The organism is Streptomyces sp. NPDC047081 (assembly GCF_040643775.1).
Lineage (GTDB): Bacteria > Actinomycetota > Actinomycetes > Streptomycetales > Streptomycetaceae > Streptomyces.
In genome coordinates this window covers 445,780-503,450 of the sequence record NZ_JBEYUY010000004.1, presented here as the reverse complement: position 1 = coordinate 503,450, position 57,671 = coordinate 445,780, and the positions used below count along the sequence as shown (strand labels likewise).

The following is a 57,671-nucleotide window of genomic DNA, read 5'->3' as shown; positions in this document are numbered from 1 at the left end:
GTGCGCACGTCGCGCTCCTTCTCCAGGTAGACGTTGCCGGCGATGGAGTTGACGTAGACGACGGTGGGCGTGCGGGGCTCGAACTCCAGCAGGGAGAAGGTGCCCGCCAGCGCGGCGTGCGCGCCCTTGGCCGTCGGCATGACCTGGATCGTCACGTTCGGCATGGTCGTCGCCTCGATGAGGTGCTCCAGCTGGGCCACCATCACCTCCCGGCCGCCGACCGGCCGGCGCAGCGCGCTCTCCTCCATCACCACCCACAGCTCCAGCGGGTCCGGATCGCGGGTCAGCAGCGCCTGCCGCTCCTTGCGGAAGCGCACCAACTGGTCCACTTCCTGCGGCTCGTTGGGCCGTACGGCCGCGATCACGGCACGGGCGTACTCCTCGGTCTGGAGCAGGCCGTGCACGAACGTCGGCTCGTACGAGCGCAGAACGCGGGCGTCGGCCTCCAGGCCCGCGTAGGTGGCCATGCCCGAGGGCAGCACCTCGGCGTAGTGGGTCCACCAGCCCTGCTGCTGGGCGTCCTTGTGGATCTGCATGACCGTCTCGACGCGCACCGGGTCGGTGACGCCGTACCACTGGAGCAGGTCCCGTACGTCCCGTGCCTTGATCGGGGCCTGGCCCGTCTCCACCCGGCTGATCTTGGACATGGAGCACTCCAGGTGGCTCGCCACGTCCTCGATCCGCTTGCCGGCGTGTTCCCGCAGGCGCCGCAGCTCGGATCCGAGCTGGCGCCGTCGTACCGTCGGGCCCCCGGCCGTGGCCATCGCCTCACCCCTCGCACTCGACAGGCCGATGTCTTGCTCCATGCAAGTGTGCCCGCCACTCAACGGCCTTGTACCGGCGCTGACTTGGTTCGAGACATTTGGCTCACGCAATTGCGTGGAGGAAGTCCCTCTGCCGGAAACGCCGCCGCCCCGGCAGGCGGAATGCCTTGCCGGGGCGGCGACTTGGGGACCCTCGGGTCACCGGCGTCAGGTCACTGCGGTCAGCTGAGGGACGCCAGCGCCTCGTTCCACGTGGCGGACGGACGCATCACCGCGGCCGCCTTCGCCGGGTCGGGCTGGTAGTAGCCGCCGATGTCGGCCGGCTTGCCCTGGACGGCGAGCAGCTCGTCGACGATCTTCTGCTCGTTGGCGGCGAGCGTCTCGGCGAGCGGCGCGAAGGCCTTCGCGAGGTCGGCGTCCTCGGTCTGCGCGGCCAGCTCCTGCGCCCAGTACAGGGACAGGTAGAAGTGGCTGCCGCGGTTGTCGATGCCGCCGACGCGACGGGTCGGGGACTTGTCCTCGTTGAGGAAGGTCGCCGTGGCGCGGTCGAGGGTGTCGGCGAGGACCTTGGCCTTCGGGTTGTCCGTGGCCGTTGCGTACTGCTCCAGGGACGGCACCAGCGCGAAGAACTCACCGAGCGAGTCCCAGCGCAGGTAGTTCTCCTTGACCAGCTGCTGGACGTGCTTCGGGGCGGAGCCGCCGGCGCCCGTCTCGAACAGGCCGCCGCCCGCCATCAGCGGGACGACCGACAGCATCTTGGCGCTGGTGCCCAGCTCCAGGATCGGGAAGAGGTCGGTCAGGTAGTCACGCAGCACGTTGCCGGTCACCGAGATGGTGTCCTCGCCGCGGCGGATGCGCTCCACCGACAGCTTGGTGGCCTCGACGGGGGCGAGGATGCGGATGTCCAGGCCCTCGGTGTCGTGCTCCGGCAGGTACGCGTTGACCTTGGCGATCAGGTTGGCGTCGTGTGCGCGGGTCTCGTCCAGCCAGAAGACGGCCGGGTCGCCGGTGGCGCGGGCGCGGGTGACGGCGAGCTTCACCCAGTCCTTGATCGGCGCGTCCTTGGTCTGGCAGGCGCGGAAGATGTCGCCCGCGGCGACCGGCTGCTCGATGAGGACGTTGCCGGCCTGGTCGACCAGACGGACCGTGCCGGCCGCCTTGACCTCGAAGGTCTTGTCGTGGGAGCCGTACTCCTCGGCCTTCTGCGCCATCAGGCCGACGTTCGGGACCGAGCCCATGGTCGACGGGTCGTAGGCGCCGTTGGCGCGGCAGTCGTCGATGACGGCCTGGTAGACCCCGGAGTACGAGGAGTCCGGGAGCACCGCGAGGGTGTCGGCCTCCTGGCCGTCCGGGCCCCACATGTGGCCGGAGGTGCGGATCATGGCCGGCATCGAGGCGTCGACGATGACGTCGGACGGCACGTGCAGGTTGGTGATGCCCTTGTCGGAGTCGACCATCGCGAGGGCCGGGCCCTCGGCGAGCTCGGCCTCGAAGGACGCCTTGATCGCGTCGCCCTCGGGCAGCGCGGCGAGGCCGCCGAGGATGCCGCCCAGACCATTGTTCGGGGACAGGCCGGCGGCGGCGAGCGTGGCGCCGTACTGCTCGAAGGTCTTCGGGAAGAAGGCGCGCACGACGTGGCCGAAGATGATCGGGTCGGAGACCTTCATCATCGTGGCCTTCAGGTGCACCGAGAAGAGCACGCCCTGGGCCTTGGCCTCGGCGATCTGCGCGGTGAGGAACTCGCGCAGCGCGGCCACGTGCAGCACGGACGCGTCGACGACCTCGCCCGCGAGGACCGGTACGGACTCGCGCAGCACGGTGGTGGAGCCGTCCTCGGCGACGAGCTCGATCTTCACCGAGCCCGACTCGGAGATCACCACGGACTTCTCGGTGGAGCGGAAGTCGTTCTCGCCCATGGTCGCGACGTTCGTCTTGGACTCGGGGGACCAGGCGCCCATGCGGTGCGGGTGGGTCTTGGCGTAGTTCTTGACCGAGGCGGGGGCGCGGCGGTCGGAGTTGCCCTCACGCAGGACCGGGTTCACGGCGGAGCCCTTGACCTTGTCGTAGCGGGCCTGGATCTCCCTCTCCTCGTCGGTCTTCGGGTCGTCCGGGTAGTTCGGCAGCGCGTAGCCCTGGCCCTGCAGCTCGGCGATCGCGGCCTTGAGCTGCGGGATCGACGCCGAGATGTTCGGCAGCTTGATGATGTTGGCCTCGGGCGTCTTCGCCAGCTCGCCCAGCTCGTGCAGGGCGTCCGGGATGCGCTGGTCCTCCGCCAGGTACTCCGGGAACACCGCGATGATGCGCCCGGCCAGCGAGATGTCCCGCGTGGCCACGGCGACACCCGCCTGCGAGGCGTACGCCTGGACCACCGGCAGGAAGGAATACGTCGCCAGGGCCGGGGCCTCGTCAGTGTGCGTATAGATGATGGTCGAGTCAGTCACCGGGTGCTCCGCTCCACGTCTGCAACATTGCTCGACATCAAGATATCTCGTGACCGAGGCCGGCTCGACAGGGGTGGGGAGTGACATGGCTTGCCCTGGTCGAGGGCGAAGCCGCCACCGGCATGCAACCAATCGCCGGATCTTGTGGTCTCGGATGTAGATCGTGCATCTGATCGTCGACGGCCGGAGTTGACCACCCAGCCGTCCGAGCGAAAGCTGACCATGAGATATCGCACCAGAGTGACGGCCCCAGCGGCCGCCCTGATCGGTACGGCCGCGGCACTGACGGTGGGGGGTACGGCGCACGCCGCGCCGAAGGACGCCGCAGCTCCCGGCCCAGAGACCCTCGGCGACCCCGTCTACCCGAGCCTCGGCAACGACGGCTACCGCGTCGCCGCCTACCACCTCGACCTCGCCTACGACGCGACGACCAAGCTCGTCGACGCCACCGCCACGCTGAGGATCCGCACCACCCAGGCCCTGACCCGCCTCTCCCTGGACGCCCTCGGCCTGGACATACGCACCGTCCGCGTCGGCGGCCGCACCGCCGCCTTCGAGCAGGTGGACGAGAAGCTGCGCATCACCCCCGCCCGCCCGCTGCCCGCGAAGGCACGCGTGACGATCTGCGTCGAGTACGGCGCCGACCCGGGCCGCGCCCTCGCGCACACCGCCTGGGTCGTCACCCCTGACGGCTTCGCGATCTGCCCGCAGCCGAACTCCGCGCACACCGTCTTCCCGTGCAACGACCACCCGTCGGACAAGGCGGACTTCACCTTCCGCGTCACCGTCCCGGCCGGCCTGCGCGGCGTCGCGAACGGCCTGCTCACCGGCGCCGAGACCCTCGCCGACGGCCGCACGGCGTACTCGTACCGCTCCCGCGAACCGATGGCCACCGAGCTCGCGCAGATCACGGTCGGCGACTACGTCGTCAAGGACCGCCAGGGCCCGCACGGTCTGCCCCTGCGCGACGTCGTCCCCGCCGCACGGGCCACCGCCCTGGAGCCCGCCCTCGCGCTGACCCCCGGCCTGGTCGACTGGCTGGAGCAGCGGCTCGGGGCGTTCCCGTTCGAGACGTACGGACTGCTGCCCTGCAACTCCGACGACCCGAACGCCTTCGACTTCACCGGCCTGGAGACCCAGACCCTCACCCTGTACAAGCCGAACTTCCTGCTCCAGGAGGAGAAGAAGATCGGCTCGCACATGATGCACGAGCTGGTCCACTCCTGGTTCGGCAACATGGTCAGCCCCGCCACCTGGGCCGACCTGTGGCTCAACGAGGGACACGCCGACTTCTACGGGCTGCTGTACCGCTACGAGCGCGGCTGGGCCGACTCCCTCGGCCTGACCACGATGGAAGCCCGCATGAAGGACACCTACGCGCGCGGCGACCAGTGGCGCCACGACTCCGGCCCGGTGGCCGCGCCCGACGCGGTCAACCTCTTCGACAGCCAGCGCTACCTGGGCGGCGTACTGGTCCTGTACGCCTTCCGCGAGCTGGTCGGCGAGGACGTCTTCCACGCCGTCGAGCGCGCCTTCCTGGAGCGCCACCGGGGCTCCTCGGCGACGACGGAGGACTACATCGCCGTCGCCTCGGAGGTCTCGGGCCAGGACCAGTCCGGCTTCCTGCGCGACTGGCTCTACGGCACGAAGACCCCGCGCATGCCCGGCCACCCGGACTGGACGGTCACCCCGGTCCAGTCGTCCCTGGCCTCCCCCCACAGCCGCAGGGGTGGCCACTGGCACGAGAACTCGGCGACGCTGTAGCGCCGGACCGGCCGCCCCTGCAGGGCATTCTCGGACAGGAGTGATCAGAGGCGCTCCGCGACCGCTGCGACGCGCTCGCCGTCGTGCTCGCGCAGCAGCTCGCGGAGCGCTTCGCGCACGGCGTTGTCCTCCTGCTCAAGGCCGGTACGGCGCAGCGCCTGTTGCCAGGCCTGGTCGTCCTGGGCCCCGAGGGCGAGCCAGTACAGCCCGGGGCGACCGTCCACCGCCCTGCGCAGATGGGCCTGGAGCGCGGGCCAGCGCGCGGCGATCTCCGCCAGGACCACCAGATGCAGCGCCTGCTCCACGGAGAGCCGGTGGGGTCCGCGCTCCTTGTGCCCGACCACGCGCAAGTAGAACTGCCAGATCGTGAGCAGCCGTTTCGCCTCGCGGATCGACAGGTCCGTCTGTTCGCCGAGGCGCTGTTCGAGGAGAGCTCGGACGGTCGGGTGGGTCTCCAGGTTGCGGGCTTGTGCCTGGGCTGCCGACTCGGGTTCCGGCCAGCTCTCGACGCTCGTGGGCGCGGGGGCCGCGCCGCTTCCCGTGACGGGCGCGGGAGACGGGCCGGTCGTCCGGGCCTGGGCTTCCTCCTCGGCCTCCGCCTCGGGAGTCTGTGCGGCTTCGGCGGTCTGCTGTGTCTCCGCCGGGTCCGGAGCGGTCGACGATCCCGTGGTCGGGAGGTGTGCGGATGCCGTTACCGGGCCCAGGAGCCCGGTCAGGGCCGAGCTGATCCCGGTGTCGTCGATGGGCGGCAGCGGCACCGGGAGTTGGATCAGCTTGCGCAGGAAGGTCCAGCCCCAGGACGGGTCGCCGTTGGGCGGGCGCTGGGCCCTGAGCCCGGATTCCTTCTCCTGGTACGCCTGGTCGAGGTGACGGGCGACGACCGCCGGGTCGAGGCCGATCACGAAGCGGCACTGTCCCTTGTCGTTGTTCAGCGCGCCGGACAGGAACAGATTGATCGCCTCGAACACCTCGGCGGTGGCCTTGGGGGAGCACCGGTCGAGGTCGTCCACGAACACGATCAGCTCGTCGCCGCTCTCGCGAAGGCTGGCGAGCAGCTCCCGGATGTCGTGCTGGACGAGATAGAGGTAGCCCGACCGTGCGTGGTAGAGCGGATCGCGCATCGCCGGGTCGACCGCGGGGCCGGCACCGGGGGCGAGGGCACCGCTGAGCACCGGTCCGTCCAGGATCTCGGCGGGGAGGTAGGAACGGGCGCGTCCGAAGCAGAAACGGACGGCGGAGTGCACAAGTCCGATCGACACCAGCGCAGCTGGCAGCAGGAGCGCGAGCGACGGCGCAGTCGCCTTCCAGCCCCAGAGGTCGTATCTCTTGTCGTCCTTGGCGAGTTGCGCGATCACCGGTACGAGGAGGGCGAAGACGGCGACCTTGAACAGCGGCGAGCGAATGTTGCGCCAGAAGGTCATGCGCAGCTGCCGGGTGTCCAGCCGGAGCCGGTTGCGCAGGAGCCAGTAGCGCTCGCGGGACTTCACGTCCGGTCCCAGGCAGGGCTGCGTCGACTCGAGGACGGCCGCGGTGAGGCCGGCCCACACCTGCTCGTCGGACTGGTGGGACCAGGGGTCGAAGCGGGCGATGACGGGACGCCGACGGGGGGTGGCGGACGGGGATTGCGACGGCTGCTTTCCGTCGCGTCCGGTGAGGATGCGATGGGCCTCGGCCGCCGAGAGGTACGTCGGGGCGGGCTGCCGATCGGTCTCGTCGGCTTGCTGCTGCCCCGGACCGGGAGCCAGCCGCCGCTCCAGCTCCTGCTCGATCAGCCCCATCGTGGTCGTCTTGCCCGAACCCCAGGGACCTTCCAGTGCGACCACGGCCGGGCCGGTCATGTCGGTGTGGCCCACGATTGCTTCTGGGGACCCGTCCGGGGCGGAGAGAAGGAGGTCCGCGACGGCTTTGACGATCGGCGTACGGCCCAGGAGGTCCACGTCCGCCTTTCGGTCGCCGAAGCCTCTTGTTTGGAGGGCGGCTTCACCGAGGGATGCCGGGGGAGTGGGTTGTGCAGCTGACTCGTTCGTGAGAGACAGGTTGGACGAGTAGGGCAGGTATCGCTCTTCGAACCGCTCGACGGCGTCAATCACCATGCGTGGTGCCCGGGAGGAAGCGAACAGGGCGCGCAATGCGGCCGTCTGAATTCTGCCGATCGCGTCGAAGCCGGGGCGATCGAGGTCTGGGATCTTGACGCGGTTGGCGATCTCGTTCCAGGACTCATGGGCGAGCTCCGGAAATTGATGCAATGTCGGTGTGAAGGCCGTCACGGCTCGGAGGAAAGCCTCCGGGCGGCCTTCTCCGGTGACCAGAGGCCCTAGCTCGGTGTGTACGGCGCTGTCCCAAACGCTCCGTACTCCTGATGGAGCGGACTCCAGGCTCGGCAACTCCGGAGCTCCGGGCATGTCTGTTCCATCCACCAGAACCAGGATTCTGAAGGGTTCGTTAGATCTCCGAAGCAGGGCTCGCTCGATTACGGTCAGGACTGGATTCAGCGAGGTGTACGGCCAGTCGAGGACGAGCAAGGTGGGTTCCACAAGTTCCGTCAGCGCATCGAGCAGACCTTCGGTTGGGTCTTCCTGCAAGATGCCCACGGCCCAGCCCTGTTCGGACATCGTGGTCGCGAACTCTCTGGCCAAACGGCGCTTTCCGAAGCCGGGTGGGGCTGTGCACACGTTGACTTCGACGTCATCCGTCGAGTGGGTGCACCACTTCGTCAGACGGTCGAACTCCTTCTCCCGGCCATAGAATGGAACGGCTGCGAGCTCAGGTTTGAGGAGGTCGAGAGGAGAAGCGGCGTTTCGGTGCGGTAGCGGTGAGTCAACCCATTCCGCCAGTTCCACAGGCTCCGTGACGAGGGGCCCGCCGAGGATGTGCTCAAGGAGCTGAGGCAGGTCTTCAGAATGGCGAATTTGGCTTATCCGTACGACTGCCAGCCGGTCAGGAGGTTCAGTGAGATCCGAGACGATGCCCACCAAGTGATCCCCGACGTATACAGGTGCACCGCGGACAAGGGGGCCGGAGCTGCTGTGGAATGACGAGGCGTCCTCGGAAAGGACCCAGGCCGGCGTGAAAGACCCGGACACAGGACTGATGGTTCCCGTCAAACCCACCACGTGCTCCGAGTCCTTGTCCGCGACCCTGGTCACGACAACGCACGACTCCGGACGGCGGCCGGAGAGAGTCCCCCATTTGATCGGGGCTGGAGCCAGGCTGCCTCGGAGCGACTCGAAGTCGTCCATCACCAGTAGGGCGAAGTCGTGGTCCCTCTCGCCGTGCCACCCGACAGTGCACGGTTGCCCGGGTCCGTCGGGGCTCCCGGCAGTGAAGTGCACATGGAAGGTCGGTGTTCGTGATACAGCGCCCTGAACCATCCTCACGCTCGTGAGGATCAGCCTTTCTCCGATCCAGAATCCTGCCCCCACCACCTGATCATCGACCGTCACGGTCACGATCCGAGCCGCGTCCACCCCCACGCCCCCACCCCTCCCAGCCACCGGCCGACCCCACCCCCTACCAGATACCAAACCGGCGGCCGCGGAGGGATGAACTCAGCTCACCCCGGCGTCGATTCACGCTGCTGAGGTATGACCACCGCCCCCTGCTGCAGCGCCACCGTCCGCGCCGGAGCCGGAATCCGGATGCCCTCCTCTCGGTAGCGCTTGTGCAGGGCCTTGATGAACTCGTGCTTGATGCGGAACTGGTCGCTGAACTCGCCGACGCCCAGGATGACCGTGAAGCCGATGCGGGAGTCGCCGAAGGTGTGGAAGCGGATCGCCGGTTCGTGGTCCGGGACCGCGCCGGTGACCTCCGTCATCACCTCGGCGATGACCTCCATGGTCACCCGCTCGACCTGTTCGAGGTCGCTGTCGTAGGCGACCCCGACCTGCACCAGGATCGTCAACTGCTGCTCGGGACGCATGAAGTTGGTCATGTTCGTCTTGGCGAGCTGCCCGTTGGGGATGACGACCAGGTTGTTGGAGAGCGCCCGGACCGTCGTCTGGCGCCAGTTGATGTCCTCGACGTAACCCTCCTCGCCGCTGCTGAGGCGGATGTAGTCGCCGGGCTGCACGGTCTTCGAGGCCAGGATGTGGATGCCCGCGAAGAGGTTCGCGAGCGTGTCCTGGAGCGCGAGGGCGACCGCAAGACCGCCGACGCCCAGGGCGGTGAGCAGGGGCGCTATGGAGATGCCCAGCGTCTGCAGCACCACCAGGAAGCCGATCGCCAGGACCAGCACCCGGGTGATGTTCACGAAGATCGTGGCCGAGCCGGCGACCCCGGAGCGCGAGGTGGTGACCGCCCGCACCAGACCGGCCACGACCCGGGCCGCGGTCAGCGTCACCACGAAGATCAGGACGACGGTCAGGATCTGGTTGACATGGTTCTGGACCGTTCTCGTCAGCGGCAGCACCCCGCCCGCGGCAGCCGCGCCGCCGACGATCGCCGCCCACGGCACCACCGTCCGCAGCGCGTCCACGATGACATCGTCACCGCTCCAGCGGGTGCGGTCGGCGTGCTTGCCCAGCCAGCGCATCAGCATGCGCAGCAAGAAGGCCGCCAGCAGGCCCGCGGCCAGCGCGATTCCCGCGAGGACCAGGTCGTCCACGGTGAGCGCTCGGTTCACCGGTTACCTCCAAAACTCAGGATGTGCAGCCGCTCATCCTGCCGCATCCGCACAGAGGTTCGTACTCCGCACGTTTAGAGCTGTTCAAGCGGAGCTGTCAACTTCCTGTCGAGACAGGGCAGTTGACTTCCGCTGCGGCCCCTCGCGGACTTGGCTGCTGCTCTGGCTCCATCGCACAACGGCTTCCGGACCCCCCACCCCCAACGGAAGGCAGACACTGTGCACCAGGAATCGCTCGACTACCTCGTCATAGGCGCCGGTCCGGCCGGACTCCAGCTCGGCCGGCTCCTCCGGACGGCGGGACACGACTACCGCATCCTGGAGAGCGGCGGCACCCCGGGCACCTTCTTCCGGACATTTCCGCGCCACCGCAGACTCATCTCCATCAACAAGGTCCACAACGGCACTTCGGACCCCGAGCTCAACCTCCGTATGGACTGGAACTCGCTGCTGTCCGACGACCCCGACCTGCTCTTCACCCGTTACACCAAGCGCTACTTCCCGGCCGCCGACGACCTCGTGCGGTATCTCGCCGACTTCGCCGAGGCGTTCAAGCTCGACATCGCCTACGACACCCGGGCGGTCCGCATCACACGGGACGGGAACGGGTTCGCGGTCACCGACCAGCACGGCACCGAGCACCGTGCCCGGCGGCTGGTCATGGCGACCGGCGTCACCCGCCCCTACATCCCCGACGTTCCCGGCATCGAGACGGCGGAGCAGTACGCGGACGTGTCCGTCGACCCCGAGGAGTTCACCGACCGGCGGGTCCTGATCCTCGGGAAGGGCAACTCCGCTCTGGAGACCGCTGACAACCTTGTCGAGACGGCCGCCGTGATCCACGTGGCGGGGCCGCACGGCATCAGACTCGCCTGGAACACGCACTTCGTCGGCCATCTGCGCGCGGTCAACAACAACTTCCTCGACACCTACCAGCTCAAGTCCCAGAACGCCCTGCTGGACGGCCACGTCCAGTCCATCGAGAAGGACGGCGACCGCTATCGCGTGCGCTTCAGCTTCTCCCGGGCCGACGAGGTGGTGAAGGAACTGGTCTACGACCGGGTGATCGTGTGCACGGGCTTCCGCTTCGACGCCTCGCCGTTCGACGAGGACTGCCGGCCCGAACTCGTCATCAACGACCGCTTCGCCGCGCTCACTCCGGCCTATGAGTCCGTCAACGTGCCCGGCCTCTACTTCGCCGGCACCCTGATGCAGCAGCGCGACTTCAAGAAGTCCACCGGCGGCTTCATCCACGGATTCCGTTACGCCGTACGGGCGTTGAGCCGCATCCTCGACGAACGCCACCACGACCGCCCCTGGCCCCACAGCCCTCTCGCGGCCGAGCCGACGCGGCTCGCGGACGCCGTGGTGGAGCGCGTCAACCGGAGCTCGGCTCTGTGGCAGCAGTTCGGCGTGCTCGGCGACCTGATCGTCACGGAGCCGGACGGGACGGCCCGCTACCACGAGGAAGTCCCCGTCGACTACACGCACGGGTCCCAACTCACCCGCGACCGCGACTACTTCACCGTCACCCTGGAGTACGGCCCCGACCACGACAAGGTCGACCCCTTCGACATCACCGTGCGCCGCACCGCGCAGAACTCCGTCGACGACGCCTTCGACGCGTCGTATCTCCACCCGGTGATACGCCACTTCCGCGACGGCGGGCTTCTCGCCACCCACCACCTGGCCGAGAACCTGGAGAACGAGTGGGATCACCCGGACGTCCACCACGCCCCGCTCGCCGCCTTCTTCGCCCGTGAGCTGAACCGGGAGCCGGCGTCGGAATCCACCGGCGCGGGGCGGTGAGGCGGCCGTGATGTTCTGTGTGAAGGACTTCGAGGCGGCGGCACGGGAGAAACTCGACCCCGTGCACGCCGACTTCATCGCCGGCGGCGCTCGCGACGAGATCACCGTACGGGCCAACGAGGAGGCGTTCGGCCGGCTGCGTCTGCTACCCCGCGTGCTGCGCGGCCGTGCGGTGTCGGATCTGGACGTCACCCTCTTCGGCGGCCGTACCCGGCTGCCGGTCCTGCTCTCGCCGACCGCCTTCCACAAACTCGTCGATCCCGAAGGGGAGTTGGCCACCGCGCGGGCCGCGGCCGCCGCCGGGGCCGTCATGATCGCGAGCATGGCGTCGACCGTGGCCGTCGGCGAGGTCGCCGCCGCGGCCCGCGCCGCCGCCGGACCCGGCGAGACCGTACCGCTGTGGTTCCAGCTCTACCTCCAGCCCGACCCGGAGATCACCGAGGCCCTGGTCCGCCGCGCCACCGACGCCGGCTGCACCGCGCTCGTCGTCACCGTCGACTCCCCGGTCCTCGGCGCGAGCGAACGCAACCGGCGCAACGGCTTCCACGACCTCCCCGCAGGTCTGCGCTGCGAGAACCTCGTCGACCTGCGCGACGGCGAGTTCGGGCACGTCCGCCAGATCGCGATGTCCCCGGAGTTCTCCTGGGAGCACATCACCTGGCTGCGCTCGGTCACCGACCTGCCGATCCTCCTCAAGGGCGTCCTGCACCCCGAGGACGCCCGGCTCGCGGTCCGGCACGGCGTCTCCGGGCTGCTGCTGTCGAATCACGGCGGCCGTCAACTCGACACCGTCCCGGCCACGTTGGAGGTGCTGCCCGAGATCGTCGCGGCGGTGGAGGGCCGGATCCCCGTGCTGCTGGATGGCGGCGTGCGCCGCGGCACCGACGCGGTCAAGGCACTCGCGCTCGGCGCGCGGGCGGTCGGCATCGGCCGCCCGGTGATGTGGGCGCTGGCCGCCGACGGCGAGAAGGGCGTGCGCAAGCTGCTGGAGCTGCTGCGCGAGGAGATCGAGGACGCGCTCGCCCTGTGCGGAGTGGCCGGGCTCGACGAACTCACCCCGGGCCTGGTCCGCCCGGCCTGGTCCGGTCCGCTGTTCGGCGGAGCGGTCTCATGAGCGCGACGGGATGGCTGCTCTCCGCGGCCGCTCTCGCGCTGGTGGCGAGCCTGCCGTACTGGCTGCCGAAGTCGGTGGTCGCGCTGCGCGTGCGCATCTTCGCCCGCGTCAACGGCGAGGAGGGCATCGCCGCACCCGGACTCGAAGTCCCCGCCGAGGAGTTCAAGCAGGTGTACGGCCATCCGGCCGCCAATGGCCGCAGCCGGGGCGCCGCCCTCTCCGACCTGTTCTGGTACTGGCTCTCGCCCGGCCCCGAGGTCCACCAGGAGCATCTGGAGCCCGGCCCCCGCTACGACGAGGTGGCCCGCACCACCCGGCAGATCCTCGCCGGGCCGTCCCGCGCCGAGTGGACCGAACTGGTCGGCCGCTGCACCGGGCGCGTCCTGGACGAACTGGACGGCGACGAGCGCGTCCACCGCGTGCGGCTGCGCGACCTGATGATGCCGGTGTGGGCCGAGGTCTACTACGAGGTCGTCTTCCGCGAGCCGTGTCCACGCCCCGTGCGCGACCTGATCGTGGGCAACGCCGACGACGTGGTCTCCGCCCTCAAGTGCACGCGCCTGCGCCACATGGACCGCCGGACCCGTCTCACCGCGTACCTCCGCGAGCGCCTCGCCCACGACCCGCCGCCGGTGCCGCTGCCCGTGCTGCTGAGCGAGCGGGAGCGGGCGTACTACCTCCAGGGGACCTTCTTCAACACGGCCGTCGTGCAGATGTCGGAGGCCATGGCCCACCTGCTGCTCGCCCTCGCCACCCACCAGGACGTACAGGAGCGGCTGAGGTCCGGCGACCGCGACTACCTCGACCACGTCGTCGACGAGACCCTCCAGCACTTCCCCCTGTTCGGCGTGGCCCACCGCATCACCACGGCGGAGATCCCGCGCGCGGGCCGGCCCGCCATCCCCCCGGGCTCGGTGCTTCTCTTCAACTACCCCGAGTACCAGCGCTCGGGCACCACCGAGGCCGACCGCTTCGACCCCGACCGCTGGTTGTCGAAGGACACCCGGCCCACCGCGTCCATCCCGTTCGGCGTCACCGCCAACCGCCCCTGCCCGGCCCGCGGTTTCGCCGTGCTCACCATGCGGGTCGCGGCCGAGGAGGTGTTACGGCGGTTCCGTCTGGAGTCGGCCGCCGAGCACACCCGTTCGCTGCCCAACCGCGGCCCCTGCCTGCTGGTCCCGCACACGGACCAGCGCACGCCCCGGCTGCGGCTCGCGGCGATGCGCCTCGCCGACCACTGGGCGAACGTGCCGCGCAGCCTCACCCAACTCGTCCTCGGCACCTACATGGTGTGGGACGCCCGCCGCCAGGGCCTGTGCCGACGTTACTTCGCCGAGTCGTCCGGCGGCCCGTCCCCGTCCGTCGTCGGCAGCCGCTGAGAAGGAGCGACCATGACACCTGTCGAACTCGCGCCCGCCTTCTTCGCGGCCGTCGTCGTCATCCTGCTGACCTGCCGAGCCGTCGTCGCCGTCAGCGGCCGGTTCGGACAGCCGCCGGTCGTCGGCGAGATGATCGCCGGAGTGCTGCTCGGCCCCTCGCTGTTCGGGCTCGTCGCGCCCGCCGCCTCCGACGCGGTCTTCCCCGCCGAACTGAAACCGGTGCTGTACGTGGCCGGACAGATCGGCCTGGTCGCCCTGATGTTCCACGCCGGATACGAGTTCCGGGCCCACGCGAACCGCGGGCTCGCCGGCACCGCCATGGCCGTGTCGGCCGCCGGGGTCACCATCCCGCTGGCGCTCGGCGTGAGCCTCGCGCTCGCGGCGCACGGGCGGGTGGACATCTTCGTCGACGGCGTCTCGGTGTGGGTGACGGCCGCGTTCGTCGGCGTCGCCCTGGCCATCACCGCGTTCCCGATGCTGGCCCGCATCATCACCGAACGCGGGCTGGCCGGCACCCGGTTCGGCTCCCTGTCCCTCGCATCCGGCGCCACCGACGACGCGGTCGCCTGGATCCTGCTGGCCGGCGTGCTCAGCGCGGCCTCCGGCAGACCGAGCAAGGTACTCACCGCCGTCGGCGGCTCACTGCTCTTCGTGGCCGTGCTGTTCCTGGTCGGCCGCCGGCTGCTCGCCCGGATCGTCGAACGTCCCGGCCTGCGCGACGACACGCGCCTCCTCGGCACCGTCGCCGTGCTGTTCTGCGCCGCCTGGTTCACGGACATCATCGGCCTGTACGCCGTGTTCGGCGCGTTCTGCGTGGGCATGGCCATGCCCCGCGGCGAGGCCGCCGAACGCGTGGTACGCACCACCCAGTCCGTCACCCAGGTCGTCTTCGTCCCGATGTTCTTCACCTACTCCGGCCTCAACACCCGCTTCGACGTGTTCGCCGACCCCGGAGTCCTGCTCTTCGGCGCGGCGGCCGTCGTACTGGCCGTGGTCGGCAAGTTCGGCGGCTGCTGGGCCGCGGCCCGCCTGCGCCGCGAACCACCGGCCGTGGCGGTCCGGGTCGGCGCGCTGATGAACGCCCGCGGGCTGATGCAGCTGATCGCCCTGAACATCGGTCTGTCCGCCGGGATCGTCAGCGAGTCGCTCTTCTCGGTCCTCGTCCTCGTCGCCCTGGTGACGACGGTGATGACCGCCCCCGTCCTGTCCTGGCTCGACCGCCGGGACGCGACAAGGGCACAGACCCACACGGCGATGATCGACCCGCAGCTCACAGGTCCGTGAACGACCCGTGCCGTCCCGCACCCGACGCGAACCGGGCCGCCCCCTCCAGACTCTCCGCCAACACACCCATCCCATAACGGAGTTCACCGCGCATCGCAGCCGACTCGTCCAACCCGTCCTGCTCCAGCACCGAAGCCCGGTCGCCCCGCAGGCACGCCTGCGGGAAGCGGGCGATCCCGGCGGCCAGTTCCTCGGCCGCCGTGCGGGCCGTCCCGGTCGGGACCACCCGGTTCGCCAGCCCCATCTCACAGGCCTCCGGCGCGCCCACCGCCCGCCCCGTGAGGATCATGTCCAGCGCGCGGCTCTGCCCGATCAGCCGGGGCAGCCGTACCGTCCCGCCGTCGATCAGCGGGACGCCCCAGCGGCGGCAGAAGACCCCGAAGACGGCGTCCTCCTCGGCCACCCGCAGATCGCACCACAGCGCCAGCTCCAGACCGCCCGCCACCGCGTGCCCGGCGACCGCGGCGATCACCGGCTTGGACAGCCGCAGCCGGGTCGGACCCATCGGACCGTCCCCGTCCTCCGCGACCCGGTTCCCCCGCTCCGTGCCGAGCGCCTTCAGGTCGGCGCCCGCGCAGAACGTGCCGCCCTCGCCCCACAGCACCGCCACCGCGGCCTGCTCGTCCGCCTCGAACTCCCGGAACGCGGCGGCGAGTTCGGCGGCCGTCGGCCCGTCGACGGCGTTGCGGACCTCGGGTCGGGAGAGGACGACCGTGGTCACGGGTCCCTGGCGCTCGATACGCACCGGCATGTCGGCTCCTGTCGTGGGTGGGCAGTCACCTCCGATAGTGCCGGTGAGTGCCTCGACCGGCCGCCCCGGGGCAGGCCGCTGTGCGAGGCTGAAGGTCCACAGCGAGGGAGTGGTCGCGATGGCAGCCGATCGCACGACCCCACCGGTCGCCGTCGTGACCGGCGCCAACCGGGGCATCGGGTACGAGGTGGTACGGCAGCTCGCCGACCGCGGCCACCACGTCGTCCTGGGCTCCCGCGACCTCGACAGGGGCCGCGCCGCCGCAGCCCGCATCGACCCGGGCGGCGAGCGGGTCACCGCCGTGCAGCTCGACGTCTCCGACGAGGCGAGCGTGTCCGCGATGGCCGACCGGGTCACCCGCGAGCTGGGGCGGGTGTCCGTGGTCGTCAACAACGCGGCGATCCTGTACGACACCTGGGCCCAGGCCCGGTCCGCCGACCTCGGCGAGGTGCAACGGGCCCTGGACACCAACCTGTTCGGCGCCTGGCGGGTCACCCAGGCGCTGCTCCCGCTGCTGCGGCACAGCCCACATCCACGGGTCGTCATGGTGAGCAGCGAGGGCGGTTCCCTCCAGTCGATGAGCGGCGGCACCCCCGCCTACAGCGTCTCCAAGGCCGCGCTCAACGCCCTCACCCGCATGCTCGCCGGCGAACTGCGCCGCGAGCGCGTCCTCGTCAACGCGATCTGCCCCGGCTGGGTCGCCACCGACATGGGCGGCCGGGGCGGCCGCCCGGTCGCCGAGGGCGCCGCGGGCATCGTCTGGGCGGCCACCCTCCCGGACGACGGCCCGACCGGCGGCTTCTTCCGGGACGGCAAACCGGTGCCGTGGTGAGCGAACCGAACGCCGACCGGCCTGTTCCGGCCGCCGGTTGAGGGCGCGGTCCCTCAGATCACCTTCAGCCGCACCAGCGCACCCAGCGTCAGCGCCCCCGGCAGCAGCGGCAGCCACACCGTGATGATCCGGTAGGCGAGCACCACCGCCGTCGCCACGGCCACCGGGCCGCCCGCCGCCACCAGCGCCACGACCAGCGCCGCCTCCACCGAGCCGAGCCCGCCCGGCGTCGGCACCAGCGCCACCGCGACCGTCGCGGCGAGGTAGGCGACCGCCATGTGCACCGGCGGCACCGGCAGCCCCAGCGACAGCCCCACGAGGACCAGCCCGGCCGCCTGCAGTGCGGGGAAGGCGAGCGAACCGCCCCACAGCGCCAGCGCCCGGGACGGACGGGTGTGCACCGAGCGCAGTTCGCCGAGGGCCGTGCGCAGGAAGGCCGCCGCGGTCGTGCGCAGCCGTCGTACGAAGGCGAGGACCAGAGCCGCGACGACGGCGATCGCGCCGATCGTCAGCAGCAGGGGGCCCATCGCGTCGTCCGGCAGCAGCGAGCCGAACCGCAGCGCGTCCGGGAAGGCGAGCAGCAGGGTGAGCAGCAGACCCACCCGCGTGACCGACTCCGCCAGCAGGTACAGCGCCAGCGCGGCCGAGGAGCGGGCGAGCGGGATGCCGCACACGGTCATGAAGCGCAGGTTGACCGCCCCGGCGCCGAGGCCGGTCGGCAGCAGGTGGTTGGCCGAGCCCGCCGCGAACTGGGTCGCGAGCAGCCGCCGCCTGGGCAGCCGGTCCATCACCGCGCCCTGCCGGGTGAACGCGGCCGCCACCCAGGTCAGACAGGTGGCACCGGCCGCGGCGAGCAGCCACGGCCACTCGGCCGACCGCAGATGGCCGAAGCCCTCGGCGAGGACGTCACGGTGCTGCACGGCGATGACGGTGACCAGCAGGAGCGGAAGCAGGCACAGGATCTGGCGGACCGGGACGCGACGGGGGAACCGTCCCGGCGTGGGGCCTTGGGGAAGTTGAACCGCAGTCACACTCGAAGAGGTTTTCCGCACCGCGCCAACTGCGGGTTGCGGGATTGCGGCGGGCGCCTTACGGACGGAAAGCGGCTGGGGAGGCAGGGCCATGAGGTCCTTCGAGGTGGGGGACGGAAAAGCGGGAGTATTGACCTCAACAACGCTCGAGGTTCTACGTTCTCTCCCATGAGCATGGAGACCACAGCCTGGACACAGCTGCACAGTGTCATGACCGCCCAGCCGGAGCGCCGCCCCTTCGCGCGCGCCACGCTGCGCCGCATAGGAGCGTTCGCCCGTCCGCACCGCGCCCGTATCGCGCAGTTCGTGCTGCTCGGGGTGGTGACCGCACTGCTCGCCGTCGCGACCCCCGTGCTCGCCGGACATGTCGTCGACGCGATCGTGTCGCACGGCGACGAGGGCACGGTCGTCCGCCTGGCCCTGCTCATCGCGCTCATCGCGGTCGCCGAGGCGGCCCTCGGCATCCTCGGCAGGCGGCTGTCTGCGTCGCTCGGCGAGGGGCTCATCCTCGATCTGCGCACGGCTGTGTTCGATCATGTGCAGCGGATGCCGGTCGCGTTCTTCACACGGACACGTACGGGCGCGCTGGTCTCCCGTCTCAACAACGACGTCATCGGCGCCCAGCGCGCGTTCAGCAACACCCTCTCCGGAGTGGTCAGCAACCTGGTCACGCTCGTGCTCACCCTCGCCGTGATGCTGACACTGTCCTGGCAGATCACCCTGCTCGCGCTGGTGCTGCTGCCGGTGTTCGTGGTCCCGGCCCGCCGCATGGGCACCCGGATGGCCCGGATGCAGCGGGAGGCGGCGACGCTGAACGCGGCGATGGGCACCCGGATGACCGAGCGCTTCTCCGCCCCCGGCGCCACCCTGGTCAAGCTCTTCGGGCGCCCCGAGGAGGAGTCCGAGGAGTTCGCCGCCCGCGCCCGCCGGGTCGCGGACATCGGCGTACGGACGGCCACCGCCCAGTCGGTGTTCATCACCGCGCTGACCCTGGTGTCCTCCCTGGCCCTCGCCCTGGTCTACGGCCTCGGCGGCTGGTTCGCGCTGCGCGGCAGCCTGGAACCCGGCGCCGTCGTCTCCCTCGCCCTGCTGCTGACCCGCATGTACGCGCCGCTCACCGCCCTCGCCGGGGCCCGCGTCGAGGTCATGAGCGCCCTGGTCAGCTTCGAGCGGGTCTTCGAGGTGCTCGACCTCAAACCCCTCATCGAGGAGAAACCGGACGCCCGCGAGGTGCCCGAGGGCCCGGTCGCCGTGGAGTTCGACGACGTCCGCTTCGGCTACCCGTCCGCCGACAAGGTCTCCCTCGCCTCCCTCGAAGAGGTCGCCTCCCTGGACACACGGGGCGGCGCCGAGGTCCTGCACGGCATCTCCTTCCGCGCCGAACCCGGCCAGACCGTCGCCCTCGTCGGCTCCTCCGGCGCCGGAAAGTCGACCATCGCCCAGCTCCTGCCGCGCCTGTACGACGTCGACGCGGGCGCCGTACGCGTCGGCGGCGTCGACGTCCGGGACCTGACCGCCGGCTCCCTGCGCGCCACCCTCGGCATGGTCACCCAGGACGGCCACCTCTTCCACGACACGGTCCGCGCCAACCTCCTGCTGGCCCGCCCCACCGCGACCGAGCCCGAACTGTGGGACGCCCTGCGCCGCTCCCGCCTCGACGAGCTCGTACGGTCCCTGCCCGACGGCCTGGACACCGTGGTCGGCGAGCGCGGCTACCGCCTGTCCGGCGGCGAGCGCCAGCGCATGACCATCGCCCGGCTGCTGCTGGCCCGCCAGCACGTCGTCATCCTCGACGAGGCCACGGCCCACCTCGACAACACCTCCGAGGCCGCCGTCCAGGAGGCCCTCACCGAGGCACTGGAGGGCCGCACCGCGGTGGTCATCGCCCACCGCCTGTCCACGGTCCGGGCCGCCGACGTGATCCTGGTGATCGAGGGCGGCCTGGTCGTGGAACGCGGCACCCACGAGGAACTCCTGGCGGCGGGCGGCCGGTACGCGGAGCTGTACCGGACGCAGTTCGAGGAGCGCGGCGACGCGGTGCCGCCGATCGCCGCCCAGGAGGCCGTCGCCTGAGGCCGCCCGCACCCTGACGGCGCAGCGCGCCCGATACCCCGTACAAGGGTCGAAACACGCAGGTGGGCGGCGGTGCTTGGGTGGCGGAGGGCGCGGCACGGGGCGCTCGATCGGTTGCGGGGCACCGGGCGGGTTCTCACGGTGAGCGCAAGACAGCTGCACTCGACAGCCCCGAAAGGAACCTGCATGTCCCCCCTCGTAACCCGTGGACTGCTGCTGCCGTCCGTCATCTGCGCCGCGCTGGTCTTCGGCCCCGTCGGCACCGCCGCCGCCACGGTCGGCGCGTACCGAGGAGCCTCGGATCCGGCCTCCTCGCAGTCGTCCGTCCCCGGGTCCGTCACGGCCGCGGACACCGAGGACATCGGTCCGTGGCTCGACGAGATGAAGCACGAGATGCGGGACGACGTGCACGTCCACGGCACCGACGCGCTCGCCCCGCTGCTCGACGTGCTGACCGACCTCACGCAGCGGGGCACCGCTCCGCTCGGCGTCCAGGAGGCCGCCGACTACCACAAGGCGGTCGAGAAGGCGTACGCCACCGCGCTGCGCGGCGTCGAGCAGCGGGCCGTCGGCACCGACCGGGCCGCGGTACCCGCCGCCGACCCGATCGCGGACGCCGTGGCCCAGCTCCAGAAGACGGTCGCCGACCTGCTCAAGGCCCTCACCTCGCTCGACCTGGGCGGAGTGCTGAGCGCGGTGACCGGCCTGCTCTCGCCCGTCCTCTCCATCGTCACGGGACTTCTGGGCAGCCTGCCGGCGCTCCCGGCGACTTCGTAGCCGACGTACCGGATTCGGGGGCGGGCCGCCTGACGCGGTCCGCCCCCTTCCGCGTGTGCGCGGTGTGACGCGGTTCTCGGTGCGGTCCCCGGAGCCGTTCCGTACCCTGGGCTGCGCCTCAACTGAGAGCCCTTGACCTGCACGCAGGCAGGGAGCCGAATTCTGGGAGCACCGCATGCTGCGCACCATGTTCAAATCGAAGATCCACCGTGCCACCGTCACCCAGGCCGACCTGCACTACGTGGGATCGGTGACCATCGACGCCGAACTGCTCGACGCCGCCGACCTGTTGCCCGGCGAGCTCGTGCACATCGTGGACATCACCAACGGCGCCCGCCTGGAGACGTACGCCATCGAGGGCGAACGCGGCTCGGGCGTGATCGGGATCAACGGCGCCGCCGCCCATCTCGTCCACCCCGGCGACCTTGTGATCATCATCAGCTACGCTCAGGTGACCGACGCCGAGGCGCGGGCACTCGAACCCCGGGTCGTGCACGTGGACCGCGACAACCGCGTCGTGGCCCTGGGCGCCGACCCGTCCGAGCCGGTGCCGGGCTCGGACCAGGAGCGCAGCCCGCAGGCCGTACCGGCCTGATCCCGATCACCGTCCGCCGGACCAGGAGCGTGCCCATGAGCGACATCGAGATCCGCGACGACCGGGCGGCGGGCCGCCTGGAGGCCTTCGGTGACGGCACGGACGGCGAAGTCGTCGGCCACATCGAGTACTTCGTCCTCGAATCGCCGGCGCGCGCCCTGGTCCCCGTCCACACGATCGTGGAGCCGGCCCACGAGGGGAAGGGCATCGCGGGTTCCCTCGCACGGGAGTTGTACGACATCGCCGAACGCGAGGGCGTCGTCGTCGCCCCGCTCTGCCCGTACGTCACCAAGTGGGCCGAGCGCCACCCCGACGTGGCCCCGGCGCCCGACCCCGAGCTGCTGCGGGCGGCGAAGCAGTGGCTCGTGGCGCACCCCGGAAGGTTCTGACGACATGCTCGCCCTGCTGCACACCTCACCCGCGCACGTCCCCGTCTTCGAAGCCCTGCGCGACGAGGACCATCAGGGCCTGGAGCTGCGGCACTTCGTCGACGAGGAGCTGCTGGCCCGGGCCCGGCGGGAGAGCCCGGAGGCGGTGGCGGACGAGGTACGGGCCGTGCTGGACAAGGCAGTTGCCGAGGGCGCGCGGGCGGTCGTGTGCACCTGCTCGACCATCGGCGCGGTGGCGGAGGCGGCGGACGTGCCGGTCCCGGTGCTGCGTTCGGACCGCCCGATGGCGGCCGCGGCGGTGGCGCTCGGGCCCCGGATCACCGTACTGGCCAGCGTGGAGAGCACGTTCGGACCGACGACGTCCCTGATCGAGGAGGAGGCCCGCCGCGCGGGACGCCCCGTCGAGGTGCGGACCCGCCTGGTCGAGGGCGCCTGGGACCGGTTCGCGGCGGGAGACGGCGAGGGCTGCGCACGCCTGGTGGCGGACGCCGCCGACACGGTCACCGGGGCCGACGCGATCGTCCTGGCCCAGGGCTCCCTGGCACCGGCCGAGCAGCTGACGACGACCACGATCCCGGTGCTGTCGAGTCCCCGGCGGGGCCTCGCGGCGGGCGTGCGGGCGGTGCTCGGCGGATAGACCGCCCGGTCGGCCCGGCCTCGTGGCATGGCGCGCGGATGCGGGGCCGATAGAGCCGCATGGGCCCCTCCCGTCATGCGGGCGGGTGAGTGGGGGACGCGGGCGCCGGGTACGCGTGGAGTAGTCCAGAGCCGATGTCGACCGACTGGCCGGAGGACACCATGACCGACCCGTATCCCACCCCCGCTCCACCCGGACCCACGCCCGGACCGGATCCCCGGCCCCCGGACCCGTACCCGTCACCGGTCCCCACGCCGCCACCGGCCCCGGGCCCGGAACCCACGCCACCGTCGCCGGGCCCGGGACCGGCCCCGGAACCCACGCCGACCCCCGGCCCACCCCCGGACCCCTCGCCCTCACCGGTCCCGCCGGGCCCGGAACCCGTACCGAACCCGGAACCGGGACCGCCGTTGACCTGAGCACGGCCCGAACGGCGGCCGTCCGGGCCCGGGGGCGATCCGGCCCCCGGGGCCGGGCCCGGGCGCATCCGTCAGCCGCCACACGCTGTTCACACGCGATGGGGAATGCCCTTTCCCCGCACGCCGGTTGGCCCGGATATGACCATCGGCGCAGCGCTCAACCTGCAGCACCGCATCGACCTCACCGTGCAGCTCGCCAGGGAAGCCCACGAGGCCGGGCTGCGGTCCGTCTGGTTCGGGCAGACCTTCGGCTACGACTCTCCCTCGCTCGCGGCGATCGTCGGCCGTGAAGTACCCGGCCTGCACGTCGGAACAGCCGCGATCCCCGTCTTCGGCCGGCACCCGCTGCTCGTCGCGAGCCAGGCGCAGACCGCCCAGGCCGCGACCGGCGGCCGCTACCACCTCGGCCTCGCGCTCGGCACCAAGCACCTGACCGAGACCGGCTTCGGCATCCCGTACGAGCGTCCCGTCGCCCGGCTCCGCGAGTTCCTCACCGCCCTGCGCACCCTCATCGAGACCGGCGGCGCCGACTTCCACGGGGAGCTGCTCACCGCCACCACACCCCTGCCCGCGTCCGTGCCGGGCGCCGAACCGCCGGTCCCGCTCCTCGTCGCCGCCATGGCGCCGCAGGCCCTGCGCGCCTCCGGCGAACTCGCCGACGGCATCCTCCCGTTGCTCGCCGGTCCCCGTGCGCTCGCCGAGCACATCGTCCCCGCCGTCACCGCGGCCGCCGAGGCGGCGGGCCGGCCGGCACCGAGGATCGTCGCCTTCGTGCCCGGCGTGGTCACCGCCGACGTCGAGGCGGTGCGCGAGAAGGCCACCGAACAGCTCGCGTTCTACGAGCAGTTCCCCTCCTACCAGCGCGTCCTCGGCCTCTCCGGCGCGATCCGCGCCGCCGACGTGGCCGTCATCGGCGACGAGGACACCGTCGCCGCCGAGGTACGCCGGTACCGCGAGGCCGGGGCGACGGAGGTGGTGTTCACGGCCACGGACCTGGGCGGCGACGAGGACCGCCGCCGTACCTGGAAACTCCTCGGCGAACTCGCCGACGGCTAGCCGCGCAGCCCGCCCGCGTCCACCGTCGCGGCAACGGAAGAGGCGGCGGCCGGCCGCCCGGGCCGCCCGCCGCCTCGTACCGGCAACCGCTACGCGCCGACCTCCGACCGGTCCCCGCCCCACAGCGTGTGGAACGAGCCGTCCCGGTCCGTGCGCCGGTAGGTGTGCGCGCCGAAGAAGTCCCGCTGCCCCTGCGTCAGCGCGGCAGGCAGGCGCTCCGCGCGCAGCGCGTCGTAGTAGGCGAGGGCCGCGGCGAAGCCCGGCGTCGGGACGCCCTGGCGGGTCGCGGCGATCAGGACCTCGCGCCAGTCGTCCTGGGCGGCCGCGATCTCCTGCGCGAACGTCTCGTCGGACAGCAGGCTCGGCAGGTCCGCGCGCGCGTCGTACGCCGCGCGGATCCGGTCCAGGAAGGCCGCGCGGATGATGCAGCCGCCGCGCCAGATCGCGGAGACCGCGCCCAGGTCGATGTCCCAGTCGTACTCCTCACGGGCCGCCGCGATCTCGTGGAAGCCCTGGGTGTAGGAGACGATCTTCGAGGCGTACAGCGCCTGCTCGACGCGGTCCGCGAAGGCCCCGGCCTCGGACTCGGACAGCGGAGTCGCCTTCGGGCCGGCGAGGCCTCGGGACGCCTCGCGCAGGTCCGCGTGACCGGAGAGGGACCGGGCGAAGACGGCCTCCGCGATGCCCGACACCGGAACGCCCAGGTCCAGGGCGATCTGGACGGTCCAGCGGCCGGTGCCCTTCTGCTCGGCCTGGTCCACCACCACGTCCACGAACGGCTTGCCCGTCGCCGCGTCCACGTGCGACAGCACCTCGGCCGTGATCTCGATCAGGTAGGAGTCGAGCCGGCCGGTGTTCCAGGTGCGGAAGATCTCGGCGATCTGCGCGGGGGAGTACCCGGCGACATCGCGCAGCAGCTGGTACGCCTCGCCGATCAGCTGCATGTCGGCGTACTCGATGCCGTTGTGGACCATCTTCACGAAGTGCCCGGCGCCGTCGGGACCGACGTGCGTGACACAGGGCGCGCCGTCCTTCGCCTTCGCGGAGATCTTCTCCAGCATCGGGCCGAGCGAGTCGTACGACTCCTTCGGGCCGCCCGGCATGATGCTCGGCCCGTTCAGCGCGCCCTCCTCGCCGCCGGAGACGCCCATGCCGACGAAGTGGATGCCCTGCTCGCGCAGTTCGCGCTCCCGGCGCCGGGTGTCCGCGAAGTGCGCGTTGCCGCCGTCGATGATCATGTCGCCGGGTTCGAGGAGCGGGGCGAACTCGTGGATCACCGCGTCGGTGGGCTCGCCCGCCTTGACCATGATGACCAGCCGCCGCGGCCGCTCCAGCGCCGCCACGAACTCCTTGGCGGTCTCCGCCGCGATGAAGTCGCCCTCGTGCCCGAACTCCTCCACCAAAGCGTTCGTACGCGCCACCGTGCGGTTGTGCAGGGCGACCGTGTAGCCGTTGCGTGCGAAGTTGCGGGCGAGATTGCGGCCCATGACCGCGAGTCCCGTGACGCCGATCTGGGCTGAGTTGCTCATTCGGTTGGCTCCTAAAGGATCCGGTATCGGTGGTGCCGGTCGTGCCCGTCAGTATCGCCCCACCGACCATCCTGACTTGCCGGTACGCCGAGCGCACATCCGGGCCGCCCGCGCTGCCGAAGGCAGATACGCACGACAGGCCCCACCCGCCTCAGCATTTCCGCAACTGCCGTGTATTCCTGTTCCTTTGCGGGACAGGGCGGCCGATTGCCGTCTTGTCATGGCCTGTTCGTGGCGCTTACTTTTGGCCCTCCTGACGCTTGTCGAGGGGGATCTCCATGGCCGTACGCGGCCGGCACCGCCGGTACCAGCCGAACAGGATCAACCGGGCCTCACTGACCGTCACCGCCGGAAGCGCCGGTATGGCGATCCCGCTGATCGGCGCCGGCACCGCCCACGCGGCCGACGTCTCGACCTGGAACAAGGTCGCCGCGTGCGAGTCCAGCAACAACTGGAGCATCAACACCGGCAACGGCTTCTACGGCGGGCTCCAGTTCACCCAGTCCACCTGGGAGGCGTACGGCGGCGCGAAGTACGCGAGCCGCGCCGATCTGGCCACCAAGGACCAGCAGATAGCCGTGGCGGAGAAGGTCCTGGCGGGCCAGGGCCCGCGCGCCTGGCCCGTCTGCTCGGTCAAGGCCGGCCTTACGCGGGGCGGGGACACACCGGACGTCCACCCGGCGAGCAGCACCACGAAGAAGACCTCCGTCGAGGACGTGAAGCCGCAGACCACGCCGCAGTCGCGGGCGGGCACGGCCGAGATGTACACGGTGGTGCGCGGCGACAGCCTCTCCGAGATCGCCGAGCACGAGGACGTACGGGGCGGCTGGCAGCGCCTGTACGCCGCGAACCGGAGGACGATCGGCTCGGACCCGGACCTGATCCTCCCGGGGCAGCGGCTGAACCTGAACGGGAAGGCGCCCGCGACGCATCCCGCGTCGACGAAGTCCTCGACCAAGTCCTCCACGAAGAAGGAGGACAAGACCGAGAAGGCGTCCTCCGTCACCGAGGAGAAGGCCAGGACGAGCAGCCACTCGCTGGTCGCCCCGGTGTCGGGGCCGATCGGCACGCCGTACCACGTGGCGGGCTCCTCCTGGTCGAAGGGCTACCACACCGGCGTCGACTTCCCCGTACCCACCGGCACCTCCGTGAAGGCGGTCGGGGCGGGCACGGTCGTCAGCGCCGGCTGGGGCGGCTCGTACGGCTACCAGGTGGTGATCCGGCACCCCGATGGCCGCTACACGCAGTACGCCCATCTCTCGGCGATCTCCGTGCGGGCCGGGCAGAGCGTCGGCGGCGGCCAGCGGATCGGGCGCTCGGGGGCCACGGGCAACGCGACGGGCCCGCATCTGCACTTCGAGGTGCGGACGGGGCCCGGTTTCGGTACGGACATCGACCCTCTGGCCTATCTGAGGGCCGGCGGCGTCAGGATTTGACGCGCACCCGGTGCCGGTCCGGCTCCGGCGCCGCCACGTACGAGCCGCCGTAGAAGCGGTAGCGGGCGGGGTCGGCGGGCTCCTCGTCATCGCCGTCGTAGGCCACCGCCAGGACCGTGGGCCCCGCCTGGGCGGGGACGACGACCTTGTCGTGCAGCGCGGCCACCGGCTGCTCGGGCACCGCGACCAACAGGTCCTCGACCGGTGTGGACTCGACCGGCGTCGGAGCGGACTCCGCCGTGGTGCGGGCGATGCGCTCCGTCGTCAGCAGGATCAGGCCGCCCGCCGCGACCACGGCGCAGCTCAGCGCGAGCATCGTGCCCGTGGTGCCGTAGCGGAAGGTCTCGCCGAACATCGTGATGCCGACCGCGGCCGCCACCACCGGGTTGACCACCGTCAGCGTGGCCAGCGGGGCCGCGAGGCCCGCGCCGCGGTAGGAGGCCTGCGACAGCAGCATGCCGGCCGTCGCGAAGACGCCGATGACGGCCAGGGACGGCAGGTCGGAGAGGGTGACGCCGCCGGTCCAGTCGACCGCGACCGTCTTGGTGAAGACCGAGGACATGCCGAACGCTATGCCGGACGCGGTCGCCAGCAGCATGCTGCGCACCGCCGGGTGCCGGTGGGCGGCCCGGCCCGCGATCATCAGCGTCACGACCACCGAGCCGGTGACCACGGCGACGGCCACCCGCTGCGCGGTGTCCAGCGACTGCCCGTCGGAGGTACCGACCAGGGCCAGCAGACCGGCCAGGCCGACGGTCGCCATGATCGCGCCCCGCCAGGCGGTCGCACCGGCCTTGCGGCCGACGAACAGCGCCGCCATCGGCAGCGCGAACACGATCGTCAGGGCGCCCAGCGGCTGCACCAGGCTGAGCGGGCCGTAGGCCAGCGCCACCACGTGCAGCAGACCGCCGAGGCCGTTCAGCGCGACCGCGGCCCACCACGTGGGGCGGCGCAGCGGCGCGTACTGTTCGTCGGGGGAGGAGACCGCCACGTGCTCCTGCACGATCGCCCCGCCGGCGTAGGCGACGGCGGAGACGAGCGACAGCAGAACGGACAACGCGAGGGCACTCATGAGCTGCTCCTCTGCGTGTGGCGGGGATCAGTCCCGCGCGACGAACGGTCGGCCTTCATAAGCAACACGATGCCTTGTCGATCTGTTCCCGTCGTCGTCCCTGAGCACGCAATGGGTCCTACTGCCGATGGAGTACGAATCGGGCACTGTCATACCCAGGGTGGGTGACCCGCGGGGGACGCCCCCTGGAGACGCCCCCTAGGGGCCTTGGTACTACTGCTTCTCGTGGACCTCGACCCGGAACTCGCCGCCCTCGCCCCGCTCGGCGGCTTCTTCGTACTACACACGGGCGGAGCGCCGAGTTCCGCTCTGTTGACGCTAGCGCGGGCCTACGAAAACCGACCCTCGGAGGTTTACGGAAATTCCATAACTTTCCGTACCGAAAAGGTCACGACGGCCCTGCGCGCCCCCGAGTTGCGCATCGGCGCCTCGGTCTTCCAGCAGGGACTCGCGGCCCGCCTCTGGTCGGTCACCCTGGGCTGCGCCGCCGCCTACGGACAGGTCCCCGACCTGAACCCGGAGCTGCTGCACTGGAACCCCGACGCGAGCGCCCCCGAGGACCTGTGGCTGTCCGAGGTCCGCCCGCTGCCCGCGGACCCGGCGACGATCGCGGACCTCGTCCTGCACGGCCACCTCGAACCGCTGGCCGCCGCCCTGCGCGCCCACTACCGCATCGCCCCCGGCCTCCTCCGGGGCAACGCGGCCTCCGCCCTCGTCGCCACCGCCCGCCGGCTGGGCGCCCCGCCGGCCGTCCGCGCCCTCACCGCCGCACTCCTCGCCCACCCCCTCCTCGCGGACACCGGCACCCTCACCGGCACGGCCTTCCGCCGCCGCAGCTGCTGTCTCTACTACCGGGTACCCGGCGGGGGAGTGTGCGGTGACTGTTGCTTCACACGACCGCCGCGCTCTTCCCCGCGCGCCGCATCTGGGTGACCATGTGGGGGACCAGCCGCTGAGAACAGGGGGTTCCGGGTGCGAGTGGGCCTGTTGACCCGGGAGTACCCGCCGGACGTGTACGGCGGCGCGGGCGTCCATGTCGAGTTCCTCGCCCGGGAGTTGGGCGACCTGGTCGACCTGGAGGTGCACTGCTGGGGCGAGGGCCGCGGAGTGGGCGTCGTACGCCACCGGCCCTGGGTCGCCCTCGACGCCGCCAACGACGCGCTGCGCACCTTCTCCGTGGACCTCGCCATGGCCGCCGGCCTCGAAGGCCGCGAGCTGATCCACTCGCACACCTGGTACGCCAACCTCGCCGGCCATCTCGGGAAGCTGCTGTACGGCATCCCGCACGTGATGACCGCCCACTCGCTGGAGCCGCTGCGCCCCTGGAAGGCCGAGCAACTCGGCGGCGGATACGCCCTGTCCAGCTGGGCCGAGCGCACCGCGATCGAGAGCGCCGACGCGGTGATCGCCGTCTCCGGTGCCATGCGCGAGGACATCCTCACCTGCTATCCGACGCTGGACTCCGCCAAGGTCCACGTCGTGCACAACGGCATCGACACCACCCTCTACCGCCCCGACCACGGCACCGACGTCCTGGACCGCATCGGACTGGACACCGACCGCCCCTACGTCCTGTTCGTGGGCCGCATCACCCGGCAGAAGGGCGTGCCCCACCTGCTCCGTGCCGTACGGGACATCGACCCGGCCGCGCAGGTCGTGCTGTGCGCGGGGGCGCCCGACACGCCGGAGATCGACCGGGAGTTCCGCGAGCTCTACCAGGAGCTGAGCCGCGTCCGCGAGGGCGTGCACTGGATCCCGCAGATGCTGCCCCGCCCCGAGGTGATCCAGCTCCTCACCCACGCGACCGCCTTCGTCTGCCCCTCGGTGTACGAACCCCTCGGCATCGTCAACCTGGAGGCGATGGCCTGCGGCACGCCCGTCGTCGCGTCCCGGGTCGGCGGCATCCCCGAAGTCGTCGACGACGGCAAGACGGGACTGCTCGTCGACGTGGACGACGAATTCGAGGCGCGCCTCGCGCGGGCGCTGGACGCGGTGATCGGCGATCCGGAGGCGGCGCGGCGGATGGGAGAAGCGGGGCGCGAGCGCGCGGTGGGAGAATTCGGCTGGGATGCCGTCGCCCGCCGTACGGTCCGGCTTTACGAGGAGATCCTCAAACAGGAATAGAACGGCAGGGAGTTCCTCGAACAGGCTTACACCGCCCTGGGCAGGGGCAAGCATGGATCAACCACGGTGAGGGGAGCGGCCATGCGTCGTGGCGGACCTTCGGTGCTCGGGATCGTCCTGGCGGGCGGAGAAGGCAAACGCCTGATGCCCCTGACCGCGGACCGGGCGAAACCAGCGGTCACCTTCGGCGGTACGTACCGCCTCGTCGACTTCGTTCTGTCCAACCTCGTCAACGGCGACATCCTGCGCATCTGCGTGCTCACGCAGTACAAGTCGCACTCGCTGGACCGGCACATCACCACCACCTGGCGGATGTCCAGCCTGCTCGGCAACTACGTCACCCCGGTCCCCGCCCAGCAGCGCCTCGGCAAGCGCTGGTACCTGGGCAGCGCCGACGCGATCCTGCAGTCGCTGAACCTGGTGCACGACGAGAGTCCCGAGTACGTCGTCGTCTTCGGCGCCGACCACGTGTACCGCATGGACCCGCGCCAGATGCTCGCCCAGCACATCGAGAGCGGCGCGGGCGTGACGGTGGCCGGCATCCGCGTCCCGCGCTCGGAGTCCTCCCAGTTCGGCGTGATCACGCCGGGCTCGGACGGCCTGACGGTCGAACGCTTCCTGGAGAAGCCCGCCGACCCGCCCGGCCTCGCGGACGACCCGGAGTGCGTGTTCGCCTCCATGGGCAACTACATCTTCACCACGAAGGCCCTGATCGAGGCGCTGCAGCGGGACGCCGAGGACGAGCACTCCGTGCACGACATGGGCGGCTCGATCCTGCCCCAGCTCACCGACCGCGGCGAGGCCCAGCTCTACGACTTCAGCGCCAACCACGTGCCCGGCGAGACCAACCGCGACCGCGGCTACTGGCGGGACGTCGGCACCCTCGACGCCTACTACGACGCCCACATGGACCTGATCGCCGAGCGCCCCGCCTTCAACCTCTACAACCGGCAGTGGCCCATCTACACCCACTCCAACCAGCTCTCCCCGGCCCGCTTCAACGCGGGCGGCATGGCCAGCGAGTCGATCATCAGCGCCGGCTGCCTGATCCGCGGCCAGGTCACCCGCTCGATCCTGTCCCCGGGCGTCCTGATCGACCCGGGCGCCGTGGTCCAGGGCTCGATCCTGCACGACAACGTCAAGATCGGCCGGGGCGCGGTGGTGCGCGGCGCGGTGCTGGACAAGAACGTCGAGGTGCCCCCGGGCGCCACGATCGGCGTCAACCCGGAACGGGACGCGGAGCTGTACACCGTCTCCAAGGGTGGCGTGATCGCGCTGGGCAAGGGACAGATCGTGTCCTAGCGGCTGACTCGTAGCGGCTGTCTCCTGGCGGCTGTCTCCTTGTGGCCGATCGACAGCCCCGGTGTGCTCCGGCGACCGGGGCTTTGTCATGTCCCTGGACGCGAAGCGGAATCCGTGTTGTCATGCCAACTGCTGTCCATGACAACGTTGTTATGGGAGGTTCCGTGCATTTGCGACGCCTCAGAGAACGACTCTCGTTACTGCTCGCCGTGGCGCTCGGCCTCGCCGGGCTCACCGCCGCCTCCACCGCCCACGCCGCCGACGACCCCGTCGAGATCCACGGCCTGAAGGGCGAGTACTACACCCAGTCCGCCCCCGGCGCCTTCGACTTCGACCGGCTCAAGGCCACCGGCTTCGACCCGAACCTCGACTTCGACAACTTGGAGCCGCGCCTCGCCTTCACCACCGGGCAGTCCGACGACGTCAGCGTCCGCTGGACCGGAAAGATCGTGCCGGAGAAGACCGGACCGCACACCTTCTCGATCATCGGCGACAACGGCTTCCGCCTGTGGATCGGCGGCCGGCTCGTCATCGACCACTGGGTCGACGACTGGGACCGCGAACAGACCGGCGAACCCGTCGACCTGACCGCCGGACAGGCCTACGACATCAAGGTCGAGTACTTCGAGCACTACGGCGGCTCCAACCTCCACCTGCGCTGGACCGAGCCGGGCGGCACCAAGGTGCCCGTCCCGCAGTCCGCGTTCCGCCTGCCCGACGGCTGGGACTACGACGGCGCGATCGCGACGACCGTCCTCGGTACGGGCCGTACCCTCAGGCTCGACTTCGCCCACCCCCTCACCGCGCCCCCGGCCGGCCTCACCGACCACCTCGTGGCGGTGATCGGCGGCGCCAAGTGGCCCTTGAAGAGCGCCCAGTCGGACCCCTCCGACGCCCGCGCCCTCCTCGTCTCCCTCGGCGAACCCGTCGTCGGCAACAAGACCGGCACCGCCCGCGGCACCGCCGACGTCCGCTACGACGGAAGCGGCGGCCTCACCGACGCCGACGGCAACGTTGTCAAGGCGTTCTGGAGCAGCGGCCCCAACCGCTCCACCTACGAGCTGCGCACCCAGTGGGCCGACCAGGTGGGCCCCGACAACGCCCTCCCGGAGTACCCGCGCCCCCAGCTCACCCGCACCGACTGGCGCAACCTGAACGGCCGTTGGCAGTTCGCGGCGGCCACGGCCGGCGAACAGCCCCCGGTCGGCAGGGACCTCGCCGAGCGCATCCTCGTGCCGTACCCCGTCGAGTCCCAGCTCTCCGGCCTCGAACGGCACGAGGACCGCATGTGGTACCGCCGCACCTTCACCGTCCCGGCCGACTGGAAGATCGGCTCCGGCAAGCGGCTGCGGCTCAACTTCGGCGCCGTCGACTGGCGTTCCGTGGTGTACGTCAACGGCACGAAGGTCACCGAACACCAGGGCGGCTACGACAAGTTCAGCGCCGACATCACCGACGCGCTGAAGCCCGGACGCACCCAGGAGCTGATCGTCGGGGTGTACGACCCGACCGACGCGGCCGACGGCGAGAACCCGCCCCTCGGCAAGCAGCGCCTCGACCCCAGCGGCATCTGGTACACGCCGACCTCGGGCATCTGGCAGACGGTCTGGATGGAGCCGGTCGCCCCCGACCACGTCGACTCCCTGAAGCTGACGCCCGATGTGGCCAAGAGCCAACTGACCGTCGAGGCAAGGGGAGTGCGAGACGGCGTACCGATCACGGCGACGGCGTACGACGGAAAGCGCAAGGTCGCCACGGCCCGCGGCCGCACCGGCGGAGCGCTGACCCTGACCCTCCACGACCCGCATCTGTGGTCGCCCGACGACCCCTTCCTCTACGACCTGAAGGTCACCGTCGGCGCCGATCACGTCGGCAGCTACTTCGGGATGCGCTCGATCGCCGTCGAGAAGGTGAACGGCGTTCCGCGCACGGTCCTCAACGGCAAGCCGGTCTTCATGATGGCCACCCTGGACCAGGGCTTCTGGCCCGACGGCCTCTACACCGCCCCGACCGACGAGGCTCTCGCCTACGACCTGAAGGTGCACAAGGAGCTCGGCTTCAACGCCGTGCGCAAGCACATCAAGGTCGAGCCGGACCGCTGGTTCTACTGGGCCGACCGGCTGGGGCTCATGGTGTGGCAGGACATGCCCGCGATGGCCGCCGGCGTCGATCCGAGCACCGCGGCCCGCGCCGAGTACGAGCGCGAGATGAAGCAGATGATCGACGAGCACATCAGCAGCCCGTCGGTCGTCATGTGGGTGACCTTCAACGAGGGCTGGGGCCAGTACGACATGGCCCGCGTCGCCGACCAGGCGAAGGCCTGGGACCCGACCCGCCTGGTCAACTCGATGTCCGGGCTCAACCTCGGGGCCGACGGCGGCACCGGCGACATCATGGACGAGCACGGCTATCCCAGCCCCGCCCTGCCACCGCACCCCGACGGCCGACGCGCCCTGGTCAGCGGCGAGTACGGCGGCCTCGGTCTCGCGGTCCCGGGACACGCGTGGTCCGTGCAGCAGTCGTACGTCGACGTCGACCCGGCGACCTACACCGACGACTACCTGACCAAGCTCGCCGAGGTGCGCGCCCTGGCCTGCAAGGGGAGCAACGGCGCTGTCTACACGCAGATCTCGGACGTCGAGGGTGAGCTGAACGGCCTCCTCACGTATGACCGGCGGGTGCTCAAGCCGGACGTCCAGCGTGTGCGCGCCGCCCAGCAGGCCCTGATCCGCGACGCTTCCCAGGCGGCTCCCGCGGGCTGCCCGACCCCCTGAACCCCGGAGGACTCCCGACATGAGACGGACCCGGCGCCTGCGCCTGCTCGTGGCCGGGGCGGTGGCAGCGTCCGCGCTGTTCGCCGTGCCCGCCACCGCGCAGGCCACCGAGCCGAAGGACGCTCAACTCACCGATCTGGTCAACCCGTTCATCGGCACCGAGAACGAGGGCAACACCTACCCCGGCGCCGCCGTGCCCTTCGGCATGGTGCAGTTCTCGCCGGACACCGGCCACAACACCGGCTACGACTACTCGCAGAACCACATCCGCGGGTTCTCGCTGGTCCATCTGTCCGGTGTCGGCTGCGGCCTCGGCGGCGACCTGCCCGTGCTGCCGACCACCGGTGACGTCACACAGACGGACTACGTCCAGTACGCGGCCGAGTTCGGCCACGACGACGAGACCGCGAGCCCCGGCTACTACCGGGTCGGCCTGAAGACCGGCATCGAGGCCGAACTGACCGCGACCGAGCGCACCGGCGTGCAGCGCTACACCTTCCCGGCCACGGACAAGGCCAACGTCCTGCTCAACGCGGCCCAGTCGCTGCACACCGGGGTCGCCACCAAGGTCGAGGTCCTCGACAACCGGACCGTGCGCACCGCCATCACCGGCCGCGGCTTCTGCCAGGACACCAAGCCGTACACCGTCTACACGATCACCCGCTTCGACCGCTCCTTCACCGCGTACGGCACCTGGGACGGCTCCACGGTGACCGCGGGCTCGAAGACCGGAGCCGGCGGCGCCTATGTCCGCTTCGACACGACGAAGGACCGTACCGTCGAGGCGACCACCGCCCTCTCGTACGTCGACGCGCACGGCGCGGCCGTCAACCTCCGCGCGGAGGGCGGCCGTTCCTTCGACGCTGTGCGCGACCGGGCCCGGCAGGCCTGGGAGGACCGGCTCGACGACGTGCGCGTGCAGGGCGGCGACGACAGCCTGCGGCGGACCTTCTACTCGTCCCTGTACCGGTCCTTCCTCGCGCCCAACATCGGCAGCGACGCCGACGGCCGCTACACCGGCTGGGACCAGAGGATCCACCGCACGGACGGCTTCACCTACTACCAGAACTGGTCCCTCTGGGACACCTACCGCACCCAGTCCCAGCTGCTGTCCCTGCTCGCGCCGCGCGAGGCCCGGGACATGGCGATCTCGGTGATCAGGATCTCCGAGGAGAGCGGCTGGCTGCCCAAGTGGGGCTACGGCACGGTCGAGACGAACATCATGACCGGCGACCCGGTGACCCCGTTCCTGACCAACGCCTACCAGCAGGGGCTGCTCAAGGGGTACGAGGAGCGGGCGTACCGGGCGCTGAAGCGGAACGCCGACGGGGTGCCGCCGGCCGACTCCCCGGCGGTGGGGCGGGAGGCGAACCAGGAGTACATCGCCGACGGGTTCGCGCCGTACGTCAAGGGCCGTCCGCATGTGAAGCCGGGCGACTCGGACTACGACCACGGGGCCTCGGCCACCCTGGAGTACGCCCTGTCCGACGCGATGCTCGCGCAGATGGCCCGCGACCTCGGGCACGACACGGACGCCGCCCGCTATGCCGCCCGCGCGCAGAGCTACCGGAACGTCTTCGACCCCTCCACCGGCTTCTTCCGCGCCCGCGACGCCTCCGGTGCCTTCACCGGACCGGCCGACCCGGCGCAGAGCGAGGGCTTCCACGAGGGCACGTCCTGGCAGTACCAGTGGCTGGTCCCGCAGGACCTGAGGGGCATGGTCGGCCTGATCGGCGGCGAGCAGGCCGCCAACGCCCGGCTCGACTCCTTCTTCGCCTACGACCAGCTGCTGGCCGACCCGGCGAAGACGGCGCGCGAGGTGTGGGTCAACGGGCCGTACGACTACTACAACGCCGACAAGTACAACCCGCAGAACGAGCCCGACCTGATCGCCCCGTACACCTATCTGTCCACCGGTCAGCCCTGGAAGACCACCGACGTCGTGCACGCGGCGCTGACCCTCTTCACGGACGCCCCGACCGGCATGACCGGCAACGACGACCTCGGCACCATGTCCGCCTGGAACGTGCTGTCGTCCATCGGGATCTTCCCGGTGCAGCCCGGCTACGACACCTGGGGCCTGTCCACACCGGTCTTCGACCGGGTCGACCTGACCCTCGACCGGCGGTACTACCCGCGCGGCGCCCTCACCGTCACCGCACCCGGCACCTCCGCCACCGACCGCTACATCCAGTCGGCCCGCACGGACGGGGCGGCGTACGACCGGACCTACCTGACGACGGGCGATCTGCGCTCCCTGCGCTCGCTCGCCTTCACGGTCGGCCCGCGCCCGTCGGAGTGGGGTACGTCACCGCAGGCGGCGCCGCCCGCACTGACGTGATCACTTGGGCCCCATGAGTCGCACCGAGTCCCGCCCCTTCCGAAAGGGGCGGGACTTAATCTGCTGTTAACTGTGCGTAGCTTGATCGTACTTGACCGTAATCGCGCCAGGGCGATTGACTGCTTGCCCACCCGTCGTCGACGCGAGGCAAGCCATTGACTTCTGACCTGCTCGCTCCTCTCGACCTGGCGTTCTGGAACATCGAGTCCGCCGAACACCCCATGCACCTCGGCGCACTCGGCGTCTTCTCGGCCCACTCGCCCACAGCGGGCGCCCACGCGGCCGACCTGCTGGCCTCCCGTGCCGCCGGGGTCCCGGGACTGCGGATGCGGATCCGGGACGTATGGCAGCCGTTCTCCTTCCGGCCGCTGGCCTTCGGCGGCGCCACCCGGGAGCCCGACCCCGACTTCGACCCGCTGCACCACGTCCGGCTGCACGCCCCGACCGCCGACTTCCACGCGGACGCGGGCCGGCTGATGGAGCGCCCGCTGGAGCGCGGCCGGCCGCCGTGGGAGGCGCATGTGCTGCCCGGGGAGGACGGGGTCTCCTTCGCGGTGCTGTTCAAGTTCCACCACGCCCTGGCCGACGGGCTGCGCGCGCTGACGCTCGCCGCCGCGGTCATGGACCCGATGGACCTGCCGGAGCGCAAGCCGCGCCCGGCGGAGCCCAAGCGCGGACTGCTGCCCGACGTGCGCAAGCTGCCGGGGCTGGTGCGGGGCGCCGTGTCCGACGTGGGCCGGGCCCTCGACATCGGCGCCTCCCTGGCCGTGTCCAGCCTGGGCCTACGCTCCTCGGCAGCGCTCACCGCCGAGCCCACCGGCACCCGCCGTACCGCCGGTGTGGTCGTCGACCTCGACGACGTGCACCGCATCCGCAAGTCCGAGGGCGGCACCGTCAACGACGTCCTGATCGCGGTCGTCGCGGGCGCCCTGCGCCGCTGGCTGGACGAGCGCGGCGACGGCAGCGAGGGCGTCCGCCCGCGCGCCCTGATCCCCGTCTCCAAGCGCCGCCCGCGCACCGCCACGCCCCAGGGCAACCGTCTCTCCGGCTACCTGATACGGCTCCCGGTCGACGACCCCGACCCGCTGGCCCGCCTCGACACGGTCCGCGAGGCCATGGACCGCAACAAGGACGCCGGGCCCAACCGGGGCGCCGGTGCCGTCGCCCTGCTCGCCGACCACGTGCCGCCGCTCGCGCACCGGCTCGGCGGACCGCTGGCCGGCCAGGCCGCCCGGCTCTGGTTCGACATCCTGGTCACCAGCGTCCCGCTGCCCGGCATCGGCCTGAAGCTCGGCGGCAACCCGGTCACCGAGGTCTATCCGCTCGCCCCGCTGGCACGCGGCCAGGCCCTCGCGGTGGCCGTCTCCACCTACCGCGGACACGTCCACTACGGCCTCGTCGCCGACGCCAAGGCCGTACCGGACCTGGACAGGCTGGCCGCCGCGCTGAGCGCGGAGGTGGAGACGCTGATCACGGCCTGCGGCTCCTGATCACGGCCGTATTTGGAGGACCGGGCAGGCGCTCCGTAAAATTCGCGTTTCGACAGCGGGTGCGATCGGAGCGCCGCTCGGGTGATCAGGGAAACGGCAGCGCGATGACGGTGACAGAGGAAGGCCCCGCGACCACGGACGAGGTCGTGTACGGGCCCGGCATCGACCCGGAGCGGCTGGCCGTCTGCCTGAGCGTGCTCGAAGAACTCGACAAGCTGGAGGTCGACCACCCGGACGCGATCGCCGTGCGCCGCGCCACCGCCGGTGTCTACCGCACGGTCAAGCAGCGCCGCCGCCAGGAGCGCCGGGCCGCCAAGACCGCCCACGACAAGGCGGTCACCGAGGCCACCGCCACCGGCTCCGCCCAGCGCATCGACGACGAGACCGAGGGCCTGCTGCCGTCGTCGGCGACGGAGGAGGGGCGGATCGCGGGGATACTCCAGCGCCCGCGCTCCTGCTACACCTGCAAGACCCGGTACGTGGAAGTCGACTACTTCTACCACCAGCTCTGTCCGGACTGCGCCCGCCTGAACCGCGACAAGCGCGACGCCCGCGCCGACCTCACCGGCAAGCGCGCCCTGCTGACCGGCGGCCGCGCCAAGATCGGCATGTACATCGCGCTCCGCCTGCTGCGCGACGGCGCGCACACCACGATCACCACGCGCTTCCCGAAGGACGCCATCCGCCGCTTCAAGGCCATGGACGACTCCGCGGACTGGATCCACCGTCTGGAGGTCGTCGGCATCGACCTGCGCGACCCGGCCCAGGCCGTGGCCCTCGCCGAGCAGGTCGCCGCGGCGGGCCCGCTGGACATCCTGATCAACAACGCGACCCAGACCGTACGCCGCCTGCCGTCCGCGTACGCCGCCCTGGTCGACGGCGAGAGCGCCCCGCTGCCCGCCGGCGAGCTGCCCGCCCACCACGTCATCGGCGCCTTCAACTCCGGCGCGGTCGACGGCCTGACCGCACTGCCCGTGGGCACCAGCGGCCTGGACGCCCAGAAGGTCGCCGACCTGGCCCTGGTCGCGGGCAACGCCAGCGTCGCCCGGCACCTGGACGGCACCGCGATCGACGCGGGCGGTCTGGTCCCCGACGTCGTCGACAGCAACACCTGGGTGCAGACCATCGACCAGATCTCCCCGGTCGAGCTGCTGGAGACCCAGCTGTGCAACTACACCTCGCCGTTCATCCTGATCAGCGCCCTGCGCCCGGTCATGGCGGACGCGGCGCGGAGGGCGGCCGCGGGGCGCGCCTACGTCGTGAACGTCTCGGCGATGGAGGGCGTCTTCGGCCGCGGCTACAAGGGCGCGGGGCACCCGAACACCAACGCCGCCAAGGCCGCCATGAACATGGTCACCCGGACCAGCGCCCAGGAGATGTTCCAGAGCGACGGCATCCTCATGACCTCGGTCGACACCGGCTGGATCACCGACGAGCGCCCGCACTACGACAAGCTGCGCCTGGCCGAGGAGGGCTTCCACGCCCCGCTCGACCTGGTCGACGGGGCCGCCCGGGTTTACGATCCGATTGTGCGCGGCGAGCAGGGCGAGGACCTGTACGGCGTCTTCCTGAAGGACTACGCGCCCGGCAAGTGGTGATCCACCGGCCGTGACGTGTGTGCCCCGGCGCCGGTCGGGAACCCGGGCCCTGGTGAGTACCGCGCCAGGGAGTGTGACCATGAGCAGTCCGCACGGAATCGATCCGCGAGCGCAGAACGACCCGCGCAATCGCTACCCGACCGACGACGAGTTCTATGGCAGCGACCGCCCCGACCACGCCGTACTGCCGGAGGACCGCCCGCGCGGCGGCGGGGGCACGCGTGAGGTGAAGCACCGCGGCACGTGGGCCACGGTCGCGCTCGTAGCCGGCATCATCCTGCTGATCCTCCTCGGGATCGCACTGTTCCCGTGAGGGAGCCACAGCCACCGTCATGAGCGAGGTGGTGCGTATGAGCGAAGGCGGTCGTGGACGGCGTACTCCCGCGCGGAGTGCGCCGTCCTCACGCGTGTGCCCCCGTCCACCAGCAGATCAGCGCCGGTGATCCACTCCGCCGCGTCCGAGGCCAGCCACGCCACGGCCCGCGCCACGTCGTCCGGCTCCCCGATCCGCCCGAGCGGCAGCCCGGCGGCGAGCTGCTCCTCGCCCGCCTCCCACACGAACCGCGCCATCTCGGTGCGCACGAGCCCGGGGGAGACGGAGTTGACCCGCACCTTCGGCGCGAGCTCGCCCGCGAGCTGCCGGGTCAGATGCAGCAGGGCCGCCTTGCTGGTGCCGTAGGCCCCCACATTCGGCCCGACATGCCCGGCCCCCTCGGTGCAGATGTTGACGACCGACCCGCCGTGCTTCCGCATCCAGCCGCGCCACGCCCCCTGGACCAGCCGCAGCGCCGCCTCGACGTTCACCATGAAGGCCTCCCGCCAGGCCTCCGGGTCCGCGTCCATGAGCGGCCCGTACGGCTGGTTGGTCGCCGCGTTGTTGACCAGGACGTCGATGCGCCCGAACTCGCCGAGCGCGACCTCGACGACCTCCCGCAGATGTTCCGGATCGGCGACGCTCCCGCTCACCCCGATCCCGCCCAGCTCGGCGGCCGTGCGCCGTACCTCGTCCGCGTCCCGCGCGGTCACGCACACCTGAGCCCCGGCGGAGGCCAGCCGCTCGGCCACCGCCCGCCCGATCCCGCGCGTCGCCCCGGTGACGACGGCGGCCCTGCCTTCCAGCCCGTACGACGACGTCATCGCCGTACCGTCTCATGACGGACCGTCAGTCGACAGCCCCGAGACGGGAGTTCCGGGCCGCGACGAGTTCCAGGACCGTGCGCCAGTCCTCCAGGACCCCGGCGTCGAAGCCGGCGGTCCGGCTCTCCTCGTCCGCGAGCCTGAGGCGCAGCAGGTCGTCCTCGGCGGCCGAGCCGTGCCGGCGTACGAGGCGGTAGACGCGCTCGCCGAGCAGGGGCCGTACGGCCTCGGCGGCGCACTCGGCCCGGCGGGACTCGTCGCCCGGGGAGATCACCTGCCCGATGTCGTGCACCAGGCCCGCCACCTGGAGTTCCTTGTCGGCGGGCCGGCTGCGGCGCAGCAGCGCGGCGGTCCGCAGCGCGTGCTGATGCCGGCAGGCGTACAGCAGATCCATCAGCTCTTCGACACTGCGCAGCTCCATGCGTCAGTCCTCCCGCCGGACAAGCCGTTGCCGTCCGCCAGCAGATCATGGCCGGCTTTCGATTCGGCCAACGGGAACTGAACTGCGTGGCCACTTCGGTGCGGTCCGTGATCGTCGAGGTGCTAAGGATGTTCGAGGTGCAGGCCCGTCACGGCGGAGAAGCAGTGCATGCCCTCGGCGCGGAGCCCGACGCGCAGGCACGCACCCTTGGGGTGGGTGGGGCGGCCGGGGAGGCGGACCACGACGTCGCCGAGGCCGTCGCCGGACCGCGCGCTCGCGTGGACGTACACGACGGCTCCCGTGTCCTCGACCGTCTCGACCACCAGGTCGAGGGCCGGTGTCGTACGGTCCTGCGGCGGCAGCACCTCGAACTGCTCCGGGCGGACGCCGAGCACGATCTCCGCGGAGCGCTCGGCCGTGGCCGCCCGCAGGGTGCCCCGGGGCAGCGGGACGTCGAGGGTGCCGAGGCGGACGCCGTCGGCGGACAACGGCAGCCGGAACAGGTTCATCGCGGGCGAGCCGATGAAGCCGCCCACGAAGGTGTTGGCGGGGTGCGCGAAGACCTCCCGCGGTCGGCCCACCTGCTGCAGCACGCCGTCCTTGAGCACGGCGAGCCGGTCGCCCATGGCCATCGCCTCGGTCTGGTCGTGGGTGACGTACACGGTGGTGATGCCGAGGTGGTGCTGCATCCGCACGATCTGCGCGCGGGTCTCCACCCTCAGCCGGGCGTCGAGGTTCGACAACGGCTCGTCCATCAGATAGGCCCGTGGATCCCGGACCAGCGCCCGCCCCATCGCCACCCGCTGCTGCTCGCCGCCCGACAGCGACCTGGGCCTGCGCCCCAGATAGTCCTCGATGTCCAGTACGGAGGCGGCGAACTGCACTCGCTGCCGGGCCCGTTGCCGGGGCATGCGGGCGATCTTGAGTGCGAAGCCGATGTTGTCGGCAGCCGACAAATGCGGGTACAGCGCGTAGTTCTGGAACACCATCGCCACGTCACGCTCCCGCGGCGGAAGATGGGTGACGTCCCGGACACCGATGTGGATCGACCCCGAGTCGACCGCCTCGAGTCCGGCGAGCAGGCGAAGGCAGGTGGACTTTCCGCAGCCGGAAGGTCCGAGCAGCACCATGAACTCGCCGTCCTCGATGTCGAGGTCGAGCGAGTCGACGGCAGGCCGGCCGCCCGACGCGAAGCGCCGGGTGACCTTCTCGAAGGTGACGGACGCCATGACAGCCCCCTCCCGGACGGGTCCTCGAACCCAGAGTGGAACGGCTGTTGCCGTTCGGCACGCCTCTAGCCCGAACGAGTGACAGGAGACAGGGATGAAACGGGGCGACTCAAGACAGTAACCCCGAGTTTTCAGCCCCATAGAGCGGGGGCCCGCTCATTTGGTTAATCTGGAGCCGACGGACAGCACCACCGGGTCCCACCCACACCCACGTCCGTCCCGGGGCAGGCCGGTCGACAACCGTCTGCTCTGCAGGAGTTACCGGCGCCACCGCGTCCGAACTGCTTTCGACTGATACCCGAGGGGGCGTCAGGCGCCGGACCGCAGAGTGGCCGGCACGCCCCGAGGGTGACCCGACACATAAGGAGTGCGCGGTGACACCGGAGAAGACGAATCGCGAACAGCGCCCGAAGGAACGCACGGAGCGCGCCGGCCGACGGTCGGACGAACTCGGCAGCCTGGAAGTCTGGGCCCACGCGGCCCCCATCCGTCTGGCGGGCTACGAGGACGACCTCGCCGAGCCCCACATCCTGCCCAGCGTCGACTGACACCGGCCCCGCGGGAAATTCGCGATCGCCGACCGCATGGGCGTGCGAGACTCACGCCCATGCAGATCAGAGAAGCCGCGGCCGAGGACTGGCCGCGGATCTGGCCTTTCTGGCACCGCATCGTCGCCGCCGGTGAGACCTACGCATGGGACCGGGACACCTCCGAGGAGGCGGCCCGGTCCCTGTGGATGAGCCCGGCCAAGCGCGTGTACGTCGTCGAGGACGAGACCGGCACGCTCGTCGCCTCGGCCTTCGTCACCCCGAACTACGGCGGACCCGGCGCCCGCATCGCCAACGCGGGCTTCATGGTCGACCCGGACCACGCCGGCCGCGGCATCGGCCGCGCCCTCGCCGAACACGTCCTGTCCGCCGCCCGGGCCGACGGCTACCGGGGAATGGTGTTCAACGCGGTCGTGGAGACCAACCCGGCGCTGAAACTGTGGCTGTCCCTGGGGTTCACGATCCTGGGCACGGTCCCCGAGGCCTTCGAGCACCCACGGCACGGGCTGGTGGGGCTGCACATCATGTACCGCGCGCTGGACTGAGTACGCCTACTCATGCCGGCCCGCGTCCGGCCGGGGACGATGGGCCCTGTCGACGTACGGACGGGGGCGGGCGTATGGGCAGGTTCCTGGCAGCGGTGGCGGCCGTCGGAGCGGCTGCCGCGGCGCTGATCCTCGCGTATGTGGCGGGGGCATCGACTGCCGTGGTGTTCGCCGTCGGGGCGGGCGTGCTGAGCCTGTTCTGGCTGCTGGTGCTGCTCACGCTGCCCTGGAACCTGTACTTCCGTGCGCACGCCGTGCTCGCCGAGATCGCGGTGAGCCGGGAGAAGGGCATCGAGGTCCCGAAGGCCCGGGACGCCGAGGCCGCGTGCATCGCCCGCATGATGCTTCGCGTGGCGGTCGCGGGCCACGTCCTGACGGCGGCGCTCGTGGTCGCGGTCACCTGGGCGACGGGCGAGTTCACGGGGTACTGGTTCGCCGCCTTCTTCCTGCTGAGCACGTTCTTCCGGCCGGCCGGCGCCTACTTCGGCCAGCTCCGGCGCCGCCTCGGCACCCTCCTGAAGGACGTCACACACCCCCGGGACGACGTCGTCGAGCTGCACTCCCGGCTGGACCGCGCCGAGTCCGGCACACGGGTCCTGGAGGAGAAGGCGGAGGAGCAGTACCGGGCCCTCGCCGAGCTGCGCCGCACGGTGGACGCCCTGACCATGAGCACCTACGAGCGGGCCGAGGACGCCGACCGCAGGATCGCCGCGCTGGGCAGGGAGTTCGAATCCACGGTGAACCGCCTCACCGACAACCAGGAGATCATCGCGGGCGTGAAGGCGTTCCTCCGCCTGCTCCGCTCGCCGGACGCGGCCGACGGCGCCCGGGCCCAGAAGGCGATGTGAGCCAAGCCGACGACCCTGACCCTCACGGGCGACGGTCGGCTCAGCGAGACGGTGTTCGAGGGTGCCGCGACCTGGGATCTGCACCACATGCTCGGATCCACACTCCAGGAGACCAGCCGCCCCGAGGACGACCACCCCCTGTGGGGCGGCCCGTAGGCGCGGCCTTCGGACACCTCGGACGGTTCTAGTCCTTGCGCCCCGTCGCCGCCACCGTCACGCCCAGGCCGATCATGGTCAGGCCGCCGATGCCGCCGACCATCGACAGGCGGCGCGGGGAGCGGGCGAACCAGTCGCGGGCCGTGGACGCGGCCAGGCCCCAGACGCTGTCCGAGGCGATCGCGATCGCGTTGAAGACGAGGCCCAGCAGCAGCATCTGCAGCGTGACATGGCCCCGGTCCCGGTCGACGAACTGCGGCAGCACGGCCGCGAAGAACACGATGGTCTTGGGGTTGGAGACGCCGACCGCGAACCCCTCCCAGAAGGTGCGCAGCGGGCTGTGCGCCACCCGGTCACCCGTGAACACGGCCCGCAGCGAGCCGCGTTCACGCCACGCCCTGACGCCCAGGTACACCAGATAGCAGGCGCCGGCCAGCTTGAGCACCGTGTACACGAGGACCGACCGCTCCACCACGGACCCGACCCCGACCGCCACCGCCACCACCAGCAGATAGGCGCCGAGGGTGTTGCCGACCACGGTCATCAGCGCGGCCCGGCGGCCCTGCGCGAGCGCCCGGCCGATCACGAACAGCACGCTCGGGCCGGGTATCACGATCAGCAGGAAGGACAGCGCCGCGAAGGCGAGCAGTCGGTCGGTGGACATCATGCGGTCCATGACAGCACGGGGAGGGGCAGGGCTTCAGCCCAATTTTCCCGTGCCCGTCAGCCTTCCTCCAGCGGAGCCGTCCGCTGCCACGGATGCAGCTTCTCCAGCTGCCCCGCCAGCTCCAGCAGCAGCGCCTCCGAACCGGGCCGCCCCACCAGCTGCACGGCGGTCGGGGCGCCCGAGGGCAGGCTGCCGAAGGGGACGGCCATCGCCGGCCAGCCGGTGAGGTTCCACGGCGGGGTCAGCGGCGAGTAGTTCGTGTTGATCAGGATGTTGCGCAGCCAGCCCCGCTCGTGCCAGTCCACCGACGCGGGGGAGCGGCGCGCGAGCGCGGGCGTGAGCAGGACGTCGTACGAGGAGAAGAACTCCTCCATACGGCTGCGCAGCCGGTCCCTGCTGTCGCCGGTGCGGACGCTGTTCACGAAGCGGCGGCCGACGGCCGCGTGCACCCGGGTGCGCCGGGTCAGCAGGCGCGGATCGAGGCCCTGCGCGTCCACCGCCGTGCCCGCAGTCCAGTGCATGAGGGACGTCGTGCTCAGCGAGGCCGGGTACGGCGGGTCGGCCCGGCGGACCTGGTGGCCGGCCTTGATCAGGACGCCGGCGGCGTCGCGGGCCGCCGTGGCGTAGGGCTTGCTGATGGTGACGCCGAACAGCGGGCTGCGCACCGAGACGGCGATCCTTCGCATGCCGGGCTCGGCCGGCCGCAGCGCCTCGGGGCCCTCGTCGGCGAGGACCGACAGCAGCAGCCGGGCGTCCTCGACCGTCGTCGCGAGCGGCCCGTTCTCGGACATGCCGAACCAGTCGCCCTCCCCGATGCCCGCGGGCACCACCCCGCGCCCCGGCTTGATGGTGACCAGACCGCAGTTGGCGGCCGGGATGCGCAGCGAGCCCATCCCGTCGTTGCCGAGCGCGATCGGCACCATTCCGGCGGCGACCGCGGCCGCGCTGCCGCCGGAGGAGCCGCCCGCCGTGCGGGACAGGTCCCACGGGTTACGGGCGTTCCCGTGCACGCCCTCGGTGGTGCCGAAGACACACAGCTCGGGCACGTTGGTCAGCCCCACGACCACCGCGCCAGCGGCCCGCAGCCGGGCCACCGTGACATGGTCCTCGGCGGCGGGCGTGTCCGGCGTCGCCGCCGAGCCGACCCGGGTGGACTCGCCGCGCACCGCGAGGTTGTCCTTGACTGCCACCGGCACACCGGCCAGCGGCAGCTCGGCCAGATCGCCGCGCGAGCCCACCTCGTCCGCCTCGGCGAGCGCCGCCTCCGCTCGCACCACCCGGAACGCCCCGACCCGTCCGTCGAGCCGCCCGATCCGGTCGAGGTGCTCGGCCACCACCTCCCGGGGCGTGGCCCGCTTCTCCTGTACGGCGGCGGCGATCTCGGCGGCGGTCCGGCCGACCCAGCTGGTCACGGGCGCTCCTCGGGGGTGCGGAACGAAGGCTTACTCGTCAGTACAACGGCACTACGAGCAGCACTCTGCCCCGGCGCGCGCCCCACGTCGAGAGCATCCGCTCTTGGACATTCGGACCGCTGTTGTTGGACTTTTGGAGGGGTGCAAGTCGGCCACCGCGCGCTGCCCCGCAGGTCATCCGATCACTCGCTCAACTCCCGTCCGATCGTGCCCCATTGACAGGCCTCTGAGCTCGCCCAATCATCAAACCTCCGATGAATTGGGAGCCGCTCATGAGGGTGAGTCCGTATCCAAGACGTCAGGTCCTGGGTGCCGCGGCGGGGTCGCCACACGTCGGCAGGTACGGCAACGCCTCCGGCACGGCCACCGTCTCCTACGCCGTACCGCTACCAGCCGGACGAGCACGGTGTCGGGATCGGCATCGCGGAGGTGTGGACCGACCCGAGGCGCGAGGCGATCGCCATCACCCTGCCGGTCACCGAACCGGCCGAGAACACGGTCGTCGCCAAGTGGGAATCCAGCCGGGGGTGAGGACCTGCGGTTCGCGGTCCGGCCCGGCGACAAGGTGACGCTGCTCGGCCACGAGCGGCCGCTGACCTGGACGGTCGGCAAGGGAGTCCTGGTGATCGACGGACCCGAGACAGCCCGGAAGACGGGACAGCACGTGTGGGTGTTCAAGGTGGAGTGGCATGGGTGAACTGAGAAAGAGACTCCTGCGGCTGCTCGGCAGCGCGGCGGCGCTGACCTTGCTGGTGGCGCCGGTGCAGGCGGTCGCGCAGGAGCAGCAGGACGCCGTGGTTCCGGTGACGGTGCCCGCGCTGGCCAACTGGACTGCGGAGCAGGGGAGTTACGTCTACGCCAAGGGGGCTCGGCTCGTCGCCGACAGCCCCGCCGAGCGGCGCGTCGCCGACACCCTTGCAGGGGATCTGCGGGCCGCGGGGCACGGGACCGTGCCGGTCGTCGGCGGTCCTGCTCGCAGCGGTGACATCGTGATCGACGTACAGGCGTCCCGCGGCTCCCTGGGCGCCGAGGGCTATCAACTCGACTCCGGCAAGCGGCTGTCGGTGACCGGTGCCACCGAGACCGGCGCCTTCTACGGCACCCGTACCGTCCTGCAACTCCTCGCGCAGGGGGACAGGATTCCCGCTGGGCACACGGTCGACGTGCCGCGCTACAAGGAACGGGGTGTCGGGGTGTGCGCCTGCTACATCCACATCACGCTGCCCTGGCTGGAGAACCTCGTCCGGGAGATGGCGTACAACAAGCTCAACCAGCTGCTCGTCGAGCTCAAGGTGAAGAGCGACGCCCACCCCGAGGCCAACACCTGGGGCTACTACACCAAGGACGAGATACGGCGGCTCGTCGCGCTCGGCGACAAGTACCACGTCGAGATCATCCCGGAGATCAACTCCCCGGGCCACATGGACCCTTGGATCGAGAACCGCCCCGACCTGCAGTTGACCGACTCCGACGGCAACAAGCAGACGGCCCGGCTCGACGTCACCCAGCAGGCCGCGTTCGACTACTACACCAGCCTGATGGACGAGTACGCGCAGGTCTTCACCGCGAAGTCCTGGCACATGGGCGCCGACGAGTACATGCTCGGCTCCGACTACTCCAAGTACCCGCAGATGCTCAAGTACGCCCAGGAGAAGTACGGTTCGAACGCCACCCCGCAGGACGCGTACGTCGACTTCATCAACCGCGTGCAGGCCTACGCGGCAGGCAAGGGCAAGAAGCTGCGCATCTGGAACGACGGGCTGACCGGCGCCAACACCGTGCCGGTGGCGGCCGGCACGACCGTCGAGCACTGGCTGAACGTGGCCATGAAACCCAGCCAACTCATCGCCCAGGGCTACCCGTTGATGAACGCCGCCTACTCGCTCTACCTCATCCGCGGCGGCTTCCACTCCGACACCGGGTCGCTGTACGACCAGAGCTGGGATCCGCGCAGCTTCGACGGCGAGAAGGTCGCCTCCAGCACGGGCATCACAGGCGCCAAGATCAGCCTGTGGCCCGACAACGGCCGCGGCGAGACCGAGAACGAGGTCGCCGTCGAGCTGTGGCCCGCGCTGCGGCACATCGCCCAGGCGACCTGGGGCGATCCGCATCCCGACGCGACCTACGCCGAGTTCACCGCGCGCGGCACGGCCGTCGGGCACGCGCCCGGCTGGCGTGACCTGACCCGACTCCCGGTGGCGCAGGGGACGTACACCTTCCAGGCCGGCAGTGTCTCCTTCGACGCCGCGGTGACCCGCACGGCCGACGGATACGCGGCCCTCAAGACCTCCGAGGGCTGTCTGGAGGTGACCGGCGGCAAGCTCACCCTCAACGTGTCGCTGCAGCCCGGAGTCGAGCTCGACCGGGCGGCCTGCGACAGCTCGAACACCTTGCAGCGCTGGCAGTTGGAGCCGGCCTCGGGCGGCTACCGCCTCGTCAACGCCATCACGCAGATGGCGGTGAACGTCACCGACGACGGCCGGCTCGTCCAGTACCCGCCGGACCAGCGCACCCCCGCCGTGTGGCATCCGACCGCCCACTGACCCGCCACTGACCCGAGGAAGCACAACGCCATGGCACTCTCCAGACGCCTCTTCGTCGCGTCGGCCGCCGCGACGGTCTCCGCCCTCGCCTCGACCGGCATCCCCGCGGCGGCCGCGACCGGTGCCGCACCCAGGCCCGCCGGTGACCGGTCCCTGATTCCCGTCAGCCCCGACGACACCCCCGAGGAACTCGTCCGCAAGGCCTCCCAAGTCCGGCCCACCGCACGGCAGATCGCCTGGCAGGAGCTCGGGCGGACGGCCTTCCTGCACTTCGGGGTGAACACCTTCACCGGCCTCGAATGGGGCACCGGCGACGAGGACCCGAACGTCTTCCAGCCCACCGGCCTCGACACCGACCAGTGGGCCCGCGCCCTGCTCGACGGCGGCTTCAGGCTCGCCATCCTCACCGTCAAGCACCACGACGGATTCGTCCTCTATCCCTCCCGGTACACCGACCACTCGGTGGCGTCGAGCAGTTGGCGCGGTGGCCACGGCGACGTCCTGCGCTCCTTCGCCGACTCCATGCGCGGCCACGGCATCAAGGTCGGCGTGTACATCTCGCCCGCCGACGAGAACCAGTACCTGCACGGCGTGTACGCCAACGGCAGCGCTCGCGCCCCGCACACCATCCCCACCCTGGTGGACGGCGACGACCGCAGCCCGGACCGCTTCCACACCCTGGACGCCACCGACTACGGCGCGCACATGCTGAACACGCTGTACGAGGTGCTCACCGAGTACGGCCCGGTCGACGAGGTGTGGTTCGACGGCGCCCAGGGCCACATCCCGCCGGACAAGGTGGAGCAGTACGACTGGGACAGCTGGTACACACTCGTCCGCTCCCTCGCCCCGGACGCGGCGATCGCCGTCACCGGCCCGGACGTCCGCTGGGTCGGCAACGAGGGCGGCACCGCGCGGGAGGACGAGTGGAGCGTCCTGCCGGTCAAGGAGAACCAGTACGGCCGTACCGACTGGGCGCTGTCGTACGACACCCCCGACGAGGGCAGCCGCACCGCGCTCGTCGCCGCCCAGCCGAAGACCGACTACCTTCAGTGGTGGCCGGCCGAGTGCGATGTGTCGATCCGGGACGGCTGGTTCTACCACGCCGACCAACTGCCCAAGTCCGTCGACCAGTTGACGGAGATCTACTTCGGCTCGGTCGGCCGCAACTCGGTGCTGCTGCTGAACGTGCCGCCGGACACGGACGGCCTGCTGCACGCCACCGACGTGACCCGGCTGCGCGAGTTCCGGGAGCGGATCGAGCGCGAGCTGCCGGTCGACCTCGCCCGCGGCGCCCGCGTCACGGAGTCGGCCGGCATCCGGACCGTCGACCTGGGCGCGGCCCGTGAGGTGGACCGGATCCGGCTCGCCGAGGACATACGGCACGGACAGCAGGTCGAGGGCTTCGTGGTGGAGGCCTTTGTGGACGGCACCTGGAGTCAGGTCGCGACGGCAGGCACGATGGGCGCGAGCCGCATCCTGCTGCTCGACGGTCCGGTACGGTCGCGCCGGTGGCGGCTGCGCGTGACGGCGGCCCGAGCGGCCGTACACATCGCGGAGTTCGCGCTGTTCCGGTCCGGGGGCTGACGGGGGTCCGAAGCGGGGCGGTCACCAGGGCGTCGGCGATCTGGTGGCCGCCCCTTCCGGCTGGTCAGACCGGCTGGGCCTGTTCCTGTCGGCTCCGCGGCTGCGCGGCGGCGGGGCCGCGGGCCAGGTACAGGGCGGCCGCGATGATCCACAGCCCGGCGACCATGAAGGCGAAGAATCCCACCCACGGAATGAAGACGGCCACGCCGACGACGATTCCGGCCCAGCCCAGCCAGGCCGGCAACGGAATTCCGGTGCGGGCGGTGCCCAGTCCGGCGGCGATCAGCATGATGCCGATTCCGGCGACGAAGGGAATGAAGAAGTCCTCGCTCATGGCATTCATCGCGTTGAACGCCTCACCACCGACCTGGCGTTTGTCGGAGGCGTCGACCAGCGCGAGGGACAGGCTGGCGGCGGTCCAGAACCCGACGGCCGACAGAATGCCTCCGGCGAAGGCGACTTGGGGCAGCCAGCCATGGAAGTCCACCTCGGCGAGGCTGTGCCGCAGGCTGCCCGCGAAGAACACCAGGAGCGCGCCGGCCAGGATCAGCAGGTACAGGGCGACGGCGAGCCGGGTGTCGTGCTGGTGGTAATACAGCTTGACCCTGGGGCCGGGATCCCCGATGTCCGGTGTCGAACCGCCCAGTGCGAAGGAGACCACGATCAGAATGACGGCCGCAATGCCGGTGAATGGACCGAGGCGCATGGGAGACCTCCGATCCGGTGAATCCGGATAACTCCCTTCAGGTTTTCACGCAACCCGGGGACCGGCAACTCCACCCGAATGCGGTCACGAATTCCGTTCGCGGTGGCGGCGCACGCGCCAGACGACCAGGGCCACGACGACCAGGACGGCCACGACCAGCGCGAGGGTGCGGCCGACGAGGCCCTCGGCGCGTTCGTAGGCGGCGCCCGCCACATAGCCGAGGACGGCGTTGCCGACACCCCACAGCAGGGCGCCGAGCGCGTTGTAGAGCAGGAAGCGGCGGTACCGCATCTCCGAGACGCCCGCCATCGCCGGGACGAAAGAGCGGACGAAGGCGATGAAACGGCCGAAGAACACGGCCGCCGGACCGCGCCTGCGCACGAGGTCGCGCGCCTTCTCCACTTGTGTGGTCTGCCGGTGGCCACCGGCGAACCGCGGTCCCAGTCGCCGGCCGATCTCGTAGCCGACGCCGTCCCCGGCGATCGCCGCGAGGACGACGGCGGCCGAGAGCCAGACGAGGTCGACGACGCCCTGCCGGGCCAGCACCCCGCCGACGATCACCGCCGTCTCGCCGGGCAGCACGAAGCCGAAGAAGAACGCGTCCTCGGCGAAGACCAGGGCCGCGACCACGACGTACACCACGGGCCCGGACAGCTCGGAGAGCCAGTGGGTGAGGGCGCTCATCCGCGGACCCCCTTCCGGCAGGCCTCCGACGGGTACCCCGCTAGTGCGGAGGCGTGTCCTCGTCCTTGCCCGGGCGGCGCAGCAGGATGTTGATCGCGGTCATGGTCAGGACCGGGCGGCCGTGCTGGTCGAGGACCTCGATCCCAGTGTGGACGACTCCGCGGTCGGGCTTGGAGCGGGAGGGACGCGCCTCGCGGACGGTGGTGCGCAGCGACAGGCTGTCACCGGGCCGCACGGGCCGTACCCAGCGCAGTTCGTCGATACCGGGGGAGGCGAGGCTCGCGCACTTGCTGACGTAGTGGTCGGCGTACATGCGCATCATCACGCCGCAGGTGTGCCAGCCGCTGGCGATCAGGCCGCCGAAGGGGCCCTGCCGTGCGGCCCGCGGATCGGTGTGGATGCTCTGCGGATCGAACTCGCCGGCGAAGCGGAGGATGTCCTCCTCGGTCATCGTGACGCTGCCGTATTCGTAGACCGCGCCCGGCTCGTAGTCCTCGAACCAGCGGTCCTCGACGGGGACGGCGAAGTCCGACTCGCTCAGCGTGGTGGTCACTGTTCCCATTGGCGGCACGATAGCCGCCGGGCGCCTTGCCGACGGCTCAGGTCTCGGAGAGGACCTGTTCCAGGAAGGGCACGGAGTCCGCGGCCGACAGGGCCACCAGGCTCAGGCGGTCCATGACCGCGAGGTAGTGGTCGACCTCCTCCGGCTTGTCCAGGTAGAGGGCGCTGGAGAGCTGCTCCAGGTAGACGATGTCCGGCAGGTCGGGCACCGGGAAGCGCAGCACGGTGATCGGACCGCCGGCCGCGGCGTGCCCGCCGACGTGGAAGGGCAGCACCTGGAGCGTGACGTTCGGCAGAGTTGCCGCCTCGACGAGGCGCTTGAGCTGCTCGCGCATCACCTCGGCGCCGCCGAGCGGGCGGCGCAGGGCGGCCTCGTCCACCACGACCCACAGCTTCGGCGAGTCGGGCCGGGAGAGCAGCGCCTGCCGGGTCATCCGCAGCTCGACCCGGCGCCGGACCGCCTCCGGCGTGGTCACGCCGTGGCCGAGCCGGATGACGGCCTCGGCGTAGGCGGCGGTCTGCAACAGGCCCGGGACGAACTGGACTTCGTAGGTACGGATGAGGGAGGCGGCCTCCTCCAGGCCCAGATGCTGCTCGAACCAGCTCGGGAAGGCATCGCCGTACGCCCGCCACCAGCCGGGCGCGTTGGCCCGCCGCACCGAGTCCAGCAACTCCTGCCGTACGTCCGGGTCCTGGACGCCGTACAGCGTCAACAGGTCGGCCACGTCACGGACCTTGAAGCCGACCCGGCCCAGCTCCATGCGGCACAGCTTGGCGTCCGAGGCGCGTATCGAGGAGGCGGCGGCCTCGCGGCTGATGTCGAGGGACTCGCGCAGCCGGCGCAGCCTCGTGCCCAGCATGATGCGCTGCACCGTCGGGCCGCCGTGCCCGAGGCCGACGAACTCGGAGGCAGGGGAAACGTGTTCGCGTCGAGCTGCCGTCATGGTCATCCCCTCGGACCGCCGCCGCACCGGCTCCCGCTGAACGATGTCGGGACTCGACAGGAGAGTAGCACCGGGGAGTCGTGCCACCGCGGGGTGTGAAAATGCCGGAGGGTGTCGGCCACTGGCCGGCGCCCTCCGGCGGTCCGCGGGTGTGCCTGACCTCAGCAGCCGGGGAGTAGGCCGTCGAAGTCGCCGTCCTTCACGCCGCGGACGAAGGCGGAGATCTCGGCGCCGGTGTAGACGAGCGCCGGACCTTCGGGGTGACGGGAGTTGCGCACGGCGACGCTGCCGTCCGGGAGTGCGGCCAGCTCGACGCAGTTGCCCTCGGGGTTGCTGTGGTGGCTCTTGCGCCAGTCCGCTCCGGACAGCTCAGTCGCCGGCATGCCGTTGCGCACGTGCTGCATCTGAGGCCTCTTCGGGATCAACTCGCATGACAGACACTTCAGTTGCTGTGCGACTGACATTACCAAGATCGTCTGCAATTGCAGCGGCAATTGCGTTTTTCAGTCCTTGCGGCCGATCCCGCAGATCGCGTCCACGTCGGAGGGGGAGCGGCCGACGTCGACCGGCTCGGGGTGCCACTGCGAGGTGGGGACGATGCCCGGCTCGACGAGTTCGAGTCCGTCGAAGTAGGCCCCGATCCGCTCGGGGGAGCGCAGGTGGTACGAGCTGGCGGAGTTGGCGTTGTACACCGCGATGGCCTGGTTGAGCGCCTCGTTGGTGTCGGTGCCGTCGGCCAGCGCGAGGTAGCTGCCCGGGGGCAGGCCTTCGAGGTAGCGCGCGATCAGGGCCCAGGGGTCGTCGGAGTCCGGGATCTGGCCCAGGATGCCCAACATGGTCAGCGCCACGGGCTTGCTGAAGTCCAGTGTCCGCGCGGCCGCTTCGAGAATCCGCTCCGGGTCGCGCACGTCTGCGTCGAGGTAGTCGCAGGCGCCTTCCGGAGTGCTGGTGAGCAGCGCCTGGGCGTGCACCAGCACCAGCGGGTCGTTGTCGACGTACACGATCCGGCTGTCGGGCGCGACCCGCTGGGCCACCTCGTGGGTGTTGTCGACGGTGGGCAGGCCGGTGCCGATGTCGAGGAACTGGCGTATCCCCGCGTCGGCGGCCAGATAGCGCACGGCCCGGACGAGGAAGCGCCGTTGGAGCCGGGCGAGCAGGGCGATGTCCGGGAACATCTGGAGGATCATCTCGCCGGCCTGGCGGTCGGCGGCGTAGTTGTCCTTGCCGCCGAGCAGGAAGTTCCACACGCGCGCGGAGTGGGGCTGGTCCAGCTGCAGCCGGTCGGCCAGCGGGTCTTCGGAAGTCATGGGGAAAGCGTCACATGAAGTGCTGTGCGGTGTCCGGCCGTTCGGCTCGCAGACGTACGGCGTCCTGGCCCGGCGGCAGCCCGAAGTGGCGGCGGTACTCCCGGCTGAACTGGGAGGCGCTGTCGTACCCGACCGCGAATCCGATGGCCGAGACGTCCTCGGTGCTGCTCATCAGCAGCAGCCGGGCCTCCTGCAGCCGGATCTGCTTCTGGTACTGGATCGGCGTCATCGTGGTCAGCGCCCGGAAGTGCCGGTGGAACGGGGACAGGCTCATCCCGGACATCCGGGCGAGGTCCTCGACGCGCAGCGCCTCGGCGTAGTGGTCGCGGATCCAGCGCAGGGCGTGGCCGATCTGGGTGAGCCGGCTGTCGGCCAGCCCGATCTGCCGTACGAGGCCGCCCTGTTGACCGTTGATCAGCCGCCACAGGATCTCCCGCTCGATCATCGGCGCGAGCACCGGCACGTCGGCGGGCGCTTCGAGCAGCCGGATCAGGCGGACGAACGCGTCGATCAGTTCGCCGGGCGCGTCGCTCACCGTCAGTCCGGACACCGTGCCCCTGCCGTCGCGACCCGGACCCGTCTCCAGCAGGAGCGAGGCGACCGCGGCGGGCCGCAGCGCGATCCCCGCCCCGAGCATCGGCCGCTCCCGACTCGCCTGTGTGACATGCCCGGTGACCGGCAGCCCCAACGGCACGACCAGATACTGGCCGGCCCCGTAGTCGTACACCCGGTCCCCGAGGACGAGCCGCTTCGAGCCCTGCGCGACCAGCGCCACCACGGGATCGGCGATCCCGGCCTGTGGCGGTGTGGGGCGGTCCTGGGCGGAGAGCATCAGCCAGTCGACGGCGGTGGGCCGCCGTGCGTGCCGGGCGATCAGGACGCGCAGTTCATCCAGGGACACCCTCCGATTGAAGACCGCGGAACGATTTCCCGCAATCGCCGTCCGCGCGAAATCGACAGGATCGTGCAAGAGGCCGGTGGAATCGCACTAACGGCTCCGCTGGTCAGACTGCTTTCCTCGAAGAGTGACCTTTCCGGCGCAACTCCGAAGGAGCATTTCATGGCACTCGACTCTTACGTCGGCCTCGGCCGGTCCGGGCTCAAGGTCAGCCCGTTCTGTCTCGGCGCGATGAACTTCGGCGAGGACGGCGGCTTCGGCTGCTCCGTCGAGGAGTCCGAGAAGATCCTCCAGGCCTACCTCGACCGCGGGGGCAACTTCGTCGACACCGCGAACTTCTACACCAACGGCCACTCCGAGGCGATCCTCGGCGACTTCCTCGCCGCCCGCCCCGGACTGCGCGACCGGCTGGTCCTGGCCACCAAGTTCTACGGCAACCTCCACCTCGGCGACCCCAACGGCGGCGGCGCGAGCCGCAAGGCGATCATCGGGCAGCTGGAGGAGTCCCTGCGGCGGCTGCGGACCGACTACGTCGACCTGTACTGGCTGCACAACTACGACTGGTCGACGCCGATCGAGGAGACCCTGCGCACGCTGGACGACCTGGTGACCGCGGGAAAGATCCGTTACGTCGGCTTCTCCGACACACCCGCCTGGTTCACCGCCAAGGCCCACACCACCGCCCTGCTGCGCGGCTGGACCCCGGTGACCGCGCTCCAGATGGAGTACTCCCTGCTGGAACGCACCATAGAGGGGGAGCTGGTCCCGCTCGCGCAGGACGCGGGCATGGGCGTACTGCCGTGGAGTCCGCTGAAGAGCGGCTATCTGTCGGGCAAGTACCGCCGCGACCAGGCCGGTCCCGCGGACGCCAGGCGGTCGGCCGTGCTCGGACTGCCCACCGACGCCCAGTTCACCGTGATCGAGGCGCTCGCGGCCGTCGCCGAGGAGGCCGGTGCGAGCCCGGCGGCCGTGGCGCTGGCCTGGGTGCAGAGCCGTCCCGGGGTCAGCTCCACGATCATCGGCCCGCGCACCCTGGACCATCTGGAGGCCAACCTCGCGGGCCTCGACGTACGGCTCACGCCCGAGCAGACGGCGCGGCTGGACGAGGTGTCGGCGCCGACGCTGAACTTCCCGTACGACCTCAACCGCACGGTGGGGCCGATGCTGAAGTACGCGGGGGCGACGGTGGACGGGGAGCCGAGCACGGTGTATCCGCCGCTGGTGGAGAGTGCGACGCGGTACTGAGCGGGGGGCCGCGGCCGCCCGCTCAGGTGTGCCGCGCCGGGCCCGTGCTGTCCCGGACGATCACCCGTGGCACCGGCACCCGCACGGTCCGCGCCGGGCCGCCGTCCAGGAGCGCGGTCAGCTCCCTGGCCGCCGTACGGCCGAACTCCACGCTGTCCCGGGACAGGGCCGACAGCCACGGCTTGACCATGCGGCACAGGGCCGAGTCCTCCCAGGCCAGCACCGAGACGTCGGCCGGGACCGCGAAGCCCAGCTCGGTCGCGGTGGCGACTCCGGCCACGGCCATCACGTCGTTGTCGTAGATCAGCGCGGTCGGCGGATTGGGGCGCTCCAGCATCCGGCGGGTGACGGCGGCGGCCTCCGCGTCCGAGTAGTTGGTGGTCACCGACTCCACCTCGGCGAGGCCGCGCCGTCCGGCCTCGGTGCGCAGGGTGCGGATACGGCGCTCGGTGTGGGCCAGCCCCGGCAGGCCGGCGATGTGCACGATCCGGCGGTGGCCGAGCGCGTACAACTCGCCGACCACCGAGGCCATCGCGCCCGCGTCGTCCGCCCACACCGTCGACAGCCCGGGGTGGCGTTCGTCGGGCGCGCCGCCGATCACCACGGCGGGCAGGCCGAGTTCGTCGAGGAGGTCGGGGCGCGGGTCGGCGGTGCGCGGGTCGACGACCAGGACGCCGTCGACCCGGTGCTCGGCCCACCAGCGCCGGTAGACCGCGCACTCGTCGTCGACGTCCTCCACCACCTGGAAGAGCAGGCCGAGATGGCGCTCGGCCAGCACCTCCTGGATGCCGGAGACGAGTTGGAGGAAGAAGGAGTCCACGCCGAGGGTGT

At 71.0% G+C, this 57,671-nt stretch carries 50 protein-coding genes (2 of these 50 only partly in view); 29 read left to right on the top strand and 21 right to left on the bottom strand.

All coding sequences use genetic code 11. The annotated features are described in order from the left end of the window. Both ABZ848_RS10680 and ABZ848_RS10675 read right to left on the bottom strand, forming a co-directional pair. Positions 1-806 carry the 5' portion of a helix-turn-helix transcriptional regulator gene (locus tag ABZ848_RS10680; RefSeq protein WP_360828572.1) on the bottom strand. 100 nt of this gene lie to the left of the window's left edge, so only the first 806 of its 906 coding nucleotides appear in the window; it begins with the start codon at positions 804-806; the stop codon falls past the left edge of the window. Between the two features lie 179 nt (positions 807-985). Continuing rightward, positions 986-3,205, bottom strand: coding sequence for an NADP-dependent isocitrate dehydrogenase (locus tag ABZ848_RS10675; RefSeq protein WP_360828569.1), 2,220 nt, complete (start codon positions 3,203-3,205; stop codon positions 986-988). A gap of 222 nt (positions 3,206-3,427) precedes the next feature. Between ABZ848_RS10675 and ABZ848_RS10670 the strand changes: the two genes are divergently transcribed. Continuing rightward, positions 3,428-4,969, top strand: a complete 1,542-nt coding sequence (locus ABZ848_RS10670) for a M1 family metallopeptidase (RefSeq protein ID WP_360828566.1) — start codon at positions 3,428-3,430, stop codon at positions 4,967-4,969. 44 nt (positions 4,970-5,013) lie between these two features. Here the strand turns inward: ABZ848_RS10670 and ABZ848_RS10665 are convergent, their stop codons facing one another. After that, positions 5,014-6,822, bottom strand: a complete 1,809-nt coding sequence (locus tag ABZ848_RS10665) for a P-loop NTPase fold protein (RefSeq protein ID WP_360828563.1) — start codon at positions 6,820-6,822, stop codon at positions 5,014-5,016. Between the two features lie 1,700 nt (positions 6,823-8,522). Continuing rightward, complete coding sequence (locus ABZ848_RS10660; RefSeq protein WP_360828560.1) at positions 8,523-9,590, bottom strand: mechanosensitive ion channel family protein; 1,068 nt, start codon at positions 9,588-9,590, stop codon at positions 8,523-8,525. A gap of 219 nt (positions 9,591-9,809) precedes the next feature. Between ABZ848_RS10660 and ABZ848_RS10655 the strand changes: the two genes are divergently transcribed. From ABZ848_RS10655 to ABZ848_RS10640, 4 genes are read left to right on the top strand one after another with little or no spacing between them, the layout of a single operon-like run. After that, positions 9,810-11,399: an NAD(P)-binding domain-containing protein gene (locus tag ABZ848_RS10655; protein ID WP_360828557.1), complete on the top strand. Its 1,590-nt coding sequence runs from the start codon at positions 9,810-9,812 to the stop codon at positions 11,397-11,399. A 10-nt stretch (positions 11,400-11,409) separates the two neighbouring features. Further along, positions 11,410-12,513, top strand: a complete 1,104-nt coding sequence (locus ABZ848_RS10650; protein ID WP_360828554.1) for an alpha-hydroxy acid oxidase — start codon at positions 11,410-11,412, stop codon at positions 12,511-12,513. Then, a complete protein-coding gene (locus ABZ848_RS10645; protein ID WP_360828551.1) occupies positions 12,510-13,892 on the top strand; it encodes a cytochrome P450 in 1,383 nt (460 codons plus the stop codon). Before ABZ848_RS10650 ends, ABZ848_RS10645 begins: the two co-directional genes overlap by 4 nt. A gap of 12 nt (positions 13,893-13,904) precedes the next feature. Continuing rightward, a complete protein-coding gene (locus ABZ848_RS10640) occupies positions 13,905-15,176 on the top strand; it encodes a cation:proton antiporter (protein WP_360828548.1) in 1,272 nt (423 codons plus the stop codon). On the opposite strand, the gene ABZ848_RS10635 is transcribed toward ABZ848_RS10640, so the two are convergent. Further along, a complete protein-coding gene (locus ABZ848_RS10635) occupies positions 15,163-15,927 on the bottom strand; it encodes a crotonase/enoyl-CoA hydratase family protein (protein ID WP_360828545.1) in 765 nt (254 codons plus the stop codon). The genes ABZ848_RS10640 and ABZ848_RS10635 overlap by 14 nt on opposite strands. Positions 15,928-16,045: 118 nt before the next feature. On the opposite strand from ABZ848_RS10635, the gene ABZ848_RS10630 reads away from it, so the two are divergent. Continuing rightward, positions 16,046-16,759 (top strand): SDR family oxidoreductase, encoded by a 714-nt coding sequence (locus ABZ848_RS10630; RefSeq protein ID WP_360828542.1) that lies wholly within the window; start codon positions 16,046-16,048, stop codon positions 16,757-16,759. Between the two features lie 53 nt (positions 16,760-16,812). Here the strand turns inward: ABZ848_RS10630 and ABZ848_RS10625 are convergent, their stop codons facing one another. Continuing rightward, positions 16,813-17,883: a lysylphosphatidylglycerol synthase transmembrane domain-containing protein gene (locus ABZ848_RS10625; RefSeq protein WP_360828541.1), complete on the bottom strand. Its 1,071-nt coding sequence runs from the start codon at positions 17,881-17,883 to the stop codon at positions 16,813-16,815. 81 nt (positions 17,884-17,964) lie between these two features. On the opposite strand from ABZ848_RS10625, the gene ABZ848_RS10620 reads away from it, so the two are divergent. From ABZ848_RS10620 to ABZ848_RS10595, 6 genes are all read left to right on the top strand, one after another. Further along, positions 17,965-19,863, top strand: coding sequence for an ABC transporter ATP-binding protein (locus ABZ848_RS10620; protein WP_360828643.1), 1,899 nt, complete (start codon positions 17,965-17,967; stop codon positions 19,861-19,863). A 186-nt stretch (positions 19,864-20,049) separates the two neighbouring features. After that, positions 20,050-20,640 (top strand): hypothetical protein, encoded by a 591-nt coding sequence (locus ABZ848_RS10615; RefSeq protein ID WP_360828538.1) that lies wholly within the window; start codon positions 20,050-20,052, stop codon positions 20,638-20,640. A gap of 175 nt (positions 20,641-20,815) precedes the next feature. Further along, complete coding sequence (panD, locus tag ABZ848_RS10610; RefSeq protein ID WP_360828535.1) at positions 20,816-21,235, top strand: aspartate 1-decarboxylase; 420 nt, start codon at positions 20,816-20,818, stop codon at positions 21,233-21,235. A gap of 35 nt (positions 21,236-21,270) precedes the next feature. Then, positions 21,271-21,624, top strand: coding sequence for a GNAT family N-acetyltransferase (locus tag ABZ848_RS10605; RefSeq protein WP_360828532.1), 354 nt, complete (start codon positions 21,271-21,273; stop codon positions 21,622-21,624). 4 nt (positions 21,625-21,628) lie between these two features. Continuing rightward, positions 21,629-22,261, top strand: a complete 633-nt coding sequence (locus tag ABZ848_RS10600; protein WP_360828529.1) for an aspartate/glutamate racemase family protein — start codon at positions 21,629-21,631, stop codon at positions 22,259-22,261. A gap of 557 nt (positions 22,262-22,818) precedes the next feature. Then, complete coding sequence (locus tag ABZ848_RS10595; protein WP_360828526.1) at positions 22,819-23,736, top strand: TIGR03564 family F420-dependent LLM class oxidoreductase; 918 nt, start codon at positions 22,819-22,821, stop codon at positions 23,734-23,736. Between the two features lie 89 nt (positions 23,737-23,825). Here the strand turns inward: ABZ848_RS10595 and gndA are convergent, their stop codons facing one another. Further along, complete coding sequence (gene gndA / locus ABZ848_RS10590) at positions 23,826-25,265, bottom strand: NADP-dependent phosphogluconate dehydrogenase (RefSeq protein WP_360828523.1); 1,440 nt, start codon at positions 25,263-25,265, stop codon at positions 23,826-23,828. Between the two features lie 278 nt (positions 25,266-25,543). On the opposite strand from gndA, the gene ABZ848_RS10585 reads away from it, so the two are divergent. Beyond that, entirely contained in the window at positions 25,544-26,701 is a 1,158-nt protein-coding gene (locus ABZ848_RS10585) for a transglycosylase family protein (protein WP_360828520.1), read from the top strand. Here the strand turns inward: ABZ848_RS10585 and ABZ848_RS10580 are convergent. Further along, entirely contained in the window at positions 26,691-27,773 is a 1,083-nt protein-coding gene (locus ABZ848_RS10580) for a DMT family transporter (RefSeq protein ID WP_360828517.1), read from the bottom strand. The two genes, ABZ848_RS10585 and ABZ848_RS10580, sit on opposite strands and share 11 nt — an antisense overlap. A 225-nt stretch (positions 27,774-27,998) precedes the next feature. On the opposite strand from ABZ848_RS10580, the gene ABZ848_RS10575 reads away from it, so the two are divergent. The 8 genes from ABZ848_RS10575 to ABZ848_RS10540 all read left to right on the top strand — a co-directional run bounded on the left by ABZ848_RS10575 (position 27,999) and on the right by ABZ848_RS10540 (position 39,715). After that, positions 27,999-28,706 (top strand): (2Fe-2S)-binding protein, encoded by a 708-nt coding sequence (locus ABZ848_RS10575; protein WP_360828515.1) that lies wholly within the window; start codon positions 27,999-28,001, stop codon positions 28,704-28,706. Between the two features lie 39 nt (positions 28,707-28,745). After that, the gene (gene glgA, locus ABZ848_RS10570; protein WP_360828512.1) at positions 28,746-29,897 is read left to right on the top strand and encodes a glycogen synthase; all 1,152 of its coding nucleotides are present in this window, start codon (positions 28,746-28,748) and stop codon (positions 29,895-29,897) included. 81 nt (positions 29,898-29,978) lie between these two features. Then, positions 29,979-31,199 (top strand): glucose-1-phosphate adenylyltransferase, encoded by a 1,221-nt coding sequence (gene glgC / locus ABZ848_RS10565; protein ID WP_360828508.1) that lies wholly within the window; start codon positions 29,979-29,981, stop codon positions 31,197-31,199. A gap of 164 nt (positions 31,200-31,363) precedes the next feature. Continuing rightward, positions 31,364-33,973 (top strand): PA14 domain-containing protein, encoded by a 2,610-nt coding sequence (locus tag ABZ848_RS10560; protein WP_360828505.1) that lies wholly within the window; start codon positions 31,364-31,366, stop codon positions 33,971-33,973. Between the two features lie 19 nt (positions 33,974-33,992). After that, positions 33,993-36,314 (top strand): GH92 family glycosyl hydrolase, encoded by a 2,322-nt coding sequence (locus tag ABZ848_RS10555; RefSeq protein WP_360828502.1) that lies wholly within the window; start codon positions 33,993-33,995, stop codon positions 36,312-36,314. Between the two features lie 155 nt (positions 36,315-36,469). Continuing rightward, complete coding sequence (locus ABZ848_RS10550; protein WP_360828499.1) at positions 36,470-37,804, top strand: wax ester/triacylglycerol synthase family O-acyltransferase; 1,335 nt, start codon at positions 36,470-36,472, stop codon at positions 37,802-37,804. A 104-nt stretch (positions 37,805-37,908) separates the two neighbouring features. Then, positions 37,909-39,402: an SDR family NAD(P)-dependent oxidoreductase gene (locus ABZ848_RS10545; protein WP_360828496.1), complete on the top strand. Its 1,494-nt coding sequence runs from the start codon at positions 37,909-37,911 to the stop codon at positions 39,400-39,402. A gap of 79 nt (positions 39,403-39,481) precedes the next feature. Beyond that, a complete protein-coding gene (locus ABZ848_RS10540) occupies positions 39,482-39,715 on the top strand; it encodes a hypothetical protein (protein ID WP_360828493.1) in 234 nt (77 codons plus the stop codon). 17 nt (positions 39,716-39,732) lie between these two features. Here the strand turns inward: ABZ848_RS10540 and ABZ848_RS10535 are convergent, their stop codons facing one another. The 3 genes from ABZ848_RS10535 to ABZ848_RS10525 form a co-directional block, all read right to left on the bottom strand. Continuing rightward, positions 39,733-40,539, bottom strand: coding sequence for an SDR family oxidoreductase (locus ABZ848_RS10535; RefSeq protein ID WP_360828490.1), 807 nt, complete (start codon positions 40,537-40,539; stop codon positions 39,733-39,735). Between the two features lie 25 nt (positions 40,540-40,564). Beyond that, positions 40,565-40,960 carry an HD domain-containing protein gene (locus tag ABZ848_RS10530; RefSeq protein ID WP_360828487.1) on the bottom strand — a complete coding sequence of 132 codons (396 nt, stop codon included), beginning with the start codon at positions 40,958-40,960 and terminating at the stop codon, positions 40,565-40,567. A gap of 122 nt (positions 40,961-41,082) precedes the next feature. Further along, positions 41,083-42,189: an ATP-binding cassette domain-containing protein gene (locus tag ABZ848_RS10525; protein ID WP_360828484.1), complete on the bottom strand. Its 1,107-nt coding sequence runs from the start codon at positions 42,187-42,189 to the stop codon at positions 41,083-41,085. Positions 42,190-42,563: 374 nt separating this feature from the next. Here ABZ848_RS10525 and ABZ848_RS10520 point away from each other — a divergent pair, with 374 nt between their 5' ends. The 3 genes from ABZ848_RS10520 to ABZ848_RS10510 all read left to right on the top strand — a co-directional run bounded on the left by ABZ848_RS10520 (position 42,564) and on the right by ABZ848_RS10510 (position 44,130). After that, positions 42,564-42,737: a hypothetical protein gene (locus ABZ848_RS10520; RefSeq protein WP_242776315.1), complete on the top strand. Its 174-nt coding sequence runs from the start codon at positions 42,564-42,566 to the stop codon at positions 42,735-42,737. Positions 42,738-42,796: 59 nt separating this feature from the next. Beyond that, on the top strand, positions 42,797-43,282 hold the full coding sequence (locus ABZ848_RS10515) for a GNAT family N-acetyltransferase (RefSeq protein ID WP_360828480.1): 486 nt from the start codon (positions 42,797-42,799) through the stop codon (positions 43,280-43,282). Positions 43,283-43,356: 74 nt separating this feature from the next. Next, positions 43,357-44,130: a hypothetical protein gene (locus tag ABZ848_RS10510; protein WP_360828477.1), complete on the top strand. Its 774-nt coding sequence runs from the start codon at positions 43,357-43,359 to the stop codon at positions 44,128-44,130. A gap of 184 nt (positions 44,131-44,314) precedes the next feature. On the opposite strand, the gene ABZ848_RS10505 is transcribed toward ABZ848_RS10510, so the two are convergent. Continuing rightward, positions 44,315-44,962 (bottom strand): LysE family translocator, encoded by a 648-nt coding sequence (locus tag ABZ848_RS10505; protein ID WP_360828474.1) that lies wholly within the window; start codon positions 44,960-44,962, stop codon positions 44,315-44,317. A 47-nt stretch (positions 44,963-45,009) separates the two neighbouring features. Beyond that, positions 45,010-46,365, bottom strand: a complete 1,356-nt coding sequence (locus tag ABZ848_RS10500) for an amidase family protein (RefSeq protein ID WP_360828471.1) — start codon at positions 46,363-46,365, stop codon at positions 45,010-45,012. Between the two features lie 309 nt (positions 46,366-46,674). Between ABZ848_RS10500 and ABZ848_RS10495 the strand changes: the two genes are divergently transcribed. From ABZ848_RS10495 to ABZ848_RS10480, 4 genes are read left to right on the top strand one after another with little or no spacing between them, the layout of a single operon-like run. Further along, on the top strand, positions 46,675-46,896 hold the full coding sequence (locus ABZ848_RS10495) for a hypothetical protein (protein ID WP_360828468.1): 222 nt from the start codon (positions 46,675-46,677) through the stop codon (positions 46,894-46,896). Between the two features lie 34 nt (positions 46,897-46,930). After that, positions 46,931-47,062, top strand: a complete 132-nt coding sequence (locus ABZ848_RS10490; protein WP_360828465.1) for a hypothetical protein — start codon at positions 46,931-46,933, stop codon at positions 47,060-47,062. Beyond that, positions 47,055-48,908 carry a family 20 glycosylhydrolase gene (locus tag ABZ848_RS10485; protein WP_360828462.1) on the top strand — a complete coding sequence of 618 codons (1,854 nt, stop codon included), beginning with the start codon at positions 47,055-47,057 and terminating at the stop codon, positions 48,906-48,908. The genes ABZ848_RS10490 and ABZ848_RS10485 overlap by 8 nt, the downstream gene beginning before the upstream one ends. 30 nt (positions 48,909-48,938) lie before the next feature. Then, the gene (locus tag ABZ848_RS10480) at positions 48,939-50,495 is read left to right on the top strand and encodes an alpha-L-fucosidase (protein ID WP_360828459.1); all 1,557 of its coding nucleotides are present in this window, start codon (positions 48,939-48,941) and stop codon (positions 50,493-50,495) included. Positions 50,496-50,559: 64 nt separating this feature from the next. Here ABZ848_RS10480 and ABZ848_RS10475 read toward each other — a convergent pair whose 3' ends face one another. The 7 genes from ABZ848_RS10475 to ABZ848_RS10445 all read right to left on the bottom strand — a co-directional run bounded on the left by ABZ848_RS10475 (position 50,560) and on the right by ABZ848_RS10445 (position 55,598). Next, complete coding sequence (locus ABZ848_RS10475) at positions 50,560-51,201, bottom strand: hypothetical protein (RefSeq protein ID WP_360828456.1); 642 nt, start codon at positions 51,199-51,201, stop codon at positions 50,560-50,562. Positions 51,202-51,285: 84 nt separating this feature from the next. After that, positions 51,286-51,885, bottom strand: coding sequence for a DedA family protein (locus ABZ848_RS10470; RefSeq protein WP_360828453.1), 600 nt, complete (start codon positions 51,883-51,885; stop codon positions 51,286-51,288). 40 nt (positions 51,886-51,925) lie between these two features. Next, a complete protein-coding gene (locus ABZ848_RS10465; protein ID WP_360828450.1) occupies positions 51,926-52,447 on the bottom strand; it encodes a MaoC family dehydratase in 522 nt (173 codons plus the stop codon). Between the two features lie 37 nt (positions 52,448-52,484). Next, positions 52,485-53,390 (bottom strand): helix-turn-helix transcriptional regulator, encoded by a 906-nt coding sequence (locus ABZ848_RS10460; RefSeq protein ID WP_360828447.1) that lies wholly within the window; start codon positions 53,388-53,390, stop codon positions 52,485-52,487. A 161-nt stretch (positions 53,391-53,551) separates the two neighbouring features. Beyond that, on the bottom strand, positions 53,552-53,794 hold the full coding sequence (locus ABZ848_RS10455) for a DUF397 domain-containing protein (protein WP_360828444.1): 243 nt from the start codon (positions 53,792-53,794) through the stop codon (positions 53,552-53,554). A gap of 99 nt (positions 53,795-53,893) precedes the next feature. Beyond that, complete coding sequence (locus ABZ848_RS10450) at positions 53,894-54,697, bottom strand: SAM-dependent methyltransferase (RefSeq protein WP_360828441.1); 804 nt, start codon at positions 54,695-54,697, stop codon at positions 53,894-53,896. A gap of 10 nt (positions 54,698-54,707) precedes the next feature. Continuing rightward, on the bottom strand, positions 54,708-55,598 hold the full coding sequence (locus ABZ848_RS10445; RefSeq protein ID WP_360828437.1) for an AraC family transcriptional regulator: 891 nt from the start codon (positions 55,596-55,598) through the stop codon (positions 54,708-54,710). Between the two features lie 159 nt (positions 55,599-55,757). On the opposite strand from ABZ848_RS10445, the gene ABZ848_RS10440 reads away from it, so the two are divergent. Then, a complete protein-coding gene (locus tag ABZ848_RS10440) occupies positions 55,758-56,840 on the top strand; it encodes an aldo/keto reductase (protein WP_360828434.1) in 1,083 nt (360 codons plus the stop codon). A gap of 22 nt (positions 56,841-56,862) precedes the next feature. On the opposite strand, the gene ABZ848_RS10435 is transcribed toward ABZ848_RS10440, so the two are convergent. Then, positions 56,863-57,671: the 3' portion of a LacI family DNA-binding transcriptional regulator gene (locus ABZ848_RS10435; RefSeq protein WP_360828640.1), read on the bottom strand. Its footprint extends 202 nt past the window's final position; 809 of the gene's 1,011 nt are visible here — the last part of the coding sequence; the start codon falls outside the window, past its right edge; the stop codon is at positions 56,863-56,865.

Excerpts from the sequence above, each read along its gene's own strand:
- ABZ848_RS10670 (WP_360828566.1), top strand. The coding sequence starts at position 3,428 with ATGAGATATCGCACCAGAGTGACGGCCCCAGCGGCCGCCCTGATCGGT.
- ABZ848_RS10650 (WP_360828554.1), top strand. The coding sequence starts at position 11,410 with ATGTTCTGTGTGAAGGACTTCGAGGCGGCGGCACGGGAGAAACTCGAC.
- ABZ848_RS10645 (WP_360828551.1), top strand. The coding sequence starts at position 12,510 with ATGAGCGCGACGGGATGGCTGCTCTCCGCGGCCGCTCTCGCGCTGGTG.
- ABZ848_RS10640 (WP_360828548.1), top strand. The coding sequence starts at position 13,905 with ATGACACCTGTCGAACTCGCGCCCGCCTTCTTCGCGGCCGTCGTCGTC.
- ABZ848_RS10635 (WP_360828545.1), bottom strand. The coding sequence starts at position 15,927 with ATGCCGGTGCGTATCGAGCGCCAGGGACCCGTGACCACGGTCGTCCTC.
- ABZ848_RS10630 (WP_360828542.1), top strand. The coding sequence starts at position 16,046 with ATGGCAGCCGATCGCACGACCCCACCGGTCGCCGTCGTGACCGGCGCC.
- ABZ848_RS10625 (WP_360828541.1), bottom strand. The coding sequence starts at position 17,883 with ATGGCCCTGCCTCCCCAGCCGCTTTCCGTCCGTAAGGCGCCCGCCGCA.
- ABZ848_RS10620 (WP_360828643.1), top strand. The coding sequence starts at position 17,965 with ATGGAGACCACAGCCTGGACACAGCTGCACAGTGTCATGACCGCCCAG.
- ABZ848_RS10615 (WP_360828538.1), top strand. The coding sequence starts at position 20,050 with ATGTCCCCCCTCGTAACCCGTGGACTGCTGCTGCCGTCCGTCATCTGC.
- panD (WP_360828535.1), top strand. The coding sequence starts at position 20,816 with ATGCTGCGCACCATGTTCAAATCGAAGATCCACCGTGCCACCGTCACC.
- ABZ848_RS10605 (WP_360828532.1), top strand. The coding sequence starts at position 21,271 with ATGAGCGACATCGAGATCCGCGACGACCGGGCGGCGGGCCGCCTGGAG.
- ABZ848_RS10600 (WP_360828529.1), top strand. The coding sequence starts at position 21,629 with ATGCTCGCCCTGCTGCACACCTCACCCGCGCACGTCCCCGTCTTCGAA.
- ABZ848_RS10595 (WP_360828526.1), top strand. The coding sequence starts at position 22,819 with ATGACCATCGGCGCAGCGCTCAACCTGCAGCACCGCATCGACCTCACC.
- gndA (WP_360828523.1), bottom strand. The coding sequence starts at position 25,265 with ATGAGCAACTCAGCCCAGATCGGCGTCACGGGACTCGCGGTCATGGGC.
- ABZ848_RS10585 (WP_360828520.1), top strand. The coding sequence starts at position 25,544 with ATGGCCGTACGCGGCCGGCACCGCCGGTACCAGCCGAACAGGATCAAC.
- ABZ848_RS10580 (WP_360828517.1), bottom strand. The coding sequence starts at position 27,773 with ATGAGTGCCCTCGCGTTGTCCGTTCTGCTGTCGCTCGTCTCCGCCGTC.
- glgC (WP_360828508.1), top strand. The coding sequence starts at position 29,979 with ATGCGTCGTGGCGGACCTTCGGTGCTCGGGATCGTCCTGGCGGGCGGA.
- ABZ848_RS10555 (WP_360828502.1), top strand. The coding sequence starts at position 33,993 with ATGAGACGGACCCGGCGCCTGCGCCTGCTCGTGGCCGGGGCGGTGGCA.
- ABZ848_RS10545 (WP_360828496.1), top strand. The coding sequence starts at position 37,909 with ATGACGGTGACAGAGGAAGGCCCCGCGACCACGGACGAGGTCGTGTAC.
- ABZ848_RS10540 (WP_360828493.1), top strand. The coding sequence starts at position 39,482 with ATGAGCAGTCCGCACGGAATCGATCCGCGAGCGCAGAACGACCCGCGC.
- ABZ848_RS10535 (WP_360828490.1), bottom strand. The coding sequence starts at position 40,539 with ATGACGTCGTCGTACGGGCTGGAAGGCAGGGCCGCCGTCGTCACCGGG.
- ABZ848_RS10530 (WP_360828487.1), bottom strand. The coding sequence starts at position 40,960 with ATGGAGCTGCGCAGTGTCGAAGAGCTGATGGATCTGCTGTACGCCTGC.
- ABZ848_RS10525 (WP_360828484.1), bottom strand. The coding sequence starts at position 42,189 with ATGGCGTCCGTCACCTTCGAGAAGGTCACCCGGCGCTTCGCGTCGGGC.
- ABZ848_RS10515 (WP_360828480.1), top strand. The coding sequence starts at position 42,797 with ATGCAGATCAGAGAAGCCGCGGCCGAGGACTGGCCGCGGATCTGGCCT.
- ABZ848_RS10510 (WP_360828477.1), top strand. The coding sequence starts at position 43,357 with ATGGGCAGGTTCCTGGCAGCGGTGGCGGCCGTCGGAGCGGCTGCCGCG.
- ABZ848_RS10505 (WP_360828474.1), bottom strand. The coding sequence starts at position 44,962 with ATGGACCGCATGATGTCCACCGACCGACTGCTCGCCTTCGCGGCGCTG.
- ABZ848_RS10485 (WP_360828462.1), top strand. The coding sequence starts at position 47,055 with ATGGGTGAACTGAGAAAGAGACTCCTGCGGCTGCTCGGCAGCGCGGCG.
- ABZ848_RS10480 (WP_360828459.1), top strand. The coding sequence starts at position 48,939 with ATGGCACTCTCCAGACGCCTCTTCGTCGCGTCGGCCGCCGCGACGGTC.
- ABZ848_RS10475 (WP_360828456.1), bottom strand. The coding sequence starts at position 51,201 with ATGCGCCTCGGTCCATTCACCGGCATTGCGGCCGTCATTCTGATCGTG.
- ABZ848_RS10470 (WP_360828453.1), bottom strand. The coding sequence starts at position 51,885 with ATGAGCGCCCTCACCCACTGGCTCTCCGAGCTGTCCGGGCCCGTGGTG.
- ABZ848_RS10465 (WP_360828450.1), bottom strand. The coding sequence starts at position 52,447 with ATGGGAACAGTGACCACCACGCTGAGCGAGTCGGACTTCGCCGTCCCC.
- ABZ848_RS10460 (WP_360828447.1), bottom strand. The coding sequence starts at position 53,390 with ATGACGGCAGCTCGACGCGAACACGTTTCCCCTGCCTCCGAGTTCGTC.
- ABZ848_RS10455 (WP_360828444.1), bottom strand. The coding sequence starts at position 53,794 with ATGCAGCACGTGCGCAACGGCATGCCGGCGACTGAGCTGTCCGGAGCG.
- ABZ848_RS10450 (WP_360828441.1), bottom strand. The coding sequence starts at position 54,697 with ATGACTTCCGAAGACCCGCTGGCCGACCGGCTGCAGCTGGACCAGCCC.
- ABZ848_RS10440 (WP_360828434.1), top strand. The coding sequence starts at position 55,758 with ATGGCACTCGACTCTTACGTCGGCCTCGGCCGGTCCGGGCTCAAGGTC.